This window comes from Nonomuraea sp. NPDC050643 (assembly GCF_040654715.1).
In the GTDB taxonomy this organism is placed as follows: Bacteria; Actinomycetota; Actinomycetes; order Streptosporangiales; family Streptosporangiaceae; genus Nonomuraea.
Window position 1 is genome coordinate 1 of the sequence record NZ_JBFAIM010000046.1, and the last position, 56,029, is coordinate 56,029.

Sequence of the window (56,029 nt, forward strand, 5' to 3'; positions counted from 1 at the left end):
CACCCACCATGATCAGGCGTCACCACCTACCCGAACACCGCCAAACAAACTCAGACAAGGGGCATGACCTGCGATTTCAGGATGGAATTAGCCCAAGGCTGTGGACCAACTCGGGTCATCCTCAGTCGAGGTGCGACTTGGCGGCATATACGCCCTAGAACGACTGGCCTTGGACTCGGAACGAGATCGAGAGACGATCAAGAACGTCCTCGTGGACCTTGTTCGCATCCGGGACTATTGCGCGATCGATCCGAGCTCCTGCGAAAAGATCAATTTCGAGAAGCCGAACACCCCACTAGCAGCCGATGTCCGGGCCGCCCTGCAAGTCGCCGCCCGATTGGGCGCCACGATAGGGCGCATCGCTCAACTTGGCGGTGTGAGTTTCCCCAACGCGGATCTACGTGCGGTCAGTCTGGTTGGCGCCTCCCTGATCGCCGCCGATTTCCGCGGTTCCAATCTCGCCTACAGCAACCTCACCAGGGCAGATCTGCATGGGGCCGACCTGAGTGGAGTCGACCTTACGGCTGCGTCGCTGAGCGCCGCCAACCTGGCCGGAGCCAGCCTGGTACGTGCACGTCTTCGAGACGCGAGCCTTGCCGACGCGATCCTTACCGGCGCCGACCTCAGCGGCGCGGATCTTCGCGGGGTTGCCGGAATGACCGCAGACCAGATACGCAAGGTTGCGATCACTGACCAGACAACTCTGTTCGACTGAGGCAATCGTCACAGCGATGCGGTACGCCGCCGGCGATGGCATAAGCATGAGAACCCACGAGTTCATCCTGAGAACCCTTCAGTTCGCCTGAACTCAGCCCTCGAGGAGTAATGGAACGATCAGTGGCGCCAGTGTGTGCAGTTTCCTGCACACCGGATGGCGGCGGGGTTGGGTCGGGTCAGGGCGCGGTGCTGGACTTGCGATCAGTCCGTTTCCCTGACCCGCCCGCCGAACCCGGCGTGCAGTAGGGTAGGCCGCCGACGAGGTGCCAGTTGACCTGGTCCTTTTCCGACGGCCCCCCTCCGAACCAGCCGTGCCCGCTTTCCGTAGCAGCTGGCTCTCCAGCGCTCATCGTGGTGTGCGTGTGGGACGTCCGGCGTGGATGTCCTCATGGCATACGCGGCAGACGACGAGGGTCTTGCGGCGGCGAGATGCCATGCGCGTGACCCAGTCGGGTTGGTGCTTCCGCCCCTTGGGGTTAAGGTCTTTGAGTGCCCGGATGTGGTGCACCTCGACCTGCTCCGTGGAACCGCATAATTCACAGACCTCGGCGGTGAGCCGTTGGATCAGCTCGGACCGGTGGCTGTTCCAGATGCGTGGCGGGTTGTCGTTGAGGGGCCGTGGGGTGATGTCCCGGGCCAGGCTGATGCCGCCCCAATGCGTCACCAGTGGCGGCCGTCCGCCGTCGCGGTCCAGGGTGTCAATCCCCTCAAAGTGTGGAGACGGTCCTATGCCACAGCGGTCCTCAGCAGGACCGTTGATGCTTGCCTCTTCTCGATCATGTGACGCTCGAATGTGACAGGTGGCAGCCCGTCGTTGGCACTGTGCCTGCGCTTGATGTTGTAAAAGTCCGCGATCCAGGTCGCGATCTTCAGGCGGGCCTCACCCCGGGTACGGAAGCGGTGCCGATGCACGAACTCGACCTTTAGGGTGCTGTTGAACGCCTCCGAGGCGGCGTTTGTCGAGCGCGCACCCGACCCGGCCCATCGACTGCACTACCCCATGCTTGCGGCATTCTGCCTGGTAACGGGCAGCTGTATATTCCGAGCCGCGATCGGAGTGGAAGATCACCCCGTCCACGTCACCACCACGCGTGACCACGGCCATCTGCAGCGATGCGACCGTCAGCGCCGCGTCATGGTGTTCGGACATGGCGTAGCCGAGTAGCCGGCGCGAGAACAGGTCCTCGACCGTGGCCAGGTACAACTTGCCCTCATCAGTGTCGATCTGCGTCACATCGCCGCACCACAGCACGTCCGGAGCGACCGCGTCGAACTTCCGGCGTACCAGATCCGGCGCGGCCGGCCGCTTGCCCTGCCGGGTCAGCGAACGCGGCTTCTTCGGCCTGCGGCCGGCCAAGCCGAGTTCGGCCATCCGCTTGGCCACAGTGTTCTCCGACAGCTTCCAGCCCTCGGCCTTCAGGTCCTGGGCGATGCGCGGCGACCCGTAGGTGCCGCCAGAGGCGGCAAAGTGCCGCTTGATCTCCTCATCCAGATGGGCGCGCCGCTCTTGACGAGCCGTTGGCCTGCGGTTCTTCCACTTGTAGAACCACGAGGACGATACGCCCAGCGCACGAAAGCAAATCTTGTGGGGAACACCAAACTCGGCCCTCTGGGACTCGATGAACTCCACCACGGTTATCGGTTCAGCGAGTCCTTGACCCATAGGACCACGGATCGTTTGAGGACATCACGCTCGTCCTCCAACTCCGCGCGCTCCTGCTCCCAAGCGGCCTTCTCTTTGGCGTGCTGCTGGACCAGCTCGGTCTTCTCCCGCCGCAGCCGCGCCAGCTCCTCCTGCTCCGACTCCTTCAGCTTGCCGCCTCCGTTTCCGTCCCGCCCGACCTGCCCCGTTGCGTGCCGGTCCATCTGCACCCAGTTGTACAGCGTGTACTCGTTGATACCCAGGTCCCGCGCGATGTGCGCGACGGGTTTGCCGGTCTCCTTGACGATACGCACCGCCCCAGCCCGGAACTCCGGATCAAAGCGCCGCCTCGTGGTTCCTGCCACGACCAAACCTCTCTTGGTTCGGTCTCCACGTTACGAGGGGAAGCTCAGAGCACACTTCCCTCACCACCGTGTGCGGGCGGCGACGGCGAGGCCAGGCGCGCGCGACAGGTGTGACCGTGGTCATCTGCGAGCGTCGGTGTCGTGCGCCGCCGGAGAAGGGGCGCTCGTGAGGCGGCCGCCGGCGTGGCGGCGGAGCAGGTACACGCCCACCGCGATCAGCCAGCAGAATCCGGTCAACAGGGACAGGTGTTCGAGCAGGCCCGCGGGGGCCGGTCGCCAGATGCCTTGGGTGTCCAGGCGGTAGGCGATGCCGGCGGCGAAGGCGAAGACGATGATGAGCGTCCCGGACAGCCGGGAGTAGACGGCCCAGCGGCGGCTCGTCTGGCCCAGGCGGCCGGCCAGCACGTACGCGGCGGCGCTGAGTCCGGCGAACAGACCGAAGCCGGCCACCTGGTGGACGACGCCGGAGGCGGTGACGATGTGCGGCTGCCCAGGATTGGACTGGCCGGGCGGGTAGCCGAGCGCGGGATCGGTGGGCACCAGCCCGGCCACGACCAGTCCCGCCGCCGTGGCCGCGAGCAGGATAGGCCCCCAGGTCGCGCCGTGCCCGGATCGCAGGGCTCTCCGGACTCCGGCGGCGAAGGCGGCCAGCAGCAGCCCGCCGAGCACGAAGTTGATCGTCTGCAGCCAGGCGCGCTCGCCGGTGCCGAGCTGGCTGGCGCCGTGGTGCCACAGGCTGTAGCCGGGCCGGGTGGCGCCGTCGGCCCACAGCAGCACCGGCACCAGCACACCGGCGGCGATGCCGCTACCGAGCAGCGATAACGAACGAAGGGTGCGAGATGACATCGGGAAAGTCCTCCTGTGTCTCCGCGACGGATCGTCGCGGGCCGACCAGACTTCCCGGCTCTCCCACAGCACGCCCCGGCCGGGGCGTATCCTGATACAGCGACTTTAGCTCATACTGAAACAACTGCAAGAGGAGGGTGATCCGGCGTGACCGAGCAGGAGCCGTTGCTGGAGTGGGTGGAGCGGGTGGCCATGTATCTGGCCCGCGACGGGGTGCCGCCGATCGCCGGGCGGGTGCTGGGCTGGCTGATGGTGTGCGATCCGCCGGAGCAGTCGGCGGGGCAGATCAGCGAGGCGATCGGGGCCAGCCGCGCCTCGCTGACCTCCAACCTGCGGCTGCTGACCGGCATGGGGTTTCTGACCTGGCGCACGAGGCCGGGCGAGCGGACGCTCTACTACCGGATGGCCGAGGACGCCTGGGCGGTGGTGGCCCGCCAGCAGATCGCCGGCATCACCTCCTTCCTCGACATCACCCGCGACGGCCTGGCCCTGGTCGGCCCGGAGGATGGGAGGGCCGCGCGGATCCGCCAGGCGCACGCCACCTTCGAATGGATGGCAGGCGTGTTCAAGGGCGCGCCGCCCCTGCACCCCGACCCCGCCAACCCCGCCAACGCAGGCCCCGCAGGCGACCACACTGGCGACGAGCCCGCCGGCGATCTTGATAATGAGGAGACACCACCGGAACGGCGATCGTGGTCGGCGGCGGCATCGGCGGACTGATCACCGCCGTGGCCCTGCACCGGATCGGCTGGCAGGCCATCGTGCTGGAGCGGGCGACTGAACTCGGCGAGATCGGCGCCGGCATGTCCCAGGCCCCGAACGCCATGCGCGCGCTGGCCGAGCTCGGCGTGGGCGAGCAGGCGCGCGCGGCCGGGGTGCCCACCTATTCGGCCGGCAACCTGCGCCTGCCGGACGGCCGCTACCTGCAGCGCGCCCGCCCCGGCGACCCGACGCCCCTGCTCGCCTTTCACCGTGCGGACCTGCACCGGGTGCTGCTGGAGGCGGTGCCCGCCGGATGGGTGCGCACCGGCGCGGAGGTCACCGGCATCCAGCACGACGCCGGCGCGGTGACGGTGACGTGGAGCGGCGGTGAGGTCGGCGCCGACCTGCTGATCGGCGCGGACGGCATCCGCAGCACGGTGCGCCGGCTGCTGTGGCCGGACGCGCCGCCGCCGCGTTTCCTGGGCCGCACCGCCTGGCGCGGCATCGCCGACACCGAAGCCGGCACCGGCACCGGCGCCTTTGCGGACGCCGACGGGCTGTCCGGCAGCGTCACCATGGGCTCCGGCGGCTACTTCCTGATTCATCCGATCAGCCGCGGCCGCGCCTACTGGGCCTACGTCACCACCGCCGAGAAGGCCGGCGTCCGCTACCCGAAGGAGAAGAGTGAGGCGGCCCGCCGCCTCGCCTCCTGGCACGAGCCGATCCCAGCGCTGATCGAAGCCACCCCGGAGCAGGCGGTGATCCACATCGACATCTGCGACCTGGACCCGCTGCCCACCTACGTCCACGGCCGGGTGGCGCTGCTCGGCGACGCCGCGCACGCGATGAGTCCTGATCGCGGTCAGGGCGCCGGGCAGTCCCTCGAGGACGCGGTCGTGCTCGTCGCCGCTCTCACCGCCGAACCCGGGGAGCCCGCCGGGGCGTTCACGGTCGAGGCGGCGCTGCGCCGCTACGACGCCGAGCGCCGCCCGCGTACCCAGGCCACCGCCCGGGGCGCCCGCGCCGACGGCCGCCGCACCACGTCGGCGGCCTCCTACCGGGCACTAGTGACCATGATCCGGCTGATGCCCGCACCACTGTGGCGCAAGGGCATCACCGCCGACGGCAACGCCACCTGGCGATGGCAGCCGCCGCACCTGCCGTCGCCTGCCGACCGCCACTGAGCCGAGGCCCGACCTCTGCGGCATCCGCCGGGCGGCGGTTCAGGCGATTCAGCCCTTGATGAAGCGTCGGGTCATGTACCGGCGCACCGGCGGCAGTGCGGCCAGGCGCAGCGGCAGCTGGGTCAGCCACAGCAGCAGCGGGTTGGCGGGGGCGTAGACGCCTTTGACCCGGCGGCCGAGTTTCTGCTTCGCCTCCACCTCCGGCCGTAGCACCGTCTCCCAGGCGGCCAGGGCGGCGCCGAGGTCGCCGGGGTGGCGTTCCAGCTCGGTGCCGAGCCGGTCGGCGCCGCCGACGGCCAGGGCGGAGCCGTAGCCGGCGAACAGGGTGACGCACCAGGCTGCGTCGCCGAGCAGCACCACGCGGCCGCGGCTCCAGGTGGGGGCCACGACCTGGCTGATGGTGTCGAAGTAGACCGAGTCGGTCCTCGCCATGCCCGCCAGGACCTCGGGGATGATCCAGCCGAGGTCGCCGTAGACCTGGGGCAGCACCGTGGCGGGGTCGTCAGCGCGGGTGCCGGTGCCGGCTTCGGTACGGTAGCCGAAGAAGGCGACCGTGCGGCCGTCGCCGACGCTGATGACCGCGACCGTGCGGCCGCGCGAGGACAGGGTGCCGGTGGTGCCGGGCGCGATCGCGTCCGGGCGCTGGTCGAGCATGTAGACGGCGACCATGTGCTCCAGGTCGAGCAGGTAGTCCTCCTCAGGCCCGAAGACCAGGGCGCGGGTGGCCGAGTGCAGGCCGTCGGCACCGATCAGCAGGTCGGCGTGCTCCACGGCGCCGTCGCTGAGGGTGACGTGCACGGCGCGGGTGTCCTGGTCGACGGCGGTGATGGTGGTGCCGAAACGGATCTCGGCGCTGTCGCGCACCTGCTCGTACAGGACGGTCTCGATGTCGCCGCGCAGGATGTTCATCGAGCGGGGGCCCATGGTCGCGGCGATGATCTCGCCGGTGAGGGTGAAGCGCCGCTGGCCGCCTGGCTTGTGGTAGACGAGCTCTTCGGTGATGAAGGCCCGCTGCTGGAGGTCGGGCAGGATGCCCATGCGTTCGGCGGCGTCGTAGCCGAGGCCGCCGAAGGTGACGCCGTAGCCGCCGCTGCGGCGGGTGGGGGCGCGTTCGATGATGAGGCTGTCCCAGCCGATCTGGGACAGCCGCAGGGCGGCGGCCAGGCCGGCGATGCCGGCTCCGATGATGATGGCGCGCATAGAAGTTCCTTGCTGAAGCCGGTAGGGGGTTAGAGCTGGTCGAGGACGCGCCGTTCGGCGACGGGGTCGAGCCAGGTGCCGGGTGAGGGGGCGTCCGGGCGCGGGGCGGGGTCGCCTTCGGCCTGCAGCCAGGCCCAGGTGTCGGCGAGCGTGCCGCGCAGCGGCCGGGTGGTCAGCCCGGCGGCGAAGGCGGCATGTACGTCTGCGTCGTTCATTCCGGTCGGCGCCGGGTCGTGCGGGAAGCGCAGCCCGAACTCCATGCCCAGCCACACGCCCTCACGGCGCAGCAGTTCCTCGCTCACCCACACCAGCTCGGCGTCGAAGCCGGTCACCTCCAGCGCCGTCTGGAGCAATTGCCCAATCGTGGCCGCGCCGGGGCGGCCGGTCACCGTGTAGGCGCCGCCGAGCCGGCGTTCGGCGCACTGCAGCATCCAGACGGCCATGTCGCGGACGTCGATGTACTGCACCACCGCGTCCGCCGGGCCGGGAGCCAGCACTCGGCCGCCTTTCTCCAGGCGGCGCAGCCACCACGGGATGCGCCCGACGTCCTCATACGGTCCCAGGATCATCCCGGCCCTGGCCAGCAGCGCCCGCTCGCCGAAAGACTCGATGACGGCCAGCTCACCACCGCGCTTGGCGGCGGCGTAGTCGGCGTCATCGGCGCTGCCGGGGTCGCCGTCCACGAGCGGCGCGCTCTCGTCCGCGCCCGCCGGCCACGGCCAGCGGTGCACACCGCGGCTGGAGACGTAGCCATAGTGCCCAGTGCGGCCGGCCAGCAGGCGGGCGCTGTCACGGACGACGCGTGGCGCCCAGGCCCAGGTGTCGATGACGGCGTCCCACTCCTTTCCGGCGAGCGCGGCGGTGAACGCCGCGGTGTCGGTGCGGTCAGCGACGAGCGCCCGGACGCCGGGAGCGGGTGGGCGGCTGAGGCCGCGGTTGAGCGTGCTCACCTCGTCCCCGCGCTCCAGCGCCGTTTCGACGAGGGCGCGGCCCACGTGGTGGGTGCCGCCGAGAACGAGCAGTTTCATGACACTCCTGGAATGAGGGGCAGCCAGAGGGCTGACGGGTGTTCCGGGTCGTGGAAGATCTCGTGCTCTGACGCGCGCAGCTCACGCCCAGTGGCCAGGGGTTGGCCGGTGCCCGGGTTACGGTCGTAGCGGGGGTGAGCGCCGCTGGAGACCTGCAGCCGGATCCGGTGGCCGTGGACGAAGCGGTGGGCCAGCGGCCACAGCTCGATGTCGACCGCGCGGATACCGTCGGCGCGGATGTCGCCGGGCTGGTCCAACCGGACGATGCCGTCGCACAGGTTGAGCGAGCGGCCACGCGGGCTCACCTCACACAGGCGGGCGAAGTAGTCGACGTCGGGAAGGGAGGATCGGGCGTGCAGGCGGACCCGTACCGGGCCGATCACCTCGACGTCCTCGATCAAGGGCGCGGTGGTGAAGGTGAGCACGTCCGCTCTGGCTTCGATGGCGCGGTTGTCCTTCGGGCCCGCGGATCTGCTCACCGCCGTCCCGCCCACTGTGGGGGTCGGGTCTTCGGGGTCGTAGCGGTATCGGCTGGGGCCCGCCTCACGTTCGGGTTCCGCACGGCTCAGCCGCCCGCCCGGGTGCAGATACCAGCTGGTGGGCTGGTGTGCGGGCGGCCAGGCGGGCAGGTCGCGCCAACGGTTGGCGCCGGTGACGAACGCCCGCACCCCGGTGGTGGGTGCGGCGTCGCCGTTCATGGTCGCGTCCAGGGCGGCCAGCGCGGCCTGCATGCCCTCGCGGGTGTACAGTCCGCGGCCGTGTCCCCACGGTCCGATCAGCAGTCGCACCTCGCGCCCGGCGGCCAGCAGGCGCGCGTGGTCGGCCAGCATGCTGGGCAGGAAGAAGTCGTACCAGCCGCCCTGCAGGTGCACCCGGGGCGGCATCCGCCCGGTGTTGGCGCGGTGGTCCATGCGCTCCCAGTACGCCTGGCCGGGGCCGTTGCCGATCCACTCCTGAAACCAGCTCACCCGGTGCCCGGTGAGCGCCCGATCGGCCTGCTCCAGCGGAAGGGTGAGGGTGGCGCGGCGCAGCCTGCGGCCGGCGGTGAAGGTGGCCAGCATCTGCCGGGGCAGGGAGAAGTCGCCGCTGAACATGGTGTCCACGAGCTGGACCCAGCCCAGCGCGTTGCCCAGCGCGAACGCGCCGCCCGGGTACATGAAGTGCTCGGCGAAGGCCGACGGCGCGTCCTGGATCAGCGCGATCTTCCACTCCGGGACGTGCCGGGCGGCCAGCTCCCACTGGACGAAGCCCAGGTAGCTGGCTCCCCAGGTGGCCAGCACACCGCCGAACCACGGCTGGGCGCGCAGCCAGCTCAGCGTGCCGTCGGCGTCGGCGGGGTCGATGGTGAAGCCGTCGAAGCGGCCGCCGGAGCCGGCCGTGCCGCGCAGGCTCTGATACAGCACCTGGTAGCCGCGCTCGGCCAGCAGCTTCGGCAGCTGATCGAGCGCGTTGCCCCGGCCGTAGGGGCTGCGCAGCAGCACCAGCGGCGGCCGGTCCACGTCGGCCGGGTAGTAGTGAGTAGCCAGCAGGGGCGCTCCGTCGGCGGCCGGGATCTCGACGTCGCGCCGTATACGCACCGGGTGCCGGATGGCGGGACGTACGCCGAACAGGCGGCTGAGCAAGGTCATCGGGGTCATCTCCTCGTCGGCACGTGAGGAACTCACGTCGCCGACCAGGCTTCCCGGCACACCATCGCATCTCCGGAACGGAGCCGATGTAAGCAATATAGCGAATCTTCAGAAGTTTCTGAACACTTCTGAGGTTCGCTATCCTGATCGCCTAGGAGGTGGCGGGTGAACGACACAGACGAGCAGTGGCAGGCGGCCGAACGGCTGGCCCTGACCCTGACCGAGGGCGGACTGCAGCGCATGGCCGCCCGGACGCTGGCGGTGTTCTTGTTCACCGACGCCGAGACGGTCACCATGGGCGAGATCGCCGACCGGCTCGGCGTCAGCGCCGGCTCGGTCTCCGGCTCGGTCAAATCCCTGCTGTCGGTCGGCCTGATCGAACGCCTGCCCGCCCCCGGCAGCCGCCGCGAGCACTACCGCCTCCGCGACGACGCCTGGGCCACCCTGTTCACCAGCCAGAACACCGTCGTCCGACTCATGCTCGCCGCCGCCGAGACCGGCATCGACACCACCACGGCCAGCGACCCCGCCCATCGACGGCTGACGCAGATGCGCGACTTCTACCAATTTATGCTCAAAGAGATCCCCACCCTGCTGCAGCGCTGGCAAGAACGACAGCAGCCACTCCGTTGATCAGGCATCCCTCGCCCTGGCGTGGTGCTGCCGGCCTGGACAGGTGACCGCGGTGTTGCGCGCTCGGTGGTGCGCTGGGCCGGGCTGGAGACGCTGCGCCGGTATTGGCCCGGCTGCCAGGACGGGTTCGCCGCGTTGTGCCGCCTGACCGGCCTGGCCAGCCCCGGCGCGATCCCCTGACGACGACAGCGGGACGGCCGTCAACGCGGCCACAGGCCATGATGCGGTGCAGAGCCGACCGAGGTGTGTCAGTAACGGCCAGGACCGAGCAAGCCCGCAGGCAGCATGGCCGCGCCACGACCACTGACCGCCCGGCGGTCAACGCGCCGACGGCCAGGCATCGATGGTGAAGGCCTCATCCGGCTGGGTGATGGTGAGGACCCGCGGCAACGGGCCATGCCACGTGGCTGAGATGAAGGGCGGCACCCGCGCTGCCGGTGCGACGTTGCGCTTGCAGAAGCACCCGCAGCCCGCAGGAGTCGCAGAACCTCAGGTCGGCCATATCGATTTCGATCGCGTTGGGCCGTCCGACCAGCACCGCCTCGATCGCCTCGTGCAGCACCTCCGTGGAGGTAATGTCCAGGGCGCCGGTCAGCTGGACGATCGCCCGGGCATGATCGAAACGGATATCTACCGTGAGAACAGTCATGTTCAACGGCTCCAAATCGCGGCGAAGTTAAAGGCATACCTGCACACAAAGGTCATGCGCCGACACGAACGCCGCTACGCCCCATTTACGGGCGCCGTGTGGTGTGTAGGGCGCGCTGCCCGAATGGGCAAGATCCGCCTGCCGCCCGTCCACGCCGACTTGGGCCAGATCCTTACCGCCTGGCTGGAAGCGCGCGGGCTGGTTGGGTGCTCCGGCGGATGATACGGCGACCCCCTTATACGTCGAGGGCGCTGCGCTCGGGACGTCGCACATGGCCAAGTAGGTCAAGGTGCGCCTGATCGTCGGGTGATCTTGCTAGGACTTACGGAAATGCGCTCTCGCCGAGGGGAGCGCGAGCAGGATGACTACGAGGGCCGAGCCCACAGTGGTCAAGGCGAGCTTGGCGATGTTCACGGAGGACAGCCAGCCAGGCATGACGTCCGTGGCTGCGCCGACCAGGGCCTGCACGTCGATGCGCGTCAGCATGGAGTCGCCTGAGTCCTTGAAGGAGGACGTCAGGAGTTGGGTGGTGAAAAGCTGTCCTGGGATGATGACGGCCCCCATGGCGAACAGGATGGGCTGGAAGATCCAGGACAGGATTCGGCCCGCCCTCTTGCCTGCCAGGTTGAGCGACGCCAGGGCGACCAGGATCAGGACGAGCACGATGGCCAGCGTCTCGCTGCCCGCGAAGGTGATGCCGTGCTGGGCCAGGACAGTGGCCGGCAGCCCCTGCCGCGTAACCTCTGTCTCTGCTGCTGCCTGAGCCTCTGCCCCGTACACGAGCACGACGAAGGTACCGAGCAGAAAGGGAACGACGGTCAGCAGTTGCAGCGTCGCGGCGAGGGCGACGCTGGACGGGCGGCGCGTGGCGGAGTCGGGAACATGGGTAATCACGGCTTCTCCTCGCATCGATTTTGAACTAAGTGCAATCATGCGTAGTAGTTGAACAAAGTGCAAGTGGAGTCGAACGTTGTGCAAGCCGCTCGGTATCCTGCGGTTCATGCCGCGTAACACGCTGACCCAGGAGCAGATCGTCCGGGCCGCCGTCGAGGTGCTGGACGCCGAAGGCGTGAACGGCCTGAACCTGCGACGGCTTGGAGCTCAGCTCGGCTCAGCGGCCACGGCGATGTACCACCACGTGAAGAGCAAGGACAAGCTGGTAGTCCTCGCCGCCGATCACGTCTTCGGTGAGATCGAGCTGCCGGACCTGGGCGCAGTCGGCTGGCGGGAGGCGGCGGCAACGCTCGCCCGTGGCGCCCACGCGATGATCGTCCGGCACTTCTGGCTGATACCGGCCATGAGCACGCATCTCATCTACGGCCCCTGCAAGGCTCGCTACGACGAGCACTGCCTGGCCGTCTACGAAGACGCCGGCTTCGCCGGTCAGGACGCCGACCAGGCCGCGGCCATGGTCTTGATGTTCGTCATCGGCGCTGCCCAGGGCGAGGCCGCCGAGTCAGCCTGGCGGGCAGGGCTACGCCGCGCGGGTGCGGACGAGGAGCAGCAACTGCGTGAGACCATCGCGCACATCACCGAGATCGCCCAGCAGTTTCCCCGGCTGCGCGCCCGCACCATGCCCTCGCTGGAGGCCACCACCGCACAGCCAGCCGAACCCACCTTCGAATTCGGCCTGAGCACTCTTCTCGACGGGCTGGAGGCACGACTCACTGCCGGCCGGCGCTCCTGCCAACGCTCCGGAAAGCCGTAGCATGACGCCCCCACACGCGAGAACCCGTGTCAGTTTCCGAAGTCGTCTGCACGAATGCGCGAAGTGGTCTGCACGCTAGCTGGCAGCCATACGCCGCCCTTGACCTTGACCGGCAGGGGTGCCGGACATCGCGCGCAAGCTGGTCGTTCCCACCGGCAAGACCAAGGGGCGGCACCCTTCCGTCACCAGCGTGATGACATGTGGCTTGGGCCGGGACCGGCGGGCGCTGGCAGGCTCAGGACCTGGATGCGGCCACGGCCGTAAAGGTCGATCAGTGCGTGGCGGCGGTGGACGCGTTCGCGGCGAGCAACGCGATCATCTTGGCGGCCGATGAGGTGGCCGCGGGCACGATCGAGGAGACGCCGGCCACGTCGGACCTGGAACTGGGCGTGGAGGCCTTGGCGGGGCGCTGTCACGGCGGGCGAACCCGTTCCCGGATACGACCGCCCGTCGGTGGAGGGGGCAGTTGCTCGTCGGCCACCGAGACAGGAGAGGCGGCGCAGGCGGAGCGACGCGTCGGACAGCGTCGGCTCGCGCTCCCAGTCGCGCCCGCCTGCTGCGTCGTCGAGCTGGCGCTCGGTGAGCATCCACAGCCTGGTCGGGCCCGGCGTGCTTGCCGATCATCGTGGCGACGCCGTCGGGCAGCCACGTCGCGGCGGCGGGTGAGCGCCGGCAACTGCACCAGTGAGGCCACCAGGTCGCGCCGCGCTCCGGCGTGAGCGGCCTCCCACATTTGGACCAGGTCGGGATCGTCGGCGGGTCGCGGACGACGCGCCGTCCAGGTCGAGGTCCAGGTCGCCGTCGCCGTCGGCGCGGCTGGAGGCGTTCGAATCGCTTCCGTGGATTGTGTTCGCCGCTTGCTGGACATTGGTTCACTACCTTGTGCTACTTTATAGCTGTACTCGGTGCTACCGAGTACCGGGAGATCGAAGAGGACCCACGATGGACGACCTGACGGAGATGCTGAAGGGCACGCTTGAGGGCTGCGTGCTGGAAATCATCGGCAGCGAGGAGACCTACGGGTACGCCATCACGCGTCGGCTGAACGAACTGGGCTTCGCCGACGTCGTCGAGGGGACGGTCTACACCATCTTGCTGCGGCTGGAGAAGAACGGGCTCGTCCAGGTGACGAGACGACCGTCCGGGCAGGGCCCGCCGCGCAAGTTCTATGCGCTCAACGACGCGGGCCGCGAAGAACTCGCGATGTTCTGGGCGAAATGGGAGTACATCACTTCACGGATCGACAAGCTCAAGGAGGGCGGGAGATGAACTTCTGGGAGACCATTACCGGCAGCGATCTCACCAGGGAATGGAAGGCGTTCGAAGCCCGGGCCGAGGCATTGCCGGCCGGCTACCGGGCGGCGTGGGAACAGATCAAGGGCCATCTTTCTCTCCGCGCGGACTTCACCGGTCGAAACCTGATGCCGATTCTCGACAACGCTCTGGGGCTGCTCGAAGAGACGGCGGCCGATGGGCGGAGCATTCATGAGGTGCTGGGTGACGACATCGGGGGCTTCTGCGCGGCGCTGGCCGGCGGAGAAGGGGCTCGAAGCTATCGCGACCGGTGGCGCGAGCAGTTGAACAGGAACGTCGCAAGGAAATTGGATCGGATGGGAGGCTGACGTGGGAATCCAGGACATCATCGAGGGCAAGAAGCAGTGGCGGGCGCACATGGCGCGCATCAAGGCGCTCCCGCCGGACTACCAGATCGTCTACAAGGAGATGCAGAGGTACTTCTTCAAGGTCGGACCGGTCGACTTGGTTGACGGGTCCCTGCTGCCAGGGATCGTCGATTTCTTCGAGGAGGGCGTCGCGGCCGGCAAGGGAGTCCTGGAACTCATCGGTACCGACGTCGCGGCCTTCGCCGACGGCCTGGTCAAGGACTCGCGCACCTTCGCGGACGTCTATCAGGAGTCCATCAGCGGGCAGCCCGGCACGGCCGAGAAGTAACACCCGTCGACCCGGCCTCATACCGCTTGATCAGCGCCGGCGCCCGCATCATCGGCGCACGCACGGTGTGGGCCGACCCGAACTCCAGCACCTCGATGATCTGAATCAAGCCCCTGCGGTGGTGGTTGGCGGAGGAGGCATTGAACGCGCGCTGCTGGTGCTGCCGGCACGAAGATCTCTTGGCCTCTTCTCGTGTGGCAGCGTCTTGTAGCCGCCGGGCGCCGCGGGATAGATGACGTCCTTGACCGTCTCGGTCGGTGCCTCGGCCCGTTCGTCGGCGCGGCCCGTCGATATCTGCCACCCGGCAGCGGAGAGTTCCGCGTCCGCGCAATCGGCGCTTTGCGGGGCCATCGATGAACTGCGGCGGATACCCGAATGGGCGAGGCCACCGGCGACCTGCCGGGTGAACTCGCCCAGCGGCGACATCGTCGTCGAGCGTGCGCACGGCGCGCTCACCGCGAAGACCGCCTCGGGCACCATCCAGGAGAGGTGTTCCTCCACGCCTGCGCCGGAAGCCGCGAGGGCACCGCCGGCCAGGCGCGACGCGAACGCCATGCGAATGCCATGGGCCGGCAGCGTGCGCAACGAGCTGGGCGCCGCCGACGGCCCGGTCGAGATGCGCGCACGCACCAACACCGGTGACATGGTGCTCCCGGTCTCTGCCCGGCGGACTCCGACCACTCCGGCGAACCCACAAGACAACGAAGACAGAGACGAGGAATCATGACCAGTACGAAGTGGACCGGCATGCTGCCGGTGGACGATACGGCGTTGGCCGTCACCGACACCGGCGGTCCCGGCATTCCCGTGCTCTACCTCAATGGCCATACCGCCACGCAGGGGTACTGGCGGCACGTCATCGCCGACCTGGGGGCGGGGTGGCGGCACATCACCTACGACATGCGGGCGCGCGGCAAGTCGAAGCGTTCGGCGGACTATTCCTTCGAGACGAACGTCCGCGATGTCGATACCGTTCTGGTGGCCAGGGCTGTGGAGCGGGCGCTGGTGGTGGGCTGGTCCTATGGGGCGTTCGTCGCGGCGCACTGGGCCAGTCGCAATCCCGCCCGTACCGTGGGTGCGATCCTGGTCGAAGGCGCGCAGCCCTACGACTGGCTGACCGAGGCGATCGAGCAGCGGATCCGCAAGCTGTTCCGGCGGATGAGTCCGCTTCTGCCGCTGCTGCGCCCGACGGGCCTGACCCCGCGGATGAGCGCCGAACAGATCGCCGACAGCAACATCGAGCTCGGCCGGATCGCCCGCGTGCGAGAGCTGGGCCCCGTGCTGGACAACATCACCGTCCCGGCCCGGTACGTGGTCGCGTCAGGGTCGTCCCTCGGAAGCAAGGGTGATGAGCAGGAACGCCTGCGGGCCGCCCTCCCTCAGGTGGTCAAGCGCAACCCGAACATCAAGATCAGCGCGAAGGTGCCCAGCAACCACGGCAACATCCTGAGAAAGGACTTCCGTGCCGTCGCCGACGCGGTCCGCGAGGTCGCCGCCCTCGACCACCGGGGGAACCCTCGCTGAAGACCGGCGATCGAAGACTGACGATCGCTCAGGCGGCGGCCTTCGCCGGAGGAGGGACACACCCTCCCGGCCGGGTGACGGTCATTCCCCCATACAACGCAGCTTGGGAACTGCAGCGAACACGTACTCACGCGAGATAAGGAAGGTCATGACCGACTCTCTCCACACCCTCACCACGTATCCGATCGCGCGTCAGCCGGGCTGTCCCTTCGACCCGCCGGCTGAGCTGATCGAGGCTCGAGAGCACGGCCCGATCAGCCGCTTGCCCTTCGCCGACGGGCATCAGGGCTGGATGGTCACCGGCTTCGATCTGGTCCGGTCGGTGCTGGCCGATGCGCGGTTCAGCTCGCGTAAAGAGCTCATGCGCCATCATCCGCTGATCGACTTCGGCGACATCGAGGTGCCGCCGGCGCCGCCGGGCGAGTTCCTGCTCATGGACGCCCCGCAGCACGGCCGCTACCGCAAGCCGCTGGTGGGCAGATTCACCGTGCGGCGGATGCGGCTGCTCACCGAGCGGGTCGAGCAGGTCACCGCCGAGCACCTGGACGCGATGGAGCAGGCCGGGCCGCCGGCCGAGCTGGTGACCGCATTCGCCAAACCCATCCCCGCCATCATGATCTGCGAGCTGCTCGGCGTGCCGTACGAGGATCGGGGCCGCTTCCAGGACCAGATCGACACCTTCCTCGACAGAGAGAGCAACGAGGAGGACCTCATCGCGGCCTACACCGCCACCCAGACCTACCTGGCCGAACTGGTGGCGGCCAAACGCGCGAACCCCACCGACGACCTGCTCAGCGACCTGACCGACAGCGACCTGAGCGACGAGGAGCTGAGGGGGATGAGCCTGATCCTGCTGGCGGCCGGCCTCGACACCACCGCCAACATGCTCGCCCTGGGCACCTTCGCCCTGCTGCAGAACCCCGAGCAACTGGCCGCGCTGCGCGCCGACCCCACCCTCACCGAACCGGCCGTGGAGGAGCTGATGCGCTACCTGAGCGTCGCCAAGACCTTCTACCGAACGGCGCTGGAGGACGTCGAGCTGGGCGGCCACACCATCAAGGCCGGCACCATGGTGTTCCTGTCCTACAACACCGCCAACCGCGACCCCGAGCGCTTCACCGACCCCCACCTGCTCGACATCCAGCGCCAGGACGGTGGGCATCTGGCCTTCGGCCACGGCGCCCACCAGTGCCTGGGCCAGCAACTGGCCCGCGTCGAGATGCGCGTCGCCCTCCCCGCCCTGCTCAACCGCTTCCCCACGCTACGACTGGCCGTACCCGCCGAACAAGTCGCCCTGCGCCCCGAGACAGCCGACATCTACGGCGTCAAGAGCCTGCCGGTCACCTGGGACGCCTGAGCGCGAACCCATGACGGGCGCGGTCGCCTCCCGCCGCCGTGCCCGCCTGCGGCCCGTTTCCGCCCGTCTTCCCGGTGGCGCCCGAACAAGGGCCTCTCGGTTGCTGAAGCCGTCATCCGTCCGTTCACCTGCATGTCCTAACCGATCCAAAGGAGCACATCATCATGTCCATCACCCTGTCCCACCAGGACAAGATCACCCTGCACACCGCCGCTCACGGCGCCGTCTCGCTGATGGTCGCCGCTGATGCCACCGGCAGGCCTCACCGGGCCGCCACCGACGGCTCCATCGCCCTGGGCTCCGCGACCGGCCTGGTCGGGCACGTGCTCGCCGAAAAGATCAAGGACATCAACCTGGACGGCAAGTCCGTAGCCGAACTCGCCGACCACGTGCTGCCGGCCCTGACGGCGGCCATGAGCCTGCTCAAGCAGCAGGCTCCGGCAGAGGCCGCCAACTTCCGCAGCACGGTCATCGTCGCCATCGAAGCAGCCGCCCGCACCCACCAGGCCCAGCCCCGCCCCACCGTGACCGACATGATCCGCAAGATCACCGCAGCCCTCGACGCCGCCTGACGACAAGCCACACCGCCCAGCCACACCGGGGGCCGTATCCGGCGGCTTCGGCCTCGATGGTCTCGCCAACGCCACCGCTGACAGCATCGTGAGTTGCCCGGCCACCTGCCCGCGCCCCGCGCCAAGCCGCCCGCGCCAGCACCATCGGCCCGCACCATCGACCCTCACCACGACGAGCTTGCCGCCGCCCGTCGGCGCACTTGCCGCCACCTGCGCGTGCTCCGCCGACCGCCGACCGCCGCCGATCCCGCTGAGTCGGCGAGCAGGCCCGCACTGACAAGCACAACACACCCTCCTTGGCGCCCGCGCGATCTTGTGATGGCGCGCCGCAGCGACGCCAAAGGGCGTCATTGCCAGCAGGAGTCCACTCAGGAAAGGGAATTCACATGTCAATCTCGCAACGGCGAGGGTTCCTCGCCGCCGTCACCCTCGCGACCACGCTCGTGCTCGCCGCTGCTCCCGCCGCGTCCGCGACGGCGAAGCCGAAGATCAAAGTCTCCGGTGGGCTCACCCAGCCCGTCTTCTCCTACGCCGACGCCATCCGTGAGCACGTCCGGGTGCAGTCGACGGTGGACAGCGACGGCGATGGCGAGAAGGACCTGGTCCGGGTGGACATCATCCGGCCCAAGGAGTCCGGTTCCGGGCTCAAGGTCCCGGTGATCATGCAGGAGACCCCGTACAACGACAATCCCGGCGTCGGCTTCGAACTTGAGAAGAAGACGTACGACGCGAAGGGGAACGTAACGAAGTTCCCGATGTGGTACGACAATTACTTCGTGCCACGCGGGTACGCGTTCGTGTCCGTCGACATGATCGGCACCAGGCTGTCCGAGGGCTGCCCGATGTCCTACGGTGCCGCGGACGTGCTGGGCGGTAAGGCGGTCGTCGACTGGCTGAACGGCCGGGCCGGCGCCTACGACGACAACGGCGATCCGGTCAAGGCCACCTGGACCACCGGACGCACCGGGATGATCGGCCACTCCTACGAGGGGGCGCTCGGCGTCGGCGTCGCCGGCACCGGCGTGGAAGGGCTGGAGACGATCGTGCCGCTCGCGGCCTACACCAGCGGATACGAGAACGGGCACGCCAACGGCGCCCTCACCTGGTTCAAGGGCGGGGCCAGGTGGCAGTCCGAGCACGTCGACAAGGACCCGGCAGCCAAGTGTGAGGCGGTACGCGAGCGGATGGACGCCGAATCCGGCGACGAGACCGGCAACTACAACGCCTACTGGAACGAGCGCAACTACCGGACCGGGCCGATCTCCAAGGCACGCAACGTCCGCGCCAGTGTCTTCTCGGTGATGGGCATGCAGGACCGCAACGTGGTGGGCAGCCAGTTCTCCGAGTGGTGGGCCAAGCTGCCCCGCACCGTGCAGCGCAAGGCGTGGGTGACCCAGTACGGGCACCTCGACCCGTTCTGGGCCCGCCGCGAGGTGTGGCTGACCACCCTCAACAAGTGGTTCGACCACGAACTGATGGGCGTGGCCAACGACATCATGCGCAAGCCACGCGTCGACGTGCAGCACGGCCCCGGCCGGTGGATCACCCAGGCCGATTGGCCGGCAGCGGCGGCGCGGACCACGACCCTGCGGCCCCAGCAGGACGGCTCCCTGGACCGCACCCCCTCGGCCGGAACCGGCAGCTACCTCGACACCGCCAAGACCGAGATCGCCATGGCCGCCGACCCTGCCACCGCCAACCCCAACCGGCTGGCCTTCCTGACTTCGCCGCTGAAGAACGCGCTGCGACTGTCCGGAACGCCGTCGGTGAGCCTGAAGGTCACGCTGGACAAGCCGACCGCCAACTTGGGCGTCCTGCTCGTCGACTACGGCACCGATACCCGCATCAACTATCGCGAGACCACCACGACGGCCTCGCAAGGCCTCAAGTTCATCGGCGGCGAGGACTGCGTCGGCGAGAGCACGGCCGATGACGACGGCTGCTACTTCAGGGCCGGCGATAATACGGCGAGCTCCGGCTTCAACGTGGTCACCCGCGGAATCCTGGACGCGCAGAACCACAAGTCGCTCAGCCGCCAGGCACCGCTGACGCCGGGTAAGTCGTACCAGATCACCTGGAAGATGCTGCCGCAGGATTATGAGTTCAAGGCGGGGCACCGGCTGGGCTTGGTGCTGACCGGAACCAACGACGACTTCAACCTCGACGAGAGCGGCAACGGCACCGGGACCGACGTGGAACCCGGCACCGGGGCCAAGGTCACCGTCGACCTGGCCGGCACGTCGATTGCGCTGCCGCTGGTCACCGGCACGTCCATCAAGTAACAGCAAGATCGATCTTCACCTACGGTCGCGGCCGCCGTGGCCGCGACCGTAGGCATGGCCGCCCGAGCACGGCACCGTTCCCCATGCCCTCACCGGCGCCGATCGCCCCACCCTGCTCGCCCAGATCGACCAGGCCAACAGCCCAAGATAACGATCGTCCGCGGCGGCGATCTCCAGCGCCGCCGGGAAGTGGCGCGCCGGCCGGTTGCGCCTGGCCGCGGTCGCACCCGCAACCTGGCCGGTTCATCCCCAAGCTGGGGCAATGGCGGAGGCAGGCTCACACCATCTGCACAATGGTCGCCATGGACGAGAACATCGCGAACGAAGCGTGGTGGAGGCGGCAAGCCGCCGCACAAGGGGAATGGTGGAAGAAACGGGCTGCAGCACATCAGGAGGAGACTCTCCGGCAGAACAACCTCATGTACGGCGGCTTGATCGGCATCGGGGTCGTCATGGTGCAGCCGTTCCTGACCCCGGGAGCCGCTTTCCTTGATCTGTCCGCCCAGATCTGCGTGGTCGCTTTCTCCTTGGCCATCCCGCTCTTGTCTGCTCTTATCGTGTTGAACCGGCATGAAACCTATCGTCGGCGCGTGACGAGTTCCGTTCTCGTGCTGGTTGCGCAGCAGGCTGCGCTCGGGCTCGGGTACATCGGGGTGGTCGCCGGTTTCTGGCACATCATGACGATCGCCGGGATCGCGATCCTGGTTGGCACGATCTTGGGTCTGGCCGTGCATTCCGCGGGTTATGTGCGAGTGGAGGAAGAAGACGCCCAAGCCACACCAGGTGCGGAGCAACCACCCCAACTATGAATCCGCTGACGTCCACAGCCGGACTGAGATCGCCCACCGAATCATGACGCAGTCGAGCCCCTCGCCCCAGCCGCGCCATCAAGCCCACCCGACCCTCAACCCACGCCGCCCCACCCCACCGGACCAGCCCGACGGGAGACGATCCCACCAGTATCAGCCCCGCATTTAGGCAGTTCCGGGCCGGGAATCGACGCGGCCGTGGAACGACTGGCCTGATCAGCTGCCGAGTAGATCTTGGATCGCTTGGAGAACGGCGTCGGGACGGCGGAATATGACGGAGACGTGTCCGGCGTCGTCGACAACGCGGTTCTCGCCGTGCGCAACCGATGTGGCCAGCGCGGCGTAGAGCCGCGTCTTGGCTTCGGCCTCCTCGTGGAGGAGCGATGCGGGTATGCCCTGGGTGACCGCTTCTTTGAAGGGGTCGATCGCCGTGGCGGTGAGCACGATCAGCGGGACGTCGGGCATCGGCCCCGCGTTGCGTACCTCGTCATGGAGTTGGTAACGGTTGGCCGCCTCTTGGCCGCCGATCTTCAGCCATTCCGGGCTGACGTGACGTTCGATCAGCGGCTCGCGGATCTCTTCCGGCCAGTCGGCCATCTCCCGGGCGAACAGGGTGCGGTAGAACTGGATGATTTCGTCGGGCACCTCGTCAGGCACCGCCTCGTCGGGGTCCCATGCCTGATATAGCTCGTTCAGTTCCTTGGGCATGTAGGAGTCGTAGTCCTCGTGTTCGGGCTCCACCAGGACCAGCCCCGCCACCTCGTCGGGGAAGCGCTGCGCATAGTGGCGTGCGTAGAGGCCGCCGAGAGAATGACCGACCAGCAGGTAGGGAGCGGGCACGCCGACGACCCGCAGCAGCTCGCGCAGCTCATCAGTGACCTGGGCGCAGGTGCGCGGCAGCTCGGCCCGGTCGCTCCACCCCGTTCCAGCTCGGTCGTAGAGCACGCTCGTGGTGAGTTCAGCGGCCCGCTGCTGCACGATGAAGCCGTCCATCCCGGATGAGCCGGCCCCGGGCAGGAACACCACCGCCGGTCCCCCGCTGCCCGATCGGTGGAGGAACAGTCTCCGATCCCCGACCTGGTAGTGCCGTCCCACTGGCGGCGTTGCCTCGGCCGTTCGACGTTGCATCGCTGGCTCCTTCACTGTCGGCGCCGACTTGGCGGAGACGCGAGTGCGCCTCTCGGTCGCCACCCATCGCCACGCCACCGGCCCTTGCATTCCCAATTTTAGGAACGGTACCAGATATGGGATCGTGGGGCCGTGGACACCCTTGAACTGCTCCTGCACCCGGTGCGGCTGCGTATCGTGCACGCCATGTCCGGCGGTCACACCCGCACCACGTCCGACCTGTGCGCCGGTCTGCCCGACGTCCCCAAGACCACGGTGTACCGGCACGTCGGCCTGCTGGCCGAGGCGGGAGTGCTGGAAGTCGTCGACGAGCAGCGCGTGCACGGCGCCGTCGAGCGCCACTACCGGCTGCGCCGCGAGCATACGGGGATCGACGCCGGCATGGCCGCGTCGATGTCCCTGGACGAGCACCGTCACGGGTTCGCCGCAGCCATGGCCGCCCTGCACGCCGAGTTCAACGCCTACCTCGACCGGGACGGAGCCGACCCGACCGCCGACTCCGTGGGCTACCGGCAGGGCACCATCTGGCTCACCCCGGGCGAGCTCGCCGAGATGATCGGCGAGCTGCGCGACGTCCTAGCCTCCAGGACGGGCAACAAACCCGCGTCCGGCCGCAGCCCTCACCTTCTGAGCATGATCCTGTTCCCGACGGAGGCCGCCGCAGCGCCTGATGCGGGTGCATGAGCGCGCGCAGCACGAACGCGCTTTGTCGATCTACCCCTCGGGCAGGTCCGGGTCGCGATAGACCAGCGGCCGCCGCAACCCGAGCGCCCCGAGCTTGACCACCGGCACCGGATCGGTAGGCACCCGGCCCGCGCCGAGCTCAGCGATCTCGGCCACCCGGCGCAGCGGCGTGACGCGGTGTGCCCGCCAATTCGGAATCGCGAAGCCGGTGCCGCGGACAGGCAGACGCAAAGGGGTGTGCCTGAATCTCTTCATGACCAGAAAAATGAACGGTCGAAAAACTCTGCGGAGCCATGGGGGGTTGTCCGGAACGCTCCTCGCGCCCTTTCTAACGTGCTTGATACCGGACGCCTTCGGCGCGCGCATGCAACCGTCCCCGCAGCACGGGAGCACGACGGGCGTCTGCCCGCGCCCGCATCAGACGGCGAAGCCGGCGACGCGAGCGCCGGACATGATGAACCTGCCCGTAGGCGTAGCCCGCGAGCGCTGCGGCAGCCAGCGCCGCCAGCCTGACGAGGTCGTCGGGCCCGAACGTCAGCTCCCCTTCGGCGTGCACCAGGAAGCCTGTCACAAAGCACCAGGCCATCGCTCCCGTCGCGAGCGCGGCGAGGTAGTGCCTTGCCCAGATCGCGAACAGGCCGACGGCCACCGCCACCAGGATGACGCGTGCCGTGGTCTGGGAGACGGTCATCGCGGCCATCACACAGCCGCCGACCGCGCATACGAATCCGGCCGGAATCAGTACTTCCACAGGACGCCCGCGCATCGACCACCCCTTCCGGCGGGAACGGTTTCATGTAATACGACCTGGCGTACGGAAACGCCATTCCATACGACATCCCTACGCGTTCACTACGGCCACTGACGCGTTATTTACGCGCAATGAGCGCGCGCCAAAGCAATCGCCCGGAGGGTCGGGAACTGGACATAGTGGGAGTCATCGATCCTGGTACGAGGCGTTGGGCGATGTCGCGCTCGTGGCCGCCACGCCGCCCCGCGACGGTGGTGTTCAAGGTCCTCCCGCTTACGCGCGGTGCTGGGGCGGGACACACGGATCCGCCAGCCGGCAGCGTGGGAGGCCCTTCGATCCGGGACCCGCCATGAAGAGGGAGTCGACCGCCTCTACGCCGGACTCGCCGAGAAGAGCTCGGTGATGCGGGACGGCGCGCTGCCACTGGGAATCCTGGCCGCCTATTGCGCGTTGCCCGGCCCGCGCTGGTCTCACCTGCCGGCGCCCTCGGCACCCGCCGTAGGGAAAGCGTAGTTAAAGCGTAAATATCGCAACAATGCCCGCTATTTCCGGTTCTTTGGCGAACAGGACTCCTCATAGCAGCGGGGAGGAGTGGGCGCCATGTCGTGCGCGCGCGCCGGATGCGTCGGCACCATTGAGGATGGTTACTGCGACCTCTGCGGCCTGGCCGCGTCCGACGAGGTCTCTGTCTCGGGGCGTTCCGGGAGCGGCCGGACGGCTTCCAGCCGTACCCGTGGCACCGGTTCGTCCAGGCGCGGGATGCTGGGCGCCGGGCTGGTCGAGGTGCCCGCCGTGCCCTACCGGGATCCGGCCACCGCGGTACTGTCCGATCCGCAGGTAGCTGAGCACCGGCGGTTCTGCGGCACCTGCGGCGAGCCGGTCGGCCGTGCCAGGAACGGGGCGCCGGGGCGTACCGAAGGGTTCTGCAGCAAGTGCCGCGCCCGCTACTCCTTCACCCCCAAGCTGGTCGCGGGAGACCTGGTCGGTGGGCAGTACGAGGTGCTCGGCTGCCTGGCGCACGGTGGGCTCGGCTGGATCTACCTGGCCCGCGACAAGAACGTCAGCGACCGCTGGGTGGTGCTCAAGGGCCTGCTCGACACCGGCGACGCCGATGCCATGGCCGCCGCGCTGGCCGAGCGCCGTTTCCTCGCCGCCGTCGAGCACCCCAACGTCATCAAGATCTACAACTTCGTCCAGCACGCCACCGGCGGCTACATCGTCATGGAGTACGTCGGCGGCCAGTCGCTCAGACAGCTGCGGGAGGCCGGTCCGCTGTCGTTGCCGCAGGTCATCGCGTACGGGCTGGAGATCATACGTGCGCTGGGCTACCTGCACGACCAGGGGCTGATCTACTGCGACCTGAAGCCGGACAACGTGCTGCAGAGCGAGGAACAACTCAAGCTCCCCGGCGACTGGAAGTGATCACCATCACCGATGCTGGCTACCTGGCGCAGATCCACGACACCGCCGAGCTGGCCCGATCGTCGAAGGCGCCTGACACGGTGGTCGATCACGTCACGGTCCAGCTCACCAAGCTGCTCCACCTTCGTGGGTGCCGCTTCGAGTACGGGACCCTGATCGGTCACCCGCCGCGTCTTGAGCAGGACGGCACCGTGCTCTGGGGCCGCAAACGCTGGGACGTCGATCGGCTCGGCCTGCCCGATGAGGAGGTTGAGCTGCGCGCGTTCGGCAATGGCCGCTTCTACGGACGCTTCATGCTCGCCCCCACACCTGGGACCATCCCGCCCCTGCAAGCCCGCCTGGTCGCGGTGACCCTCGCCGACCAGGTGGGCGCCGCGCTCGATACCGCGTCGATGTAGGGCGGGGCGGGGCGAAGCGTCAAGACCGCGAGGGGGTGCGTCGGGTTCGCGTAGGCGTTCCGTCAGAACGTACGCGCTCCAAGCCGCCGCGCGCGAGGCTGGAAAGATCACAAGCGCGAACGAAAGCGACTCATGCCCATCAATCCCCATCCATGGATGGGGATTGATGCTCCGGCCGGCCCGCACGAGGTAGAGATAGAACGGTCCCGGCTCCGGGAGATCAGGTCCCGCCTGCCCGAGGCCGTCAGGCCGCTCGACAACGTGCTGCCGAGCCTGGTCGCGCTCACGGTGGCGGAGTCCGCTTTCACGTCGTTCACCTACTCGCTGGCGCTGGCGTACAACGAGGTCGAGGCGTTCATTATGACGGAGGTGCGCCGGCGGGTGGAGGACACCGTCCGGATCCAGGACGGCATGACCGCCTCCATCACGACCTGGCAGGACGCGGAGCACGCCAGTTCGGTGACATGGAGATGAATGTCGGCGAGCTAGCCCGGCGGAGCCTGGAACTGGGCACGGGCGCGGCGCTGACGCTGTCGGTGCTGGGTGTCCCGGCGGGATGGCCGTTCGTCGGGAAGATGTACGTCCACCAGTACCATCCGCAGGCGTTCTTCGACGGGGCGGAAACCTGGCTGGCGGTGCACGACGACGTGGTGGCGGCCCGGCTGAACGTCGAGGCTCTCGTCGACGAGGTGGCCGTGACGAGCTGGCGCAGCGAGGACGACCGCGCCTTCCAGCGCCGCATGGACGCCTACCTGGCCGACCTGCGCGGTATCGAGATCCGTGCCGTGGTCACGGCCATCGTCCTGTACACGGCCGGGGCGGCGCTGGTGGCGATGGTGCTGTTCCAGTTCCTGGTCGCGGTGGCCCTGGCCGCGGTGGCGCTGTGGGTGCTGACCGCGGCCGTCACGCCGCTCAGCCTCGCAGGGGCCAGGCTTCTGGCCAGGCAGTGCCTGGTCAAGCTGTTCGAGGGCTATCAGGCGGTGGAGTCGCTGCTGCACAGGTTGCTGCACGGGTGTGCCGCCGCGCTGAGCGCGACCGTGGTCGTGGACGTGGGCGTCGAGGCCGCCCGCGGCGACTACAGCGGCTTGAACGACGTGGCCGCGGCGACCTTCGCCCAGGGGCCCATGCTGGTCTGGGGCATGGCGAACCGGATCGAACGCGACCTGACCGCCCACGGCCTCGGCGGCCGCCATCCGGGCAGCGGCCTGTGGTCGAGCTCGCGGGCGGGTGCGCCCCTGCCGAACGGCCTGCCTCAGCTGGCGGGCGGCAAAGCGGTCAACGACATCATGACCGGCAGCCAGACGATCACCGGGCGGTACGTGCCGGTGCAGGCCGCCGACGGCTCCTACACCTTCCCCTGGGAGTGACCATGGACTTCAAGGACGAGCTCGGCCTGGACCCCGAGCAGCTCGCGGCCGACGCCGACCACCTGTTCGACCAGATGCGGCGCCTGCACGGCGGCACCGAAGCCACCGCGCGGGCCGAGTCCGGAAACGGCTGGGTGAGCGTCGAGTACGGTAGCACCTCAGGTGTTCAAGGGCTGCGCCTCGACCCTCGGGCCATGCGCATGGACTCGGCGCAGCTCGCCGAGACCATCCTCGAGCTGATCCACCAGGCCAAAGAACAGGCCGAAGCCGAGGAACGCGAGAGAGCCGAAGCCATCCTGGCCAACGGGCTCCTCACCGACCGGGGACTTGTCGCCGAGCAGCTCCGCCATGCCACTGGCACCCTCCAGGAGAACCTGGAGCGCGCCAGTGCGACCATCGACCGGGTACGTGCCCTGCTGCGACCGTGATGGGCCAAAGGGTGAGGGCACGCGGTTGGTCGCCACTCGCCCTCACTATCCACTCTCCGATGGGTGTCAGGAGACGCGGAAGCGCATCCGGCACACCACCGCGTCGGTACGGCGGCGCAGCGCCCTGGCCAGCACGGCGCCGCGCTGGTTCTGCAGCATCCGCTGCCAGGCGTGCTCGGGCTCGACCTCGGCGATGAGCACGAACACGTGCGGCTCGGGCACCTGGGCGAGGTAGTCGAGCAGCGGCTGGTCCAGGCGCCGGTGAGCGTCGAAGAGCTGTACCAGCTCCACGCCCGGATGCCAGCGGTCCCAGTCCTCGGCGAACGCCCGCGCCTGCCGTTCGTCCTCGGGATGGGTGATGTTGACGGCCACCACCCGATCGCCCAGCGACAGTGCCGCGGCCAGCGCGTCGCGGGTCAGCCGGGTGACGGCGTGGACGGGCACCACTACGAGCGAGCGGCGCGGCCGGGGCGGAGCGGGAGTCTTGCCGAGTTCGAGCCGCGTGCCGATCCGCTGGTAGGAGCGGTTGACCCATTCCATACCCGCCACCATGAGCGGCAGCGCCACCACGATCAGCCAGCCGCCCTCGGCGAACTTCGACAGCGTCACCACGATGGCGGCGACGAAGGTGAGCAGCGCGCCGAAGCCGTTGAGCAGGGCCCGCCACCGCCACCCGGCGGGCCGGTCGATCACCCAGTGCCGGACCATGCCCGCCTGCGACAGGGTGAACCCGACGAACACCCCGATCGCGAACAGCGGCACCAGCACGTTCATCTCGCCACCGGCCACGACCAGCAGCAGGGCGCTGGTGACGGCCAGGAAGGCGATGCCGTAGCGGTGCACCTGCCGGTCGGCGCGCAGCGCGAAGAAGTGCGGCAGGTTGTTGTCGCCGGCCAGCAACTGGGCCAGCACCGGCAGCCCGCCGAAGGAGGTGTTGGCGGCCAGCGCCAGCAGCACCACAGTGGAGAACTGCACCAGGTAGAACAGCGGCCCATCCCCCAGCGAAGCCTGCGTGACCTGCGCGAGCACGGTCACCCCGTCGGCGGGTGCGATGGCGAACTTCTCGATCAACACGGCGATGCCCAGCAACATGACCGCCAGCAGCGCACCCAGGGCGACCTCGGCGCGCTGCGCCCGCCGTACCCGGGGCTGCTTGAACGACGGGACGGCGTTGGCGATCGCCTCCACGCCCGTCAGCGAGGCGCAGCCGTTGGCGAACGCCTTGAGCAGCAGCAGGACGCCGACCGTCTGCAGGCTGCTCACCTGGTGGGAGACGTCGACGGCGGGCTCGCTCCTGACCAGCCCGGCGACGATGACCAGCAGGATCGCGCCGACGTAGATCGCGGTCGGCGCGATGAACGCGCGGGCGCTGTGCGCGATGCCTTTGAGGTTGATCGCGGTCACCAGCGCCAGCACGGCCAGGCAGATCCACACCGTGTACGGCAGCAGCTCGGGAAAGGCCGAGGTGAGCGCGGCGACCCCGGCGGCCACCGACACCGCCACGTTGAGCACGTAGTCGATGATCAGCGAGGCGCCGGCGACCAGGCCGGCCCGGCGGCCCAGGTAGGTCTTGGCCACGCCGTACGCGCCGCCGCCTTGCGGGAAGGCCGCGATGACCTGCCGGTAGGAGAGCGTCAGCACCGCCAGCAGGGCCGCGATGGTCAGCGTGACGGGGATGGTGAAGCCCAGCCCGGCACCGCCCGCGAGGGCCAGGACCAGCACGATCGCCTCGGGCCCGTACGCCACCGACGCCATCGCGTCCAGCGACAGCGCGGCCAAGCCGCCCACCACGGACAGCCGGTACCGATCACCGGTATCGGCGGGCTCCTTGACAGGAGGGGAAGTTTTCACACCAGACATTGCAGAATGCTCCTGAATGGGGGATTTCATCCTCATGGTGGCCCCGCCAGCGACCGCGCATGCCTGTCCCTACGCATCCCTGACGCCAAGAGCGCAAATAACTACGCGAAAAGTACGACAGCCAATTCCGTGGTGTCTCGGCAGCACATTCGCATCATCCGGGTCTCCCCGTCCCCTGCAGGACACAGAGTCTCGCGATCGCGCAGGCCGCGAGCAACCGTGCTCGTCCTGAAGGACCGCGGGTGCGGGGTCATGGTTTGAAGCGGTAGCCCATGCCGGGTTCGGTGATCAGGTGGGCGGGGTGGGCCGGGTCGCGTTCGAGTTTGCGGCGGATCTGGGCCATGTACTGGCGCAGGTAGTGGGTCTCCTTGACGAAGCGGGCGCCCCACACCTCGGTGAGAATGTGCCGCTGGCTGATCAGCTTGCCGGGGTGGCGGAGCAGCATTTCCAGGATGTGCCACTCGGTCGGGGTGAGGCGCACATTGCCGGAGATCGTCTTGTTGGTCAGGTCGATCACGTGGTCGCCGAGCTGGATGCGGGCCAGCTCGGCCTCCTGGAAGGAGGTGCGGCGGGTGACGGCGCGTACGCGGGCCAGCAGCTCGTCGATGCCGAACGGCTTGGTCACATAGTCGTCCGCGCCGGCGTCCAGCGCCTCGATCTTGTCCTGGTTGCCGGCTCTGCCGGACAGCACGATGATCGGGATGCTGGTCCAGCCGCGCAGGCCGTGGATGACGTCCACCCCGTCCAGATCCGGGAGTCCCAGATCGAGGATGACCAGGTCCGGCGAGCTGTCGACGGCCGCGCGCAGGGCCGCGGCGCCGTCTCCGGCCACGTCCACGTCGTAGTGGCGGGCAGCCAGGTTGATCCGGAGCGCGCGCAGGATCTGCGGTTCGTCGTCGACGACGAGGATGCGGGTCATGCCGGCACCGCCCTGCTGGAAATGGGCAGTGTGAGGGTCATGGTGAGACCTCCCCCTGGTGTCTCCTCGGGTACGAGGGTGCCGCCCATCGCCTCGGTCAGGCCGCGTGAGAGGGCCAGGCCGAGTCCGACGCCGGAGTGGTTGTCGCGGTCGCCGAGCCGCTGGAACGGCTGGAAGACACGGTCGTGCGCATCGGGCGGGATGCCCGGGCCGCGGTCCATCACGCGGATCTCCACGTGGTCGCCGTACCAGCTCGCGGTGATCAGTACCGTCTTGTCCGGCGGGCTGTAGCGGACCGCGTTGGACATGAGGTTGACCAGCACCCGCTCCAGTAGAGCCGGGTCGGCGAGAATCTCGGGCAGCTCAATGGAGATGTCGCCCTCGATCCGGTCGCGCAACGGGCCGAGGTCGTCGATGGCACGCGGCACGATCTCCTCCAGGGCCAGCGGTTGCGGGGTCACGCCGAGCACCCCGGCCTGCAGACGGCTCATGTCGAGCAGGTTCGCCACCAGGCGGTCCAGCTTGTCCAGCGACTCCTCGGCGGTGGCGAACAGCTCGGCGCGGTCCTGCTCTGACCAGGCGACGTCGGTGTTGTGCAGGCTCTCCACTGCGGCCTTGGCCGAGGCCAGCGGTGTGCGCAGGTCATGGCTGACGGCGGCGAGCAGCGCGGTGCGCATCCTGTCGGCCTCGGCCAGCGGGCGGGCCTGTTCGGCCTCGTGCTGGAGGCGTTCCTGCCGCAGCGCTACGGCGACCTCGGCGGCGAACGCCTCCAGCACGGTGCGGTCGGCGGCGTCCAGGGGCCCACCCTGCGCGGCCAGGACCATGTCGTCGTCGATGACCACGTCGGTGTCGGCCTGGCCAGGGTAGGTGGATGGGGTGCCGCCGGAGGTGGCCGCGATCCACCACGCGTCCGGGTCCGACTGGTGGTCGGGTGTGCGGGCGGCCTCCGGCCGTCGTTCCAGCAGGGTGACGGAGGTCAGGCCGAACGTCTCGCGCATCCGCTCCAGCAGGGACGGCACGGCGGCCTGACCGCGCAGGACGTGCCCGGCCAGGGTGGACAGCAGTTCGGCGTCCGCGCTGGCGCGAGCGGCTTGCCTGGTGCGGCGGGCGGCGATGTCCACGATGGTGCTGACCGCGGCGGCGACCAGGACGAACACGACCAGGGCGAAGAGGTTCTCCGGGTCGCTGATGGTGAATTCGCCGATCGGCGGCGTGAAGAACCAGTTGAGCAGCAGCGATCCACCGACGGCCGCGGTGATGGCCGGCCACATGCCGCCGGCCAGCGCCACCCCGACGGTCAGGCAGAGGAAGAACAGAATCTCGCTGGGCAGCGACAGCATGTCCCTGAACGGCGACAGCGCGGCCGTCAGCGCGGGCATCCCGGCCACGGCCATCACCCAGCCGCTCAGCCGGCGCGTACGGGTCAGCGCGGCGTGCGAGCGGGCCGGCGGCCGGCGACCCTTCTTGGCCTCATCGTGGGTGATCATGTGGACGTCGATGGAGCCCGATCGGGCGGTGGTCTCCACCCCGACGCCGCGGGAGAAGAGCTGGGCGAACCTGCCGCGCCGGGACGCGCCGAGGACGAGCTGGGTGGCGTTGACGCCGCGGGCGAAGTCGAGCAGTGCCCGCGGGATGTCGTCGCCGACGACCTGGTGGTAAGTGCCGCCCAGGTCCTCGACCAGCGACCTTTGGCGGGCCAGGCTGGCCGGATCGGCTCCGGCCAGCCCGTCGGCGCTGGTCACATGGACGGCCAGCAGGTCGGCGCCCTTGGTGCGGGCGGCGATGCGGGCCGCCCGCCGTACCAGCGTGTCGCCTTCCGGGCCGCCGGTCAGGGCGACCACGACGCGCTCGCGTGCCTCCCACGTGCTGGCGATGCCATGCTCGGCGCGGTAGCGATCGAGCTGGTCATCGACTTTTCCCGCGACCCAGAGCAGGGCCAGCTCGCGTAGCGCGGTGAGGTTGCCGACGCGGAAGTAGTTCGACAGGGCCGCGTCGACCTTCTCGGGGGCGTAGACGTTGCCGTGCGCCATCCGGCGGCGCAGCGCCTCTGGCGACATGTCGACCAGCTCGATCTGGTCGGCCCGCCGTACCACCTCGTCGGGGACGGTCTCGCGCTGCGGGACGCCGGTGATCTCCTGGACCACGTCGTTGACCGACTCCAGGTGCTGGATGTTGACCGTGGAGATGACGTCGATCCCGGCGTCCAGGAGGTCGTCGATGTCCTGCCAGCGCTTGACGTTGCGCGAGCCGGGCACGTTGGTGTGCGCCAGCTCGTCGATCAGCGCCACCTTCGGCGCGCGATCGATCACCGCCTCGGTGTCCAACTCGGTGAACGTCGCGCCCCTGTGCGTCATGGTCTTGCGCGGGATCACCTCCATGTCCTCCAGCAGGGTGGCCGTGCGGGCGCGGCCGTGGGTCTCGACGAAACCCACGACCACGTCCCGGCCGCGTTCCAGCCCCCTGCGGCCCTCGCAGAGCATCGCGTACGTCTTGCCGACCCCGGGGGCCGCCCCGAGGTAGACCCGCAGCCGCCCCCTCATGTCACGCCTTGTCCAAGGCCAGGTTGAGTTCGAGTACGTTCACCGCGGGCTCGCCCATGAAGCCGAGCGTCCGGCCGGTCGTGTTCTCGTCGATCAACGCCTTTACCTGGTCGAGGGCGAGGCCGCGCGCCATGGCCACGCGAGGTGCCTGCAGCTCGGCGTAGGCGAGCGAGATGTGCGGGTCGAGCCCGGAGCCGCTGGCCGTCACCGCGTCGGCCGGTACGGCGGGGGTTCCCGTGTTTCCCCTGACCGGGACGGTTCGGCCTGCGGCGTAGTCCTCGCCGGGCTTGCCGCATTCCACCTTCAGCCCCTGGTAGGTGGCCACGAACGGAGCTGCCGGGCAGGCCTGGTTGACGCTGACGGCATGGTCGGGGAAGACCTTCAGGACCGCGCCGACGCCTTCAGGGGTGCAGTACGGGCGGGCGCCGCTGACGCCGTCCAACTCACCGACCGCCTTGGAGCGGGCGCAGACCTGGGTGAGCAGCGACTGCTTGCCCTCGTCCGGGTTGCCCTCCTCGTCCTTTGCGCCGGGCACCGGCAGCGTGTCCACGATGTCCTCGGGGCCCAGGTTGCTGGCGCTGGTCGAGGTCGGGTCATAGCCGTCACCGGCTGCCGACGGACGGGACTGGAAGTACTTCTTGACCGGGTTGCCGTCTTTGTCGGTGAAGTTCTGGCCGATGATCGCGCTGCCCACGTCCTTGCCGCCGACCTGGACGATCGAGCCGTTGGCCTTGCCGTTGAACAGCGCCTGGGCGACGCCGGTGGTGACCAGCGGATAGATCACGCCGAGCAGAACGGTCAGGACGACGACCGCCCGGATCGCGGCGAGGTGCTGGCGCAGCCAGCTAGGTAGACGTTCCATTACGACATCCCCGGAAGGAACTGGATGAACAGGTCAATGATCTTGATGCCGATGAACGGCGCGATGATGCCGCCCAGGCCGTAGATGTACAGGTTGCGCGACAGCAGCTTGGAGGCACTGGACGGCCGGTAGCGCACCCCTCGCAGCGCGAGCGGGATCAGCGCGATGATGACGATCGCGTTGAACACGACCGCTGACAGGACGGCCGACTGAGGACTGGCCAGGCGCATGATGTTGAGCGCGTCCAGCCCCGGATAGACCGCCGCGAACATCGCCGGGATGATCGCGAAGTACTTGGCGATGTCGTTGGCGATCGAGAACGTCGTCAGCGCACCGCGCGTGATGAGCAGTTGCTTGCCGATCTCGACGATCTCGATGAGCTTGGTCGGGTTGGAATCGAGGTCGACCATGTTCCCGGCCTCCTTGGCGGCCGAGGTGCCGGTGTTCATCGCCACCCCGACGTCCGACTGCGCCAGGGCAGGAGCGTCGTTGGTGCCGTCCCCGGTCATCGCGACCAGCCGGCCGCCCTCCTGCTCCTTCCTGATCAGCGCCAGCTTGTCCTCGGGCGTGGCCTCGGCCAGGAAGTCGTCCACCCCCGCCTCATCCGCGATGGCCTTGGCGGTCAGCGGGTTGTCACCGGTGATCATCACGGTCCGGATGCCCATCCGGCGCATCTCGTCGAACCGCTCCCGCATGCCCTGCTTGACCACGTCCTTGAGATGGATCACCCCCAGCACCCGGCCCTTCTCGGCCACCACCAGCGGCGTGCCGCCGGAACCCGAGATGCCGTCCACGAGGTGACCGACCTCGTCAGTGGGGTGCCCGCCCTGGTCGCGCACCCACTTCATCACCGCGGTCGCAGCCCCCTTACGCACTTCCCGGCCATCCAGGTTCACCCCGGACATGCGGGTCTGCGCGGTGAACGGTACCCAAGTGGCGTGCGCCAGCTCGCCCGGCTGGCGTTCGCGCAGGCCGTAGCGCTCCTTGGCGAACACCACGATCGAACGGCCCTCGGGCGTCTCATCGGCCAGGCTGGACAGCTGCGCCGCCTCGGCCAGCTCCTCCTCACTGACCCCTGGCACGGGCATGAACTCCGACGCCTGCCGGTTGCCCAGCGTGATCGTGCCGGTCTTGTCCAGCAGCAGCGTGGACACATCCCCGGCGGCCTCGACCGCGCGCCCCGACATCGCCAGCACGTTGCGCTGGACGAGCCGGTCCATCCCGGCGATGCCGATCGCCGACAGCAGCGCCCCGATCGTCGTCGGGATCAGGCACACCAGCAGCGACACCAGCACCACCCCGGTGACACCGTTCGCGTTCAGAGCGAGCGAGTCGGGCACGCCCGGGTTGATCAGCTTGGAGTAGATGGCCAGCGGCTGCATGGTGGCGGTGGCGACCAGGAAGATGATCGTCAGGGCGGCCAGCAGGATGTTCAGCGCGATCTCGTTGGGGGTCTTCTGCCGGTTCGCGCCCTCCACGAGAGCGATCATCCGGTCGATGAAGCTCTCGCCGGGCTTCTGGGTGATCTCGACGACGATCCGGTCCGACAGCACCTTGGTGCCGCCCGTGACCGCGGACCGGTCGCCGCCCGACTCGCGGATGACGGGCGCGGACTCGCCGGTGATGGCCGATTCGTCCACCGACGCGATGCCCTCGACCACGTCGCCGTCGCCCGGGATGATCTCCCCGGCCTCGACGACCACGAAGTCGCCCTGCTTGAGCTCAGGGGCGCCGACGACGTCCCACTCCGCGGAGGTGCGGCCCTTGAGGCGGCGGGCCGTGGTGTCCCGCTTGGCCGCGCGCAAGGTGGCGGCCTGCGCCTTGCCTCGGCCCTCGGCGACGGCCTCGGCCAGGTTGGCGAAGACGACGGTCAGCCACAGCCACACCACGATGGCCCAGGCGAAGAACGACGGATCCAGCACGGCCAGGACGGTGGTGAACACCGCGCCGATCTCGACGATGAACATCACCGGGTTGCGCCACAGCGTGGTCGGGTTGAGCTTCTTCGCCGCGTCCGGCAGCGAGGTCAGGAGCTGCTTGGGGTCGAGCAGGCCGCCGCCGACCCGGCCGTTCCGCTTCGGTGTGGGAGCCTTGCCCGGCGCTTCGAGCACTGGGGTTGACATCTACGAGAGTCCTTCTGCGATGGGGCCGAGCGCGAGCGCCGGGAGGAAGGTGAGGGCGACCAGGATGATCGTCACGCCGACGACCATGCCGACGAACTGCGGCCGATGTGTCGGCAGCGTCCCCGCGCCTGCGGGTACGGGCGCCTGCTGGGCGAGCGACCCGGCCAGCGCCAGCGCCAGCACGATGGGCAGGAACCTGCCGAACACCATGCACAAACCGAGCGCCACGTCGTACCACGGCGTGTTGACCGTGATGCCGGCGAACGCCGAGCCATTGTTGTTGGAGGCGCTGGTGAAGGCGTACAGGACCTCGGACAAGCCGTGCGGCCCCGAGTTGAGCATGCTCGCCCGCTGCTCCGCCGAACCCATCGCGAACGCCGTGCCGATCAGCACGAGGACCGGGGTGACCAGGAAGTACAGCGACGCGAGCTTGATCTCGCGGGAGCCGATCTTCTTGCCCAGGTACTCGGGCGTGCGGCCGACCATCAGACCCGCCACGAACACCGTGATCACGGCCAGGATCAGCATGCCGTACAGGCCCGAGCCGACACCGCCGGGCGCGACCTCCCCGAGCATCATGTTGAACATCGTCATCATGCCGCCGAACGGCGTGAACGAGTCGTGGAAGGAGTTCACGGCACCGGTGCTCGTGAGCGTGGTGGCGGCGGCGAAGGTGGCCGAGTTCGAGATGCCGATGCGGACCTCCTTGCCCTCCATCGCCGCGCCGACGGCCTGCGGCACGGTGGCGTTGCCACCCAGCTCGAACACGTTGGTGAGCAGAACGCTGGCCAGCGCGATGATGCCCATCACGGCGAGAATGGCGTAGCCCTGCTTGACCTGGCCGACGAGCTTGCCGAAGGTACGCGGCAGCGCGAACGGGATCAGCAGGAGGAGGAAGATCTCCAGCCAGTTGGTCCAGTTGGTGGCGTTCTCGAACGGGTGGGCGGAGTTGGCGTTGTAGAAACCGCCGCCGTTGGTGCCCAGCTCCTTGATGACCTCCTGCGAGGCGACCGGACCGCCGGTGATCCCTTGGGCGCCGCCGGTCAGCGTGGTGACCTCGTGCAGGCCGGAGAAGTTCTGGATCAGCCCGCCGGCCACCAGCACCAGCGCGCCGACGAACGCGATGGGCAGCAGGATGCGGAGCGAGCCGCGTACCAGGTCCACCCAGAAGTTGCCGATCGTGTCGGCCTTGCGGCGGGCGAAGCCGCGCACCAGTGCGATCGCCACCGCCATGCCCACGGCCGCGGACACGAAGTTCTGCACCGCCAGGGCCGACATCTGGGTCAGGTAGCCCATCGTGGACTCGCCCGAGTACGCCTGCCAGTTGGTGTTGGTGACGAAACTGACCGCGGTGTTCCAGGCGATGTGGTCGGTGACCGGCTTCATGCCCAGGCTCAGCGGCAGCTTGTCCTGCAACCGCTGCATCCCGTACACGACCAGGATCGAGATCACCGAGAAGGCCAGCAGGCTGCGCGCGTACACGCCCCAGCTCTGCTCGGCGTCGGCACGCACGCCGAGCAGCCGGTAGATGCCCCGCTCGACGACGTTGTGCTTGGTGCTCGTGTAGACCCGGTACATGTAGTCACCCAAGGGCTTGTGCACCAAGGCCAGCACGACGATCAGGGAGACGATGAAGATCATCCCCGCAGCTGTCGCGCTCATCAGAAACGCTCCGGGAACAGCAGCGCCATGACCATAAAGATCACCAGAGCCACGACCACCACGAGACCAGTGGCGTTGATCGCGCTCACAGGCGCTCCACCGCCTTCACGACGAACCCGAAGACCACGAAGATCGCGATCGTCAGGGCGACGAAGATGACGTCTGCCATCCCCACTCCTCAGTCCGGAACACATTGCCTACCGCCCGAGATGAGCGGTTCATGACCAAGGAAAACCCGGAAAAAAGCCCGTTTTGCCGTTCTTGACGGCATCCATACGGCTGTGGCGCGATTCTTGACGCGATTCGTACGCGGCACGCCGCCAGGAAAGCGCGGCAGATTGGTTGCGCCGGCGTCGCGGCCCAGAGGAAGGCACTGCGGGTCGGCAAGTGCGACGACTCGAGGTGACGCCGTGCAGAGCATGCAGGTGCGTCAGCCGACGTGGACGTGGGGTCTGCGTTCCGGGTCGGGCTCGGCCTTGCGGAGGACCTCACGGGTCAGCGGCGGAACGTCGCCGCCACCGAAGACGAGATAGCGCAGCATCGCCACGATCGGGTTGCCCTCCGCCCAGTGGAAGTAGATGTGCGGGGCCCTGCCGGTGCGATCGCGCAGGTGGAGCAGGAGCGCGGCCAGCGAGTTGGGCACGGCCGAGCTGTCGATGGTCAGGATCTTGTGGCCGTACCGCTCCTCACCCTTGACGCGCAGCTCGGTCTCGAACTCCGAGGCGTCGGGCACCTTCACCTCGACGAACATGACCGGCTCGGCGCTGCGCAGCCGGTGATTGATCCACTGCTCTCGCAGCTTGTCGTTGTACTCGTTCTGGTCGCGCTGGTGCGGCTCGTTCGCGATCAGGTGGATGTCGCCGCTCGCCTGGTTGACGAACTCCTCGGCCAGCGGGTCCAGGTGCACCTCGGTAACCCGCAGCTCGGTCGAGCGGGTGGCCCGCGAGATCAGCGAGGTGACGATGATGGCCGCGATGAAGAACGAGGCGATCTTCACGCCGTCCGGCCGCTCGATCACATTGTCCACCAGCGTGTAGGCCAGCACCGCCGTGATCACGGCGAACCCCGCCGTCGCCTTGTGCTGGCGCTTCTTGCGGGCCGACAGTGTCACCGCCACGGCCGCCGACAGCATGAGTACCAGGACGCCGGTGGCGTACGCGCCGGCCTGGGCCTCGACGTCGGCGTCGAAGATGATCGTGATGGCGAACGCGATCACCGAGAAGACCAGCACCAGCGGCCGGACCGCGCCCGTCCACTCCGGCGCCATCCCGTACCGGGGCAGGTAACGCGGCACCAGGTTGATCAGCCCGGCCATCGCCGAGGCCCCGGCAAACCAGAGGATCGCGATCGTGGACACGTCGTACGCGGTGCCGAACCAGTCACCCAGATAACCGTGCGCCAGGTAAGCCAGCGCCCGCCCGCTCGCCTTGCCCCCCTCCTCGAACTCCTGATGCGGGATGAGCACCGTGGTCACGAAGCTGGAGAAGATCAGAAACACGCTCATGATCAACGCTGCCACGGTCAGCAGCCGTCTGGTGCCCTTGATCCGCTGCGGGAGGTCGCCCTTGACCACCGGCATCACCGCGACACCGGTCTCGAAGCCAGACATGCCCAGCGCCAACTTCGGCATCACCAGCAACGACAGGCCAATCATGGCCAGCGGGCTGCTGAAGTCCAGGCTCAGCGCGCGCTGCCAGTCCACCACCACCTGCGGCGCCTGGACGACGTGCACGATGGCGGTGGCGACCACGATCGCGTTCAAGGCCAGATAGACGAAGACGAGCAGCACAGCGATGCCGATCGCCTCGCTGAAGCCCATCAGGAACACCCCGCCGAGCGCCGCCAGCAGCACCAGCGTCACGATCACCCGCTGGCCGTGCAGGAAATCGGGCACGAACGGGTTCTCCAGGATGTGCGCGGTGGCGTCGGCCGCCGACAGCGTCATCGTGATCACGAAGTCGGTGGCCGCGAACCCAAGCAGGGCCAGCACGAACAGCTTGCCCCACCACTGCGGCGCGAGCTTCTCCAGCATCGCGATCGAGCCCTGCCCGTACGGGCTCTCGGCGGCCACCCGCCGGTAGACCGGCAGCGCGCCCAGCAACGTCAGGGCCACCAGGAACAGCGTGGCCAGCGGCGACAGCAACCCGGCCGCCAGCGCGGCGATGCCCGGCTGATAGCCCAGCGTGGAGAAGTAGTCCACACCCGTGAGGCACATCACCCGCCACCACGGATGCTTCACATGGGGACCATGCTCGATCTGCTTGCGGTCGGTCTGCAGGCCTTGGAGCAGCCAAGAACGCAGAGTCCCTTCCGTAGCGGCCGGCCGTTTCGCCAGCACCATCCCGGTCACCCCTCCGTCAAGACCGCATAAATACGCATTGCACCCTACTGACGGCCAAGGGCTTCCTGACCTGGTCAGGGCGTCAAGAAAACGTATGAATGCGTCTCGACGGGCGTCAGCGCGGCCGGGCGACTCCTACGACATGGTCGAAGCCACGAAAGGCGAACCGTCAGAATCCTCGACTCCGAACCCTGCCTACTCCATCTCCGCCAGGATGTCGCGAGCAGGATGGCAGCCACCGGCGGCGTGCGGGCCATCGGCTCGTCTCCGTTCTACCTGCTCCGGCGCACCATCGGCCGACACATCGCCGACCTTGTTCTGACGGTCGCGACCGCAGACCTCGTCAGGACGCTGACCGCGGTCACCTCGCTGAGCTTCCTCGGCATCGGACTACCCCCGCCCGACACCGACTGGGGCGGCATGGTGAGCGAGTAGGTTTTAAGCCGGTAAGAAACGTGTCAGTGCGCCATGGAAAGCGCTGTTTGTCCGAACGGGGGTGAAAGACCACCGTCGCTCTGCCGTCGTAGCGGTGAGGTGAAGCAGGAGGCAGCCTGATCCGGGGATCACCGGGGAGGGCGGGAGCAGCCTCGACGAAGTCGGGTCGGTCCAGCACTGCCGGATGGGCCGGGCCCGGTGAGCGAGACGGGAAGGTATACGCGAGGAACCGGTGTCTTACGCCTCTTGAATTCTTGCCAGCTCGAACTCGGTGGATGTGGGCTGGTCAGCGGTGCGTACCCGCCTCCCATCGCGGGCGGGGAACTCCTGGTCGGGTATTGGCAGCCTGGGCTGGGAGGCCACGGTGAAGGACTACGGCGTAGCCGTGGCGAGGCCGCAGGGGTAGAGCCGGGTGCCTAACCCGTCGATCGGACAGCAGTGAACATGGGAACCGCTCGGGTTCGCTCTCCTGCTGCTTGCCTTCCAGGCGGGCGGCGGGAGATGGGTGTGATGCCCGCCGAAGGCGCGAGCGGGGCGGAGCCGCCGTAGTACTCGGAGCCGGGGAAAGCCCGGCACGTGGGGAAGGGCGGCAGCGTGTCAGTCAAGGAGAAGAGTGCAATGTCCGAAGGGTGTAGCTCTTTTGCAGTGACTGGTTCGATCAGGCGCTGAGATCCAGATCCGCCCTTCGGGCGTGCTCGCTTGGATGAGAATCAGTGAGTGTGCTGCCCGCCGACGTCGGTTCGCCTTGGCTCGTGGAGACCGTCGCTTAGATTGACGCTGGAGCCCTCACCTTCGGGTACCCCCGGTTGCGTCGCGAACGCGAGTGTCAGTGTCTTAGACCATTTCGGGGCTCCGCGGGCGGCATACGCGTCCTGATCAGCACGTTCCGATGAAGGGCGGGACGGTATGCAGGTGCTCTATCAGCGGTGTGCGGCGATCGATGTCGGCAAGGACGAGATTGCTGTCGCGCTCCGTATCCCGGGTGACGGCCCGCAGGGGCGGATGACGATCAAGCGCACGTACAAGACGTTCTACGGTGTCCTGAAAGAGGCGGCACGCTGGCTGGCCGGCCAAGGCGTGACCCACGTGGCGATGGAGGCCACCGGGATCTACAGCATGCCGGTCTACCACGCCATGATCGAGCACGGCCGGTTCGAGCAGGTGCTGGTGTGCAATCCCGGGCACGTCAAGAACGTACCCGGGCGTAAGACCGACTACGCCGACGCCGAATGGCTGGCCCAACTGCTGGAGTGCGGGCTGCTGAACGCCTCCTTCATTCCCACCGCGCAGGTCAAGGCCGCCCGGGACGTGCTGCGCTATCGCACCAAGGTGGTGCAGCAGCGCACCTCGGAGATCCAGCGGCTGGGCGCGGTGCTGCAGGACGCCGGGATCAAGCTGGACTCGGTGGCCTCCAGCATCGCCACCGTCTCCGGCCGGCACATGATCGAAGCGCTGATCGACGGGGAACGGCGCGGTGCGGCCCTGGCCGAGCTGGCCCTGGGCAAGATGCGCGCCAAGATTCCCGACTTGTCGATGGCTTTGGAGGGCCGCTTCGATGAGCATCATGCGCTGATGTGCCGCCTGCACCTGGAGCATCTCGACCTGCTCAACCAGATGATCGCCCGACTTGATGTGCAGGTCGAGGAGATGATGGTGCCCTTTCGTGCGCCCGGGAACTCCTGAGGAGCATCCCCGGGATCGGGCCGATGGCCGCCGCTCAGATCCTCGGTGAGATCGGTGTCGCACCACAGGAGTTCTTCGCCACCGCGACCAAACTCGCCGCCTGGTCGGGATTGGCCCCGGGCAACCATGAGTCGGCGGGCAAACGCAAATCCGGACGACGCCGTCACGGCAACCAGCACCTGCAACCGGTCCTGGTCGAGGCCGCCTGGTCGGCCGTGCGACATACCGGCTACCTGCGCTCGCTCTACCACCGGCACGTGATGAAGAACGGCGGCTACCGCAGCGGCGTGGCCAAGAAGAAGGCGATCGTCACCGTCGCCCACGCCATGATGGTCATCGTCTGGCACGTCCTGGCCACCGGCACGCCCTACCACGAGCTCGGCGAAGACTACTTCACCACCCGCAAAGACCCCGAGAAGGAAACCCAGCGGCTCATCACCAAACTCCAAGCCCTCGGCCACAAGGTCACCATCGAACCCGCGGCCGCCTGACGCTTGCCCCACCAAATCCTGACCGACGATCACCGGCCAGGGTTCGCTACCGCCTGCCCGGCTGAGGTTGATTCACGTGTCAGGGTGTATTCGTCCGGGTGGCGGCTGTGGTGGACGCGCTGGTTCTCGCGGTCGACGTGGGAGATCCAGTACGGGTCGAGGTCGTTGTTGGCGATCAGGGCGCGGAGCTTCAGAATGGCTTCGGCTCCGGCCAGTCCCCACCGGGCTCCGGTGATGTCCAGGCGGTCGCCGATCAGGTAGCGGGCGCTTCCCTCCACGACGCCGGTGGCGATCGGCCAGCCCTGCTCTAACGCCTGGTCATAGCGCAGGAACGCGCGGTGGCTGGTCAGGTAGCGGGCCGCGACGGACAGAGCGTCGCCTCGGCTGGTCGTGCGGGCCGTCAGATCGGCGATCACCTCCTCGGGGCGGCCGGCCAGCAGGGCGAGGGCCCACCCCGCGACGCGTTGCTCGGCGGCCGGGTCGTCGGCGGTGTGCAGGCAGCGAGCCGCGCGCCAGAGGTATTCCAGCACGTGGATCAGATCGCAGACGATATGGATGCGCGTGTGGCGGCGTTCGGCCTCGGCCTGCAGCAGCTGGATCTGGTGGTGATCGCCGTCGGCCAGCACTACCCAGGTGCGCGCGTGCAGGCTGTCGCGGGCCTCGGCCTGGTCGAACATGAAGGCGATCACGTGCTCGGCGGAGCTGATGACCGAGGCGTAGATCCATTTGCCGGACGCGCGCGGCCCGGCCCGCACCCGGCGGGCGCCGCTGCGTTCGCCGAGGCTGATCACATCGTGCGGGCGGCGAGGCGCGGGCACCGCGTCGTAGAGCACCGCCAGGGTCGCCATGCGCTTGCGATATGGCTTCTCGCCCGAGGCCAGGCGGGTGCGGAAGCGCCCGCGATGCCGGGCGGCGGCCGCTCGGGTGGCCGGGCGCAACGCCTCGGGCCGCATCACGATGCCCTTGCCGTCGGTGCTGAGCACCAGCAGCTCGGCCGCCGAGCGCGGCAGCGGGATCCGGGCGGCGTAGAACGCCTCGACATCGGCCGCGGCGGCGATGACCAGGTCCTCGACCTGCCGTTTGCCGATCACGTGCCCGCACCGGCCGGTGATCGCGGCGTGAGCGGCGTCGAACGAGCCGCGCACCGCCTCGGCCACCGCCAGCCGCGCCAGCCCATGACTGTGCCGGCCCGCGGGCAGCGCCAGCACCTCATCGGCCGGATATCGGTTGCGCCGGCCCGGCAAGCGCAGCGCGCAGCGGCGCACTGTCACCGTGCCCACCACGGTGGCCAGCAGCCGATGGTGCCCCTTCTCCAGCCGCCCGGGCGGATGCGCGGCCGTCAGACGGGTCTCCTCCCGATCCGCGCGCAGGTCCAGATGATCCTGCAGCAGCTGCCGCACCAGCCGGCGGCCCCGCTGCTCACACAACACCTCCAGCTCGGCGTGGGGCAGCTCGCCCGTGACCGGGTCGATCAGCTCGGCGAGCAGAAGATCGAACAGATTCCTCGAGGTTGCAAAGCAGTCAGCTCTGAGGGCGGTGTCGTACGGTGTCATCGGCTCTTCCTTGCCGGTCGATTCGACTTGGGTCGCACCTTCGAACCTCCGGCAAGCAAGAGCCCCCGCCAACCACCACCACCGGCACATCACGGTGACGCGCCACCGTCGCCCGCCCCTCGCCCTTCTACCGGGCGATCTGGCGATGGACCTGCTCGGCCAGGGCGAACAGTCCGGGCTCCTCCTGCCTCAGCCAGCCCCGTTCCACCAGCCGCCGCAGCTTGCCCCGCAGACCCTCCACCGCCGCAGCCGACTCCCCGCGCCCCAACGCCGCCGAGATCTTGCCCGCTCGCATCGCCCGCCCGGCATCGGCCAGCACCTCCAGCACATCCCGATACGCCTGCGGCAACACCGACGGCTCAAGGTCCTCCCGCCACGGCGGCACCGTCACCACGCCCCGCCGCGTCACCTCGGCCTCGCTGCCTGGACCCTCCTGCTCAGCGTCGCCGGCATCGGCATCGGCATCGGCATCGCCATCTTCGCCATCCGGCACGGGATCGGCGCCGAGCCGGCCCTTTCCGCCCAGGATCTCCTCCACCACCTCCTGCGCGATCAGCAGCCGAGACAGCCGATCTTCCTCGGCCTCCAGCCGCGCCCGCACCTCGGCGAGCTGCCGGCCGAACTCCTCGATCCGCTGCTGGGCTTCAGCCTGCCGCCGCGCCAGTTCCTCCAGCAACGACCCCATCGCCACCACCGCCTCACACGCCTGCACCCACGGTAGAAGCCGGTAACGCGATCAAACAGCCAGGACAGCGAACGCCCAGCTCAGCAACTCACTACAAAAGAGCTACACCCTGCGCAGATAGCGCTCCAGTGCGATGCCTGATGGTCGGCTCACCGACAACAAGACCTGAACGACTCCACCCGAGCCCGTCCACATGAACATGTCGGGCTGCAGGTCAGCGCGTGCCTGTTGCGTCAGCTTCATCCGGAAGGGACAGTCCTGGTCGTCCTCCTGGTCCTCGTTCTTGTCGGCCTGTGATTGCGCCTCGCGGTCCAGGCCGTCGCGGGCGCTGGGGTTATCTTCGGTGACCCTAAGTCGTTCGGCAAGTACTTTAAGTAGTGTTGGCGACTACTTGACGCACAGTATCTGGGGGTCGTGCGGCATGTTGGGCAGGTCAGGTGCGGCCGGGCAGCACTACCGGGCTGACGAGCGGTGGCCGCCGATGAGTAGGTGTCGTGGGTGGTGGTCGACGAGGATCTCGAGTTGCGTGTCGAGGCGTGCGCGTACCTGGCAGGGCTGCGCGGGGCGGGCCGGGCGTTCAACACCGAGAAGACCTAAGCGGGCCGGATCGCCTTGTACTTGGTCGTACTGCCGAGGTCATGGGCTGGACTGGTCGAGCCCGAGCCTTGCGCAGTTGATAGCGATGATGCGCTGGCTGGTGGACGAGCCGATGCCGTCGCGATCATGCAAGCCGGGCGCTACGAGTTTCAGCCCTTAACAGGCTGCCTGTCCGGAACTCTCGAGGCGCCCCAGAGCGCCACCTCGACCACCACGGCTTGCCTGGGCTGCCTCGCTGCTTGATCGGCCCCGTGTCGCGGAAGAGCTACACCCATCATGATCGTCGGGTCAGTTGCCGCTCTTCTCGTGGTAGACAAGGCGGGCGGACGCCTCCGATGTCGTCTCCGGCCGCCATCCGGGCGGCAACACGTGTCTGGCCGCACGATCGGTTAGCACGCACTCATGGAATCCGGCGACGCTGGAGAAGGCCGCACGGTCGAAGCTGAGGCGGCTGGAGAAGGTCGACTTCGCAAATGCGGCCAACCCGCCGAAGGTCGCCCCCTCGAACGCGGCCTCACCGGTGAAGGTCCCACCGCGGAACCAGGCGTCGGTCGCGAACGTCGCCTTGTCGAAGTTGGCCCGCCCGGAGAAGGCCGCCTTGTCGAACCCCGCGGCCACCAAGAAGCAAACCTCGTTGAACCAGGCGTCCCCGGTGAAGGCCGCCTCGTCGAACCAGATGCCCCCGGCGAAGCGCGCTCCAGTGAACTCGGCGCTCTCGGTGAAGGCGGCGTTCCCGAACATGGCGAGTCCGGAGAAGTCGGCTGTGCGGAACTGGGCGCCGCCGGAGAAGGTGGTACGGGCGAACCCAGCCCCTTGGGAGAAGGCCGTCTCGTTGAACCAGGCGTCGCCGGAGAAGGCCGCCTGGTTGAAGTTGGCGACCCCGGCGAAGGTCGACTGCCCGAATTCGGCGAACCCGCCGAAGGTCGCCTCGTCGAACATGGCGGCCCCGGGGACGCTGCCCATGCTGCTCTCACGGAACGCCGCCCGGCGGAACGAGGCGTTGCCGGAGAAAGCCGCGCAGAGGAACCACGCGCGCCCGCAGAAGGTCGCGCCGTTGAACCCGGCGTCGCCGCGGAAGGCCGCGTAGTTGAACCAGGCGTCGCCGATGAAGGTCGCGCCGTTGAACGCGGCCTCCCCGCAGAAGGTGGTCCTATGGAACCGGGCCGGTCCGTAGAAGCGGGCGCGTTCGAAGCCGGCGGCGGCGACGCGGCCATCGGTCAGATCGAAATCGACCAGGGCGGCGCCGGTCAGGTCCAGGCGCATGCCCTCCCATAAGGCGGGCGCGGCCGGAGGCATCGGGTGCTGGTCGGCGGGCCGGTCGTCACGTACATGGGCAGCCAGGATGCGCTGCGCCGTGAGGCGCACCTGCAGTTCGCCCTCCCGATCATCTGCCTTGCCGGACGGGGCGGGTACGGCGGCGGTGGCTCCCGGGCGGGCGCCCCGGTAGCGGCGCCGGGCCGCCTGCAAGGCGGCTGCGCGCTCCTGCCCGGGGTCGGGCACAGGGTCGGGCACAGGGTCAGGCGGCGGCGTGAACGGCATGCGCAAGTAAGCACAGAGCACGTTCACGACGGTCTGCCGGTGGCCGGGGTTGTCCTGGCCGAGGCGTTCCAGGGCATATATCCCGGCCAGCCGGACGGCGGCCTTGTCGTGCCCGAGCTGCTCGGCGGCCTTGACGTACAGGTCAGTCACCCGGCGCTCGGTGGCGTCGTGCCGATTGTGCTCGGCCACCTGCTCGGCCAGGAAGGCTGTCACGTGCGCGGCATGCTCCTGGTGGCGCTGGCGGCGGAAGGCCAGCATCAACGTCACCGCCGCACCCACGCCGGCCCCGGCCGCCAAGGCGGTCTGGATCGCTCCCTGGCGGGCGGCCGCCTCCGTCACGCTCCAGCCGGCGGCCAGCAATAGCCACGCCACCCCGCCGACCACACCGCCCACCACCAGTGCAGTAGGGACGATCCACCATGCCGCCGCTCGGGGGGTGCGCAGCCGCGGCGGAATCCCCTCGGCCGCAGCCGCGTCGGCCGCGGAAGCAGGGCGGCGGCCCGGAAGTAATTGCATACCCCTATTCCACTAGCCTCCGGCCGCACCTGAACAGACCGGATCCGATCGCCATGGCCGCATCAAATGGCTGGGAGGGTATTCGGACCGGCGTTCGATGGTCGACTGGACCCTGGCAGGCCCAGTCGACCGCCGCGACGAAGTCGTCGCCACGGCCTGGTGGAACGCCCAGCTCCACGACGATGACGTCGCCGAACGCAACAACCTGCCGGACGCAGCCAGTCGAGCCCGGCAGCTACGGCTGTTCCTCGACGGTTACGGACTTCCCGCAGGCGGAACGAGACGGCGTGATCACCCGGATGATCGAGTTCGCGATTTCCAGCACAAAAGATCAGGCCGCGCCGCTCATCGGCGTCTACGACCACGCCGCCCTGGCCAGCGAGGAAGCCGAGGTCCGCTACCTGCTCGGCGACATCCCCGGCGCCATCAGCGCCCTGCACACCTCACTACGCCACCGGCCCACCACCGAACGCCGCTCCCGCGCCATCCTGCTAGCCCGCCTGGCCGAACTCCAGCTCCGCGCCGGCCGCCTCGACCAAGCCATCACCACCTGGCACCACTTTCTCGACGAGTTCCCTGCCCTTTCCTGTGGCCGCGCCATCACCGCCCTGAAAACCATGCGAGCCTGCCTACGCCCCTATGCCCGTTCACCCGCCGCCGCCAGCGTGCTGCACCACGCCGCCACCCTCACCACCCCGACAACGGCCCCACGCAGGACGGCAAGGTCGCCAGGCTGAGCGCACCCGGCCCCACGGAGCGTGATCAGGCCCCTATTTCAGGCGCAGCTCTTCGGCCCAACCGCGCAAACCTTGACCTCTGGCTGTCTCGCACGGCGGTGAACGAGCCGATCGCCGCCGAGCGGAGACGAGGAGCAGCGCGGACGTTCGGGAACAGCACGTGCTCATGCCCGAACGCCCATGCCCCCGCGACCTGGCTCCCCCTCCGCAGCCAGCCGCTCTAATTACATATCAACATCGAGCAGCTACAAAAAGTGACCAATCCGCCTGGGGCTCCACCCTCTCGAACTCCCTTGATGGCGTCGCCGCCGACACCACCCGCACCACGCTCGGCGAACTGCGCCAGGCCGGTGTCGCGCTGAACGGCGAACCTGCCCTCGCCTGAACAGACCTGTCCGAGCTTGCTCGCCGGCAGTTCAGATGACCCCGCGACGTGCGCGCCTGCGACTGTGGCCTATCCTCGTCGCGGCCCAGGCTCATGCCTCTATGGCCAGCAGCGAGCGTACGTCCTGCACCGCTGGGCGGTCCCGCTGCCCCAGTGGTACCGCTTGCAGCACCATTCGCCCGGTTTCCCTGACGAAGACGTGGCGGAGGGCTGCAGGCAGCGAGCCGAGCGCCTCGGTCGCGCAACGCAGCCCTCTGTCGACCTCTCCCCGAGCGACGAAGCCCATGGCCTCGTGGAGGCGGGTGTTGGTCCGGTAGGGACTGTTCTCGCTGGTGGACCAATAGCTGGTGGACTGCATCAAATCTGAGCGTCCGGCCTCGGCAAGGTCTTCCTTTCCCGCTGCCGAATAGACCCAGCTCTGGGTGAAGTAGACGTCGGCATCAGTCCAGAACCCCCGGTCGTCGCGCCCCGGTTCCTCCGCACGGTTGCTCAGCTCACACACCGCGCGGATGGCGTCGTCGTGCCGGCCGAGCATAGAGAGGGCCTTTGCCTTGGCGGTCAGGAGCTTGAGCGATGGGGCGGGGATGGTTTCGGCGCGTTCGACCAGATACAGCACGGTCGCCGGGGAGCGCTGCCCATACAAGCCGCAGCTCGCCTCCTCGGCTCGGATGAGCACGTTCAGCGCGGCGTCGCGTGAGGCGTCGGCCGCGTGACGGGCCGTGTGCCACCAGCGGATCGCGGCCCCGTGGTCGCCGAGCCGGGTGGTGGCGTTGGCCTGGATGCACGCCAGTGTCGCCACGGTCCGGCAGAGATCAGGCAGGTCCCCACCGGGGACATGGTGGATCTGCTGGCGTAGCGCGTAGAGGTCGACCGCGAGATCGCTGACAACTTGTGCGGCCGGACGGGTGCGTAGGGCGTGAAGGTGATCGGCGCACGCGAGCTGCCAGTCCTCCGTGCTGCGTTCGACGTTGAGCGCCAAGTCGAGTAGCTGCCGGACCGGCTCCCCGTCGAGGCCGAGCCCCACTCCGGCACTAGCGGCCAGTTGCAGTAGCCTTCGGCGTTCCGTGGCGTCCTCCCCGAAGGCGTCGTTTGTATCCAGAGTACGCACAGCACTCGTTTTGGCGGTAGAGGGGAGAAAGTCTACTTTATGAGCTGATTGTTTCCCATCTTTCTCGGCCGCCTCAATAAGCGCGCCTTGCGCATTAGTGGCAGCTTCCAGTGCCAGCAACACCTTACGGCTTGGGGTTCCACGTCCGTTTTCCAGCTTGTGGACGTAACTGGGGGCTATTCCTGCCGCTTTCGCTACTGCCTCAAGGGTGCGATCACCGCGCAAACGGTGCAGGACCTGCCCGAACGTCTCTTCGCTCACCGTCGCCTCCGCCGCGCCAGAGATCTCTTTCACTGCCATTCACCGCGAGCCAGTGAACGGCGGTGAAGGTAAGTCAATGCGCCGTGCCTAGACCTCGACACCCCCGCTGGCCACGCTACTGCTGAGCGGCGTAAACGTCCCGCGAATCATGCTCGCGCATCCTCGGAACGAATACGCCGCGCCCTGCATATGGGATGGAGGTCCTGAAATGTTCGAGTTGCTGCGGGCTCCCGTCGAGTCCACCGCCCATGACGTCGAGATCAGGGCATGGCTACGGCTCGACGTGCGGGACCGTCAGCTCGCTGTGCTGCGCAACACCTTCCACCCGTGGCTGATCACCTACGACCTCACAGGGGTAGGGCTGGTCTGGAGGGCCGGGCCATCGTGGCGACTCACGCTGGAGGAGGTGACCGCCGGGGTGCAGCGGATCGTGGAGTGCCGCAACCCCATCGACCTCATGACAGACCTGGCCGATCAGATGGCGATCATCCAGCGCCTGGCCGGTCCCCGCCCGTGAAGCTCCAGGCCCGCCGTGCCGGGCGGGCGGCGGGCCGGGCACCAGGCCGGGCCTCATGTCCGGCGCCATCGAAGAGCCAAACGCAAGGGAGAGCTCCCATGACAGCCAGATCGATTCAGCCCGACCTGTGGGCGGTAGCCGTGGAAGAGGCCAAGTTCGCGCTGCTCGACGACACGGGCATCGAGTACGCGGCGATCGGGGACAGCGACGACTTCGCCGTTCGTGACAAGGACCGGCTGGAGGTTGAGATTCGGCGGCCCGGTGACGACTTCCGCAGGCTGGGCGCGCTGCTCTGCCGGGGACCCGAGCTCGAGCAGTCGGCCGAGGGTCTCCACGACATCGACGTGGACGACGACCGGTACGAGGCGGCCGAAGGAACAGGCCTTGAGTACGCCAGGGTCAACGACCACGACGCCGTCAGCGTCCGCGACCAGGAGCACCCGGGCGAGATCCGCAGGCCCGGCAGCGACTGGCGCAAGCTCGGCGCCGTTCTCTAACGCCAGCTCGTCCAGACATCCCGGGTCGATGCGGGAGATCCGCCGGAGATCCGCCCCGGGGCCCGACAGGCGCGGCGGCCATGCGGCCCGCACCCCGTATGGCCTTCCGCCGCCGCGCCACTGAAAGTGATCAATGAGCATCTGGAAACCTCACACCCTAGGCATGGGAGGTCGGCTGTGACCTCCACCGGCCCGCAGAAGTGCCCACGGTGCAGCGCCGACGTGGTCGTGGCTCGGCTGCTCGGATCGAGCCGCACGATCGTTCTGAACGCCGAGACCATCGCGGGCGGCGACTACACGATCTGGGCGAACGGCAACATGGCCGGTTACACCTGGATCGGACGTGCCCGCCCCGCGCAGGTTCGCCCTCCCAAGCGGGGCGGCCCTGCCGTGTGGGACGGCCGAGCCGAGGCGAACCGGCGCCTGTGGTGGGTCGAGCACCAGCACAACAAGACATCACAGCAGATCCTCCAGATGCGGGAGTCCGCATGACTTGTCAGTCAGGCCACAAGCGCTCCACCCCCACCGCAACCTGAACACGCCCGGCGCCAAACCACACGCCCGGACGCCGGTCCCGCCTCAACAGCCTCGCGGGCGGGTCCCGCGCCCCAAGACCGTGGCTCGCCCCAACGGCCACAACACGAAAGGGATCAAAGCATGGGCGGGAAGCACGAAGCCCCCAAGAGTCCCAAGGACAAAGAGGTCACCGGTGCCGAGGGCGGCACCGGTAGCACCAACGATCAGCACCAGGAGGCCCAGGGCGGCCACGCCAAGGGCAAGAAGGGCAACACGTGACCGCCACCCCCGAACGCCTCGACCGGCTCATCGCGGCCCTCGACCCTGAAGAGGCCGACGACATCGGCGAACCCATCCGGGACGCGGTGCGCGCGGTGCCGCGCCATCTGTTCAGTCCCCCGGTCGGCCTGGTCGTCGAAGAGGGAGAGCCGTACCTGATCGACCGCGACGCCGATCCCGGCACCTGGTGGGACGCCGTCTACTCGCGCAGCATCATCGTCACCCAGCTCGACGGCGCCACCGGCCTGCGCGCGCTACGGGGCGATTCCACCTCCTCGGCATCCGCGCCGTCCACGGTCGCCGACCTGCTCAACCAGCTGCAGCCGGAGCCCGGCCACCGTGTCCTCGAAGTGGGGACGGGTACCGGCTGGACAGCGGCGCTGCTGTCCCATCTCGTCGAGGATCAGGGGGAGGTGACCTCCATCGAGGTGGACCCGGCGGTCGCTGAGCAGGCGGCGAAGAACCTTGCCGCCGACGGCGTCCGGGCGCGTCCGGTCCTCGGCGACGGCGCGCTCGGCTGCACAGATGGGGAGCCGTACGACCGCGTACACGCCACCTGCGGATTCAGGACGATTCCGTACGCGTGGGTGGAGCAGACCCGGCGCGGTGGCGTGATCGTGCTGCCGTGGCATCCCGGCTACGGCACCAGCCACGCGCTACGCCTCGTGGTGCGGGAGGACGGGACCGCCGTCGGGCGGGTGACCGGGTACGCCGGGTACATGATGATGCGCTCCCAGCGTCCCAAGCCGGGCCAGGACCCGCCGCCGGGGCAGGAGCGTCGGCACTACCGCACAGCGCTCGACCCGCGGGCACTGGACCAGCTGGGCGCGGGCGCGGACCTCGCGATCGCCGCGTTGACAGGTCTGCTGTCGCACACCACCGAAGGCGCCGATGAGGACGGCCCGTTCGTGCGCACGTTGCTCTACGATCCAGGCGACGCCCGCTCGTGGGCCGCGGCCACGTGGCGGCCCGGGAGCGTGGATCACGGGGTGCAGCAGGTGGGCGACCGGCCGGTGTGGGATGAGGTGCTGCAGGCCTACGCGCAGTGGGTGAGCTGGGGCGAGCCGCACTGGCGCCGCTACGGCATCACCGCCACGCCGGACGGCCAATCGATCTGGCTCGACACGCCAGATCGGGTGCTGAGCAGCACCTGAACACCGGGCAGGCGCGCGGCAGCGCCTTCCCTGGACCGATCCGATCCGATCCGATCCGGCCGCCGCACCACCGGCTCGCGCAACCACGAACTCATCGACCGCCGAAGCCGCCACGGCGCCGAACTGCTCATGCTGGCCGTTCGCCCCTTGATCCCGCAGCGCCAGCAGCTTCGCCCCGAATACCACCTCCCCATGAATGGAGTCCTCGTCGTGTCGCGCCACAAGATGATCAGTGTGCCGGCTCTGCTGTTGACCGCCGGTTACGTCGCCTTCGTGCTGTTGGCCCCGGCCAGTGTGACCAAGCAGGCCAGTCAGGCTCTGGTCGTGGGTCTGCTGCTCGCCTGTCTCGGGGTCGCCCTGCAGGCGGTCCACCGGGCACGGCGGGCCGCCCACCGCACCCCGCCCCACCCCGAACACCCACAGCCACCCTCCCCGCCCACCCCGTGAACGGCACCCCCTGCCTCGCACCGATCCCCATTCACTTCGGAGTCAGCCATGCCCAACCCCATCGCCCCCGCTGTGGCCGCCGATGCAGCCGCCGAAGCCGCCACCCACCTCGACAACCTGCAGGAGGCACTACAGAGCCTCGGCCTGCACACTCGCCTGCTCACCCGGGACGACCGACTACCGCGGCTGCGCGTGATCAACCCCAAGGCCACCACCCTGACGGAGATCATCTCCGTTGCGCAAAGGCACGATCGATGGCTGTTCTTGTGGTCGTGGAACGAGCCAATCACCGAGGTCGCTCAGCTCGCCACAGCAGCCGAGCGTATCCGCTACGTCCTGGCCGCAACATCCCCGAGCGCCGCGTAGCCCCGCTCTACGTGACGCGGCCGATGCCTATGGTCGGCGTCCGGATGCCCACCGTCCGGTACCCCGGTAATGGTGTCGGCGACGGCCGGGGCACGCCCACCTGGTGCACCACGCCCCATTCGGTGGCATCACCTCCATCACCCACGGTTACCGCCTGAAGAGTCGGACTCATAGTGGGAAGCAGTGCCAATGATTTTCTCGGGCGAACGCTGAGCAATAGCGCGGCTCTCCCGCTCAACGCGTTCTCAAGGCCTGGTGGCAGGCCGGTTTCCACCAACCACCGGCCGGTCACCCACGCGGTGATGATCACGGCGCTTCCCCCGGACGCCTGATCGTTGCCGGGGCGGTCCCTCGCCTTGGGACAATCGCGGAAGCCAAGGGCCGCGATGCGAGGGACCGCCCCACCCACAAACGTGCGGCAGCCACCTCCCTCAAGCGCGTGGGGCTGCCGGGCTCAGACCCTGCGCAACGCCGGGATGCTCTCTGAAGCTGGGACGCATCCCACCTCCCTTACCCGCACCGCCCCTGAGCAGGAGGCCGGTCAGTCGCGCGACTGACCGGCCTCCTGTCAACTCTCTGCCTGACCTCTTGACGGCTAGCGGGCCGGCATCGAGATCACCGACCCGCCAGCCTCACCCTCCCCCTTATCGCTCGTTCGAGGCTGAGCGGTGCCCCGCCTGGGCGTCACCGGCCCAGGCGCGGGAACGACGGGCCCCGCGAGGAGGGCAGCGGTCGCCTCGGCCGCTGCAGCGGCGGCTTCGGGGTAGACGCTGGTGTAGGTGTCCCGGGTGAACGCTGACGTCTTGTGCCCGAGCGTCTCCTGCACGATCTTGATGTCCACCCCGGCGGCGAGCATCGCGGTGGCGGCGCCGTGGCGCAGGTCATGCAGCCGGATCGGTGGCAGGCCCGCCTGGTGGCACAGCCCGTAGAAGCGGTCGGTCACGTGCTGCGGGTGCAGCGGGCGGCCCATCTCGTCGGTGAAGACGAACCCGGAGTCCACCCAGTCCTCTCCCACGGCCAGCCGCTCGCAGGCCTGGCGCTTCTTGTGCTCTTTCAGGATCGCCATCGTCTCGGCGTCGACGGCGATCTCACGGTCGCTGGCGTCGGTCTTCGGGGTGCCCTGGATCGGATCCCAGCCCAGCTGGGTGATCTGCCAATGCACGCCGATCCTGCCCTTCTCGAAGATGACGTCCGGCCAGCGCACCCCAACCCCCTCACCGCGCCGCAAGCCACGCACCGCGATCAGCCTGTACAGCGCGAACAGCCGATCCCGGCGGGCGTAGACGAGAAACGCCGACGTCTGCCCGGGCGTCCACACCATCACCGGCGACGGCCGCACCGTGCCGATGTAGACGGCGATCGGGTCGACCCGCTTACCGGCACGGGCCCGCTTGAGCCGATCCAGGTGCCCGGCGTGGTCCTTACGCCACTGCGTCACCTTCTCCTCGGTCCAGATGACCGGCTTCGGGCGGACGGCAGGAGCCAGCTCGACCACGGCGGCGGGATTGAAGTCCAGCAGCCGGTCCTGGCAGATCGCGACGTTCAACGCATGCCGCAACGTCGCCCGGATGCGATGCAGCGTGGTCGGCCCGACCGGACGGCGATATCGGACCGAGGCCACCCGGGCGGGGTCGCCGCTGCCGCGTTCGGTGGCGATGATGTCGTTGAACTCCTCGATCGCATCGAACATGCCCGCGATGTCGGAGACCCGCAGCCGATCCAGCCGGATCTCCCCCAAGTACGGCGTCAGGTAGAGCCGGACATGCGACTCATACGAGCGTTTCGTCGTCGCCTCGATCGACCGCTTGCGCTTGAGGAACTCCTGCAGCCATTCGGCCACCGTGATGTGCCGGTTCAGGTCCTGCCGGGTGCGGACCTTGCGCCGCACCTCTTCCAGGTCGGGTAGATGCTTGGTGTCTTTGAGGACCGACAGCATCAGCTTGGTGATCTGCCGCCGGACCGCGGGCTCGTTGTCGAGGGCGAGCAGGCCGCGGGCGTGATCCAGCTCGGCTTCGGCCTCCTCCAACGTCGCGAACCCGCTGCGCCGCAGCGGGTTACGCCGCTTGCCGTCGGCGTGGGCGGGCAGCTCCAGCTGGTAGCCCCAGGTGCCGTGGGTGGTGCTCCACCGGCCGCCGCCTGCGTGGGTGCGGCGCAGCTTGGGGCAGGACTTGCTGATGTTCTTGCCGGTCTCGGGGTCGATGCACGTGCAAATCTTGAACGTGGTGCCCTTGGCGACTTTGAGCTCGTTGCCCGCCCTCGTGTTCGGGTCTTGCGCCATCGTGGTCATCCTTTCTCGCATGCCTGGCGGCTCTGGCTGCCGCCCTCGTTGCTGCCGTCCTGATCGGGATGGTCGAGTAGCGCCCGCAGCCCGCGCACCGGCACCGCGTACCGGCCACCGATGCGCAGCACCCGGCACGGAAACTCACCTGCCTTGGCAAGGCGGTAGATCGTGCTGCGGCTCAGGCCGAGCAGCCGCCCGGCCGCGAGCAGGCTGATCACCTCCGGCGCCGCCTGCTGCGCCGGGTGGCTGGTTGGGTTTGTGCTGGTCATGCATCACCTCCATGAGCGTTGATCAACAGGGAGTTCGGGTCCGCGCAGCACGCGCGGCCCGTACGCCAGGGCGGGCCGTAGCGGGCGCTACACCCCGACCCGGCCCCGCCCGGCCCCCGAGCGCGGGGCGTGACCGCCGTTCAGGGACCGGCGACCACAGCCCCGGGCCCGAGGCCCGGTACGGGGCGGGTGCGTGGGCGGGCGATATCGACGCCCACCTCCACGGCCCGCGTCAAGCGAAATCCGCAGGTTCACGCCCGCGCCCCAGCACCCGGCCCGAAATGCGGGCCAGGAACCAGGGGTCACGCGGGGCTACTCCAGCTCGCGGACGGCGTCCCGAGCAGCGTCAAGCTCGGCCCCGGGCGGCGTCGGCGGGCGGCGAAGCACAAGCAGGTCCTCATGTGCGACCGCGTGGATCGGCACCCCTCGCGC

General features: G+C 68.6%; 58 protein-coding genes and 1 pseudogene (1 of these 59 cut by a window edge). 30 read left to right on the plus strand and 29 right to left on the minus strand.

Features of this window, described 5'->3' with window-relative positions:
- Positions 1-211: 211 nt before the first annotated feature.
- Positions 212-715, plus strand: coding sequence for a pentapeptide repeat-containing protein (locus AB0I15_RS42965; RefSeq protein WP_358109601.1), 504 nt, complete (start codon positions 212-214; stop codon positions 713-715).
- 348 nt (positions 716-1,063) lie between these two features.
- Here the strand turns inward: AB0I15_RS42965 and AB0I15_RS42970 are convergent, their stop codons facing one another.
- From AB0I15_RS42970 to AB0I15_RS42990, 5 genes are all read right to left on the minus strand, one after another.
- Positions 1,064-1,381 (minus strand): hypothetical protein, encoded by a 318-nt coding sequence (locus AB0I15_RS42970; RefSeq protein WP_358109604.1) that lies wholly within the window; start codon positions 1,379-1,381, stop codon positions 1,064-1,066.
- A gap of 62 nt (positions 1,382-1,443) precedes the next feature.
- On the minus strand, positions 1,444-1,629 hold the full coding sequence (locus AB0I15_RS42975) for a hypothetical protein (protein WP_358109607.1): 186 nt from the start codon (positions 1,627-1,629) through the stop codon (positions 1,444-1,446).
- A complete protein-coding gene (locus AB0I15_RS42980; protein WP_358109610.1) occupies positions 1,598-2,347 on the minus strand; it encodes an IS3 family transposase in 750 nt (249 codons plus the stop codon). Before AB0I15_RS42980 ends, AB0I15_RS42975 begins: the two co-directional genes overlap by 32 nt.
- 5 nt (positions 2,348-2,352) lie before the next feature.
- Positions 2,353-2,724, minus strand: coding sequence for a transposase (locus AB0I15_RS42985; RefSeq protein ID WP_358109613.1), 372 nt, complete (start codon positions 2,722-2,724; stop codon positions 2,353-2,355).
- A gap of 120 nt (positions 2,725-2,844) precedes the next feature.
- Complete coding sequence (locus AB0I15_RS42990) at positions 2,845-3,570, minus strand: DUF998 domain-containing protein (protein WP_358109616.1); 726 nt, start codon at positions 3,568-3,570, stop codon at positions 2,845-2,847.
- 147 nt (positions 3,571-3,717) lie between these two features.
- Here AB0I15_RS42990 and AB0I15_RS42995 point away from each other — a divergent pair, with 147 nt between their 5' ends.
- Both AB0I15_RS42995 and AB0I15_RS43000 read left to right on the plus strand, forming a co-directional pair.
- Complete coding sequence (locus AB0I15_RS42995; RefSeq protein WP_358109619.1) at positions 3,718-4,290, plus strand: transcriptional regulator; 573 nt, start codon at positions 3,718-3,720, stop codon at positions 4,288-4,290.
- Complete coding sequence (locus AB0I15_RS43000; protein WP_358109622.1) at positions 4,263-5,456, plus strand: FAD-dependent monooxygenase; 1,194 nt, start codon at positions 4,263-4,265, stop codon at positions 5,454-5,456. Before AB0I15_RS42995 ends, AB0I15_RS43000 begins: the two co-directional genes overlap by 28 nt.
- A gap of 48 nt (positions 5,457-5,504) precedes the next feature.
- Here the strand turns inward: AB0I15_RS43000 and AB0I15_RS43005 are convergent, their stop codons facing one another.
- The 3 genes from AB0I15_RS43005 to AB0I15_RS43015 are packed head-to-tail and all read right to left on the minus strand — an operon-like array spanning position 5,505 to position 9,261.
- Entirely contained in the window at positions 5,505-6,656 is a 1,152-nt protein-coding gene (locus AB0I15_RS43005) for an FAD-dependent monooxygenase (RefSeq protein ID WP_358109625.1), read from the minus strand.
- 29 nt (positions 6,657-6,685) lie between these two features.
- Positions 6,686-7,684 carry an NAD-dependent epimerase/dehydratase family protein gene (locus AB0I15_RS43010; protein ID WP_358109628.1) on the minus strand — a complete coding sequence of 333 codons (999 nt, stop codon included), beginning with the start codon at positions 7,682-7,684 and terminating at the stop codon, positions 6,686-6,688.
- Positions 7,681-9,261 carry a CocE/NonD family hydrolase gene (locus AB0I15_RS43015; protein ID WP_358109631.1) on the minus strand — a complete coding sequence of 527 codons (1,581 nt, stop codon included), beginning with the start codon at positions 9,259-9,261 and terminating at the stop codon, positions 7,681-7,683. Before AB0I15_RS43015 ends, AB0I15_RS43010 begins: the two co-directional genes overlap by 4 nt.
- A 216-nt stretch (positions 9,262-9,477) precedes the next feature.
- Here AB0I15_RS43015 and AB0I15_RS43020 point away from each other — a divergent pair, with 216 nt between their 5' ends.
- Positions 9,478-9,945, plus strand: coding sequence for a helix-turn-helix domain-containing protein (locus AB0I15_RS43020; RefSeq protein ID WP_358109634.1), 468 nt, complete (start codon positions 9,478-9,480; stop codon positions 9,943-9,945).
- A gap of 355 nt (positions 9,946-10,300) precedes the next feature.
- On the opposite strand, the gene AB0I15_RS43025 is transcribed toward AB0I15_RS43020, so the two are convergent.
- Both AB0I15_RS43025 and AB0I15_RS43030 read right to left on the minus strand, forming a co-directional pair.
- Entirely contained in the window at positions 10,301-10,594 is a 294-nt protein-coding gene (locus AB0I15_RS43025; RefSeq protein WP_358109636.1) for an STAS domain-containing protein, read from the minus strand.
- A 315-nt stretch (positions 10,595-10,909) separates the two neighbouring features.
- Complete coding sequence (locus tag AB0I15_RS43030; protein WP_358109639.1) at positions 10,910-11,488, minus strand: hypothetical protein; 579 nt, start codon at positions 11,486-11,488, stop codon at positions 10,910-10,912.
- A gap of 76 nt (positions 11,489-11,564) precedes the next feature.
- On the opposite strand from AB0I15_RS43030, the gene AB0I15_RS43035 reads away from it, so the two are divergent.
- The 4 genes from AB0I15_RS43035 to AB0I15_RS43050 all read left to right on the plus strand — a co-directional run bounded on the left by AB0I15_RS43035 (position 11,565) and on the right by AB0I15_RS43050 (position 14,252).
- Positions 11,565-12,302 (plus strand): TetR/AcrR family transcriptional regulator C-terminal domain-containing protein, encoded by a 738-nt coding sequence (locus AB0I15_RS43035; RefSeq protein WP_358109641.1) that lies wholly within the window; start codon positions 11,565-11,567, stop codon positions 12,300-12,302.
- Between the two features lie 942 nt (positions 12,303-13,244).
- Positions 13,245-13,571 carry a PadR family transcriptional regulator gene (locus AB0I15_RS43040; RefSeq protein WP_358109644.1) on the plus strand — a complete coding sequence of 109 codons (327 nt, stop codon included), beginning with the start codon at positions 13,245-13,247 and terminating at the stop codon, positions 13,569-13,571.
- Positions 13,568-13,924, plus strand: a complete 357-nt coding sequence (locus AB0I15_RS43045) for a DUF1048 domain-containing protein (RefSeq protein ID WP_358109647.1) — start codon at positions 13,568-13,570, stop codon at positions 13,922-13,924. Before AB0I15_RS43040 ends, AB0I15_RS43045 begins: the two co-directional genes overlap by 4 nt.
- A gap of 1 nt (position 13,925) precedes the next feature.
- Entirely contained in the window at positions 13,926-14,252 is a 327-nt protein-coding gene (locus AB0I15_RS43050) for a DUF1048 domain-containing protein (protein WP_358109650.1), read from the plus strand.
- A 105-nt stretch (positions 14,253-14,357) separates the two neighbouring features.
- Here the strand turns inward: AB0I15_RS43050 and AB0I15_RS43055 are convergent, their stop codons facing one another.
- Positions 14,358-14,888, minus strand: coding sequence for a hypothetical protein (locus AB0I15_RS43055; RefSeq protein ID WP_358109653.1), 531 nt, complete (start codon positions 14,886-14,888; stop codon positions 14,358-14,360).
- A 111-nt stretch (positions 14,889-14,999) separates the two neighbouring features.
- Here AB0I15_RS43055 and AB0I15_RS43060 point away from each other — a divergent pair, with 111 nt between their 5' ends.
- The 5 genes from AB0I15_RS43060 (at position 15,000) to AB0I15_RS43080 (ending at position 20,796) form a co-directional block, all read left to right on the plus strand.
- On the plus strand, positions 15,000-15,776 hold the full coding sequence (locus AB0I15_RS43060) for an alpha/beta hydrolase (protein WP_358109656.1): 777 nt from the start codon (positions 15,000-15,002) through the stop codon (positions 15,774-15,776).
- A 148-nt stretch (positions 15,777-15,924) separates the two neighbouring features.
- On the plus strand, positions 15,925-17,133 hold the full coding sequence (locus AB0I15_RS43065; protein WP_358109659.1) for a cytochrome P450: 1,209 nt from the start codon (positions 15,925-15,927) through the stop codon (positions 17,131-17,133).
- Between the two features lie 164 nt (positions 17,134-17,297).
- Positions 17,298-17,705: a hypothetical protein gene (locus AB0I15_RS43070; RefSeq protein ID WP_358109662.1), complete on the plus strand. Its 408-nt coding sequence runs from the start codon at positions 17,298-17,300 to the stop codon at positions 17,703-17,705.
- 386 nt (positions 17,706-18,091) lie between these two features.
- Positions 18,092-19,987 (plus strand): CocE/NonD family hydrolase, encoded by a 1,896-nt coding sequence (locus AB0I15_RS43075; protein WP_358109665.1) that lies wholly within the window; start codon positions 18,092-18,094, stop codon positions 19,985-19,987.
- A gap of 302 nt (positions 19,988-20,289) precedes the next feature.
- Positions 20,290-20,796: a hypothetical protein gene (locus AB0I15_RS43080; protein ID WP_358109668.1), complete on the plus strand. Its 507-nt coding sequence runs from the start codon at positions 20,290-20,292 to the stop codon at positions 20,794-20,796.
- Positions 20,797-21,012: 216 nt separating this feature from the next.
- Here AB0I15_RS43080 and AB0I15_RS43085 read toward each other — a convergent pair whose 3' ends face one another.
- Entirely contained in the window at positions 21,013-21,822 is an 810-nt protein-coding gene (locus AB0I15_RS43085) for an alpha/beta hydrolase (RefSeq protein ID WP_358109671.1), read from the minus strand.
- A 234-nt stretch (positions 21,823-22,056) separates the two neighbouring features.
- On the opposite strand from AB0I15_RS43085, the gene AB0I15_RS43090 reads away from it, so the two are divergent.
- The gene (locus tag AB0I15_RS43090; protein ID WP_358109674.1) at positions 22,057-22,608 is read left to right on the plus strand and encodes a helix-turn-helix domain-containing protein; all 552 of its coding nucleotides are present in this window, start codon (positions 22,057-22,059) and stop codon (positions 22,606-22,608) included.
- Positions 22,609-22,638: 30 nt separating this feature from the next.
- Here AB0I15_RS43090 and AB0I15_RS43095 read toward each other — a convergent pair whose 3' ends face one another.
- Both AB0I15_RS43095 and AB0I15_RS43100 read right to left on the minus strand, forming a co-directional pair.
- Positions 22,639-22,863, minus strand: a complete 225-nt coding sequence (locus tag AB0I15_RS43095) for a hypothetical protein (protein WP_358109677.1) — start codon at positions 22,861-22,863, stop codon at positions 22,639-22,641.
- 73 nt (positions 22,864-22,936) lie between these two features.
- Positions 22,937-23,374 carry a hypothetical protein gene (locus tag AB0I15_RS43100; RefSeq protein WP_358109680.1) on the minus strand — a complete coding sequence of 146 codons (438 nt, stop codon included), beginning with the start codon at positions 23,372-23,374 and terminating at the stop codon, positions 22,937-22,939.
- A gap of 585 nt (positions 23,375-23,959) precedes the next feature.
- Between AB0I15_RS43100 and AB0I15_RS43105 the strand changes: the two are divergent.
- From AB0I15_RS43105 to AB0I15_RS43125, 5 genes and pseudogenes are all read left to right on the plus strand, one after another.
- Positions 23,960-24,763: pseudogene (locus tag AB0I15_RS43105) on the plus strand (serine/threonine protein kinase); the annotation flags it as partial.
- Between the two features lie 14 nt (positions 24,764-24,777).
- Positions 24,778-25,179 carry a hypothetical protein gene (locus AB0I15_RS43110; RefSeq protein ID WP_358109683.1) on the plus strand — a complete coding sequence of 134 codons (402 nt, stop codon included), beginning with the start codon at positions 24,778-24,780 and terminating at the stop codon, positions 25,177-25,179.
- Between the two features lie 156 nt (positions 25,180-25,335).
- Positions 25,336-25,653, plus strand: a complete 318-nt coding sequence (locus AB0I15_RS43115) for a hypothetical protein (RefSeq protein ID WP_358109686.1) — start codon at positions 25,336-25,338, stop codon at positions 25,651-25,653.
- Positions 25,644-26,546: a hypothetical protein gene (locus AB0I15_RS43120; protein WP_358109690.1), complete on the plus strand. Its 903-nt coding sequence runs from the start codon at positions 25,644-25,646 to the stop codon at positions 26,544-26,546. Before AB0I15_RS43115 ends, AB0I15_RS43120 begins: the two co-directional genes overlap by 10 nt.
- 2 nt (positions 26,547-26,548) lie before the next feature.
- Entirely contained in the window at positions 26,549-26,974 is a 426-nt protein-coding gene (locus AB0I15_RS43125; RefSeq protein ID WP_358109693.1) for a YbaB/EbfC family nucleoid-associated protein, read from the plus strand.
- Positions 26,975-27,040: 66 nt separating this feature from the next.
- Here the strand turns inward: AB0I15_RS43125 and AB0I15_RS43130 are convergent, their stop codons facing one another.
- The 8 genes from AB0I15_RS43130 to AB0I15_RS43165 all read right to left on the minus strand — a co-directional run bounded on the left by AB0I15_RS43130 (position 27,041) and on the right by AB0I15_RS43165 (position 39,179).
- Positions 27,041-28,825 carry an APC family permease gene (locus AB0I15_RS43130; protein ID WP_358109696.1) on the minus strand — a complete coding sequence of 595 codons (1,785 nt, stop codon included), beginning with the start codon at positions 28,823-28,825 and terminating at the stop codon, positions 27,041-27,043.
- 259 nt (positions 28,826-29,084) lie between these two features.
- Positions 29,085-29,753 (minus strand): response regulator, encoded by a 669-nt coding sequence (locus AB0I15_RS43135; RefSeq protein WP_358109699.1) that lies wholly within the window; start codon positions 29,751-29,753, stop codon positions 29,085-29,087.
- Positions 29,750-32,293, minus strand: a complete 2,544-nt coding sequence (locus AB0I15_RS43140) for a DUF4118 domain-containing protein (RefSeq protein ID WP_358109702.1) — start codon at positions 32,291-32,293, stop codon at positions 29,750-29,752. The genes AB0I15_RS43135 and AB0I15_RS43140 overlap by 4 nt, the downstream gene beginning before the upstream one ends.
- Before the next feature lies 1 nt (position 32,294).
- Positions 32,295-33,155, minus strand: a complete 861-nt coding sequence (locus AB0I15_RS43145; RefSeq protein WP_358109705.1) for a potassium-transporting ATPase subunit C — start codon at positions 33,153-33,155, stop codon at positions 32,295-32,297.
- Entirely contained in the window at positions 33,155-35,278 is a 2,124-nt protein-coding gene (gene kdpB, locus AB0I15_RS43150) for a potassium-transporting ATPase subunit KdpB (protein ID WP_358109708.1), read from the minus strand. Before kdpB ends, AB0I15_RS43145 begins: the two co-directional genes overlap by 1 nt.
- A complete protein-coding gene (gene kdpA, locus AB0I15_RS43155; protein WP_358109711.1) occupies positions 35,279-36,940 on the minus strand; it encodes a potassium-transporting ATPase subunit KdpA in 1,662 nt (553 codons plus the stop codon).
- Positions 36,940-37,029 carry a K(+)-transporting ATPase subunit F gene (gene kdpF, locus AB0I15_RS43160; protein WP_358109713.1) on the minus strand — a complete coding sequence of 30 codons (90 nt, stop codon included), beginning with the start codon at positions 37,027-37,029 and terminating at the stop codon, positions 36,940-36,942. The genes kdpA and kdpF overlap by 1 nt, the downstream gene beginning before the upstream one ends.
- 341 nt (positions 37,030-37,370) lie before the next feature.
- The gene (locus AB0I15_RS43165) at positions 37,371-39,179 is read right to left on the minus strand and encodes an amino acid transporter (protein WP_358109716.1); all 1,809 of its coding nucleotides are present in this window, start codon (positions 39,177-39,179) and stop codon (positions 37,371-37,373) included.
- A gap of 330 nt (positions 39,180-39,509) precedes the next feature.
- On the opposite strand from AB0I15_RS43165, the gene AB0I15_RS43170 reads away from it, so the two are divergent.
- The 3 genes from AB0I15_RS43170 to AB0I15_RS43180 all read left to right on the plus strand — a co-directional run bounded on the left by AB0I15_RS43170 (position 39,510) and on the right by AB0I15_RS43180 (position 41,890).
- Positions 39,510-39,716: a hypothetical protein gene (locus AB0I15_RS43170; RefSeq protein WP_358109719.1), complete on the plus strand. Its 207-nt coding sequence runs from the start codon at positions 39,510-39,512 to the stop codon at positions 39,714-39,716.
- A 906-nt stretch (positions 39,717-40,622) separates the two neighbouring features.
- A complete protein-coding gene (locus tag AB0I15_RS43175; RefSeq protein WP_358109722.1) occupies positions 40,623-41,399 on the plus strand; it encodes an IS110 family transposase in 777 nt (258 codons plus the stop codon).
- Positions 41,400-41,422: 23 nt separating this feature from the next.
- Positions 41,423-41,890: an IS110 family transposase gene (locus tag AB0I15_RS43180; protein WP_358109724.1), complete on the plus strand. Its 468-nt coding sequence runs from the start codon at positions 41,423-41,425 to the stop codon at positions 41,888-41,890.
- A 29-nt stretch (positions 41,891-41,919) separates the two neighbouring features.
- Here the strand turns inward: AB0I15_RS43180 and AB0I15_RS43185 are convergent, their stop codons facing one another.
- The 3 genes from AB0I15_RS43185 to AB0I15_RS43195 form a co-directional block, all read right to left on the minus strand.
- Positions 41,920-43,443, minus strand: coding sequence for an ISKra4 family transposase (locus tag AB0I15_RS43185; protein ID WP_358109727.1), 1,524 nt, complete (start codon positions 43,441-43,443; stop codon positions 41,920-41,922).
- A gap of 127 nt (positions 43,444-43,570) precedes the next feature.
- Entirely contained in the window at positions 43,571-44,128 is a 558-nt protein-coding gene (locus AB0I15_RS43190; protein WP_358109731.1) for a hypothetical protein, read from the minus strand.
- 885 nt (positions 44,129-45,013) lie between these two features.
- Positions 45,014-46,780, minus strand: a complete 1,767-nt coding sequence (locus AB0I15_RS43195; protein ID WP_358109734.1) for a pentapeptide repeat-containing protein — start codon at positions 46,778-46,780, stop codon at positions 45,014-45,016.
- 182 nt (positions 46,781-46,962) lie between these two features.
- On the opposite strand from AB0I15_RS43195, the gene AB0I15_RS43200 reads away from it, so the two are divergent.
- Entirely contained in the window at positions 46,963-47,517 is a 555-nt protein-coding gene (locus AB0I15_RS43200; RefSeq protein ID WP_358109737.1) for a hypothetical protein, read from the plus strand.
- Positions 47,518-47,993: 476 nt separating this feature from the next.
- Here the strand turns inward: AB0I15_RS43200 and AB0I15_RS43205 are convergent, their stop codons facing one another.
- A complete protein-coding gene (locus tag AB0I15_RS43205; protein WP_358109740.1) occupies positions 47,994-49,271 on the minus strand; it encodes a helix-turn-helix transcriptional regulator in 1,278 nt (425 codons plus the stop codon).
- A 208-nt stretch (positions 49,272-49,479) separates the two neighbouring features.
- Between AB0I15_RS43205 and AB0I15_RS43210 the strand changes: the two genes are divergently transcribed.
- The 7 genes from AB0I15_RS43210 (at position 49,480) to AB0I15_RS43240 (ending at position 53,047) form a co-directional block, all read left to right on the plus strand.
- A complete protein-coding gene (locus AB0I15_RS43210) occupies positions 49,480-49,788 on the plus strand; it encodes a hypothetical protein (RefSeq protein WP_358109743.1) in 309 nt (102 codons plus the stop codon).
- Between the two features lie 98 nt (positions 49,789-49,886).
- A complete protein-coding gene (locus AB0I15_RS43215; protein WP_358109746.1) occupies positions 49,887-50,285 on the plus strand; it encodes a hypothetical protein in 399 nt (132 codons plus the stop codon).
- A gap of 177 nt (positions 50,286-50,462) precedes the next feature.
- Positions 50,463-50,777 (plus strand): hypothetical protein, encoded by a 315-nt coding sequence (locus tag AB0I15_RS43220; RefSeq protein ID WP_358109749.1) that lies wholly within the window; start codon positions 50,463-50,465, stop codon positions 50,775-50,777.
- A 165-nt stretch (positions 50,778-50,942) separates the two neighbouring features.
- On the plus strand, positions 50,943-51,080 hold the full coding sequence (locus AB0I15_RS43225; protein WP_358109752.1) for a hypothetical protein: 138 nt from the start codon (positions 50,943-50,945) through the stop codon (positions 51,078-51,080).
- Positions 51,077-52,234: a methyltransferase domain-containing protein gene (locus AB0I15_RS43230; protein ID WP_358109755.1), complete on the plus strand. Its 1,158-nt coding sequence runs from the start codon at positions 51,077-51,079 to the stop codon at positions 52,232-52,234. The genes AB0I15_RS43225 and AB0I15_RS43230 overlap by 4 nt, the downstream gene beginning before the upstream one ends.
- A 192-nt stretch (positions 52,235-52,426) precedes the next feature.
- Positions 52,427-52,681 (plus strand): hypothetical protein, encoded by a 255-nt coding sequence (locus tag AB0I15_RS43235; RefSeq protein ID WP_358109758.1) that lies wholly within the window; start codon positions 52,427-52,429, stop codon positions 52,679-52,681.
- Between the two features lie 48 nt (positions 52,682-52,729).
- Positions 52,730-53,047, plus strand: coding sequence for a hypothetical protein (locus tag AB0I15_RS43240; protein ID WP_358109761.1), 318 nt, complete (start codon positions 52,730-52,732; stop codon positions 53,045-53,047).
- Positions 53,048-53,642: 595 nt separating this feature from the next.
- Here AB0I15_RS43240 and AB0I15_RS43245 read toward each other — a convergent pair.
- From AB0I15_RS43245 to AB0I15_RS43255, 3 genes are all read right to left on the minus strand, one after another.
- Positions 53,643-55,325 (minus strand): tyrosine-type recombinase/integrase, encoded by a 1,683-nt coding sequence (locus AB0I15_RS43245; RefSeq protein ID WP_358109764.1) that lies wholly within the window; start codon positions 55,323-55,325, stop codon positions 53,643-53,645.
- Positions 55,326-55,330: 5 nt separating this feature from the next.
- Positions 55,331-55,597 carry a helix-turn-helix domain-containing protein gene (locus AB0I15_RS43250; protein WP_358109767.1) on the minus strand — a complete coding sequence of 89 codons (267 nt, stop codon included), beginning with the start codon at positions 55,595-55,597 and terminating at the stop codon, positions 55,331-55,333.
- 312 nt (positions 55,598-55,909) lie between these two features.
- Positions 55,910-56,029, minus strand: the end of a protein-coding gene (locus tag AB0I15_RS43255) for a DNA methyltransferase (protein ID WP_358109770.1). 777 nt of this gene lie beyond the right edge of the window; the window shows 120 of its 897 coding nt (coding positions 778-897); its start codon lies beyond the right edge, outside the window; its stop codon occupies positions 55,910-55,912.

Bases quoted from the DNA above. Each gene is read 5' to 3' on its own strand.
- AB0I15_RS43025 (WP_358109636.1), bottom strand. From the start codon at position 10,594: ATGACTGTTCTCACGGTAGATATCCGTTTCGATCATGCCCGGGCGATC.
- AB0I15_RS42990 (WP_358109616.1), bottom strand. From the start codon at position 3,570: ATGTCATCTCGCACCCTTCGTTCGTTATCGCTGCTCGGTAGCGGCATC.
- AB0I15_RS43075 (WP_358109665.1), top strand. From the start codon at position 18,092: ATGTCAATCTCGCAACGGCGAGGGTTCCTCGCCGCCGTCACCCTCGCG.
- AB0I15_RS43195 (WP_358109734.1), bottom strand. From the start codon at position 46,780: ATGCAATTACTTCCGGGCCGCCGCCCTGCTTCCGCGGCCGACGCGGCT.
- AB0I15_RS43010 (WP_358109628.1), bottom strand. From the start codon at position 7,684: ATGAAACTGCTCGTTCTCGGCGGCACCCACCACGTGGGCCGCGCCCTC.
- AB0I15_RS43170 (WP_358109719.1), top strand. From the start codon at position 39,510: ATGGCAGCCACCGGCGGCGTGCGGGCCATCGGCTCGTCTCCGTTCTAC.
- AB0I15_RS43070 (WP_358109662.1), top strand. From the start codon at position 17,298: ATGTCCATCACCCTGTCCCACCAGGACAAGATCACCCTGCACACCGCC.
- AB0I15_RS43190 (WP_358109731.1), bottom strand. From the start codon at position 44,128: ATGGGGTCGTTGCTGGAGGAACTGGCGCGGCGGCAGGCTGAAGCCCAG.
- AB0I15_RS43215 (WP_358109746.1), top strand. From the start codon at position 49,887: ATGACAGCCAGATCGATTCAGCCCGACCTGTGGGCGGTAGCCGTGGAA.
- AB0I15_RS43140 (WP_358109702.1), bottom strand. From the start codon at position 32,293: ATGAGGGGGCGGCTGCGGGTCTACCTCGGGGCGGCCCCCGGGGTCGGC.
- AB0I15_RS43235 (WP_358109758.1), top strand. From the start codon at position 52,427: ATGAATGGAGTCCTCGTCGTGTCGCGCCACAAGATGATCAGTGTGCCG.
- AB0I15_RS43180 (WP_358109724.1), top strand. From the start codon at position 41,423: ATGGCCGCCGCTCAGATCCTCGGTGAGATCGGTGTCGCACCACAGGAG.
- kdpB (WP_358109708.1), bottom strand. From the start codon at position 35,278: ATGTCAACCCCAGTGCTCGAAGCGCCGGGCAAGGCTCCCACACCGAAG.
- AB0I15_RS43080 (WP_358109668.1), top strand. From the start codon at position 20,290: ATGGACGAGAACATCGCGAACGAAGCGTGGTGGAGGCGGCAAGCCGCC.
- AB0I15_RS43225 (WP_358109752.1), top strand. From the start codon at position 50,943: ATGGGCGGGAAGCACGAAGCCCCCAAGAGTCCCAAGGACAAAGAGGTC.
- AB0I15_RS43095 (WP_358109677.1), bottom strand. From the start codon at position 22,863: ATGAAGAGATTCAGGCACACCCCTTTGCGTCTGCCTGTCCGCGGCACC.
- AB0I15_RS43185 (WP_358109727.1), bottom strand. From the start codon at position 43,443: ATGACACCGTACGACACCGCCCTCAGAGCTGACTGCTTTGCAACCTCG.
- AB0I15_RS43115 (WP_358109686.1), top strand. From the start codon at position 25,336: ATGGGGATTGATGCTCCGGCCGGCCCGCACGAGGTAGAGATAGAACGG.
- AB0I15_RS43045 (WP_358109647.1), top strand. From the start codon at position 13,568: ATGAACTTCTGGGAGACCATTACCGGCAGCGATCTCACCAGGGAATGG.
- AB0I15_RS43040 (WP_358109644.1), top strand. From the start codon at position 13,245: ATGGACGACCTGACGGAGATGCTGAAGGGCACGCTTGAGGGCTGCGTG.
- AB0I15_RS43145 (WP_358109705.1), bottom strand. From the start codon at position 33,155: ATGGAACGTCTACCTAGCTGGCTGCGCCAGCACCTCGCCGCGATCCGG.
- AB0I15_RS43005 (WP_358109625.1), bottom strand. From the start codon at position 6,656: ATGCGCGCCATCATCATCGGAGCCGGCATCGCCGGCCTGGCCGCCGCC.
- AB0I15_RS43175 (WP_358109722.1), top strand. From the start codon at position 40,623: ATGCAGGTGCTCTATCAGCGGTGTGCGGCGATCGATGTCGGCAAGGAC.
- AB0I15_RS43240 (WP_358109761.1), top strand. From the start codon at position 52,730: ATGCCCAACCCCATCGCCCCCGCTGTGGCCGCCGATGCAGCCGCCGAA.
- AB0I15_RS43135 (WP_358109699.1), bottom strand. From the start codon at position 29,753: ATGACCCGCATCCTCGTCGTCGACGACGAACCGCAGATCCTGCGCGCG.
- AB0I15_RS43250 (WP_358109767.1), bottom strand. From the start codon at position 55,597: ATGACCAGCACAAACCCAACCAGCCACCCGGCGCAGCAGGCGGCGCCG.
- kdpA (WP_358109711.1), bottom strand. From the start codon at position 36,940: ATGAGCGCGACAGCTGCGGGGATGATCTTCATCGTCTCCCTGATCGTC.
- AB0I15_RS43060 (WP_358109656.1), top strand. From the start codon at position 15,000: ATGCTGCCGGTGGACGATACGGCGTTGGCCGTCACCGACACCGGCGGT.
- AB0I15_RS43200 (WP_358109737.1), top strand. From the start codon at position 46,963: ATGACGTCGCCGAACGCAACAACCTGCCGGACGCAGCCAGTCGAGCCC.
- AB0I15_RS43100 (WP_358109680.1), bottom strand. From the start codon at position 23,374: ATGCGCGGGCGTCCTGTGGAAGTACTGATTCCGGCCGGATTCGTATGC.
- AB0I15_RS43210 (WP_358109743.1), top strand. From the start codon at position 49,480: ATGTTCGAGTTGCTGCGGGCTCCCGTCGAGTCCACCGCCCATGACGTC.
- AB0I15_RS43245 (WP_358109764.1), bottom strand. From the start codon at position 55,325: ATGGCGCAAGACCCGAACACGAGGGCGGGCAACGAGCTCAAAGTCGCC.
- AB0I15_RS43120 (WP_358109690.1), top strand. From the start codon at position 25,644: ATGGAGATGAATGTCGGCGAGCTAGCCCGGCGGAGCCTGGAACTGGGC.
- AB0I15_RS43065 (WP_358109659.1), top strand. From the start codon at position 15,925: ATGACCGACTCTCTCCACACCCTCACCACGTATCCGATCGCGCGTCAG.
- AB0I15_RS43125 (WP_358109693.1), top strand. From the start codon at position 26,549: ATGGACTTCAAGGACGAGCTCGGCCTGGACCCCGAGCAGCTCGCGGCC.